Source organism: Paenibacillus sp. NRS-1782 (assembly GCF_050467685.1).
Classification (GTDB): Bacteria; Bacillota; Bacilli; order Paenibacillales; family Paenibacillaceae; genus Paenibacillus; species Paenibacillus terrae_A.
In genome coordinates, this window is record NZ_JBITPH010000018.1 from 115,344 (window position 1) to 172,646 (window position 57,303).

The following is a 57,303-nucleotide window of genomic DNA, read 5'->3' on the forward strand; positions in this document are numbered from 1 at the left end:
TTAGCCTGTTACTGCCGCCGCTGTCGATCCAGCCGCTGGTTGAGAATGCCGTGAATCACGGTCTTATGAGCAGAGCAATTGGTGGTACTGTTCATCTTAGGGTGGTTCGCCAGTACCACAGCATCCTCATCGAAGTCATAGATAACGGCATTGGCATGTCCCTGGAAATGGTGGCTCATCTGTTAAATCCCGCCATGAAAGAGAAAGGTGGCATTGGCATTTCCAATACGAACCGAAGATTGATCCAGCTGTACGGTCGAGGACTGTCGATTGACAGCAAACCCGGCGAGGGAACGACAGTGTCCTTTGTCATTCCGATGAAGTAGACGGAGTTATTGGCGGCAAGTAAGCAAGCCACCCTAACAACCATTGACGATGTTCCAAGTCGTCGATGGTTGTTTTTTTAATCCAATGGCCTTGTATAATCAAAACCCTGCCTTGTTATGAAGAAAAGTGAACCCAATCTTTCCCTTGGGTGGCACCCATCTTTTTAAAGAAAATTTGAGCGCGTTTATTCTCAGTAGAAGTGATCCAGGTCATGCGAGCATATCCATGATTTTGTGAGTACTTTTGGCATTCTAAAAAAAGCTGAAATTCCACTTCTGTATCTCTAAATGGCTCCATTACAAAAAGGTCGTTCATAACTGTGATTTTGTCTGCTTTCATCGTGCTAAATGTAAAGAATAATGTGGCAAAGCCGATTAACTCTCCATTTTGCTCTACCACAAATTGTATACCATTGTGCTGTTCAAAAAGGGTTTGGATCAAATTATGAATTTTTTCGACAGGTGGCCTAGGGTTTTGATAAAAACCAACGATGTACTCATACATTAACTCGGTCAAACTGTGTAAATCATCAGGCGCAGCGTTTCTTACTACAAATGACATTAAATAGACTCCTTTTTCATTAATTTTGAATTATTATACTATATTAAGCATGAATATTCAAAGGGGCGTGTACTGTGAGAATGTGGACAGCGCATACTAACAACCATTGCCGACGTTCCACCAATAGGTTTATACAGGGTTAGATGGCTTAATCCCTATCAATTATAGGCCGTTTTTGGCCGATAAACCAGTTAAGCTGAACCGTATCATAAATGAATGACCCAATCGTGATTCCCATTCGTTAAAATTGAACTCATTCCGAATTATTTAAGCAATGTAAGTGTCACCTCTATCGTATTATCAATAAATGATCGCTCTGGACGAGACTTCATCATTACGGTTAGTCCAATTAACGATACGATTAGCGCCTGTGATACTGCCTTCGCATCTAACCCAATCTCAAATTCACCTGATCGTATACCTCGTTCAATGGTTTCTTGAAATATGACAGATAGGTACATTTGATGTTCCCTTGTAAGAATTTCAAATTTCTCATCATGAGGCGCAAGTTCGACCATTGTATTGATGCAAAAGCATCCTTTTCTAGGGTTTCCTGTATATTCCTCATCGACCACACCTTCAAAAAAAGTGCGAAATGCTTCTGTTACAGATGGGTTGCTTTGAAGTCTGGTTCGGACCAGAGAAGCACGGGACATCATGTATTTGCGTAGCGCGACTTCGAACAATTCCTTTTTGCCCCCAAAAGCTGAGTATATACTGGGGCGTTGAATTGCCATTCTGGAAGTTAAATCACTTAATGAGGTAGCCTCATATCCCTTCTCCCAAAACAGTTGTATAGCTGCATCTAATACTTTTTCTTCGTCAAATTCGCGGGTCCGTCCCATAATCAATACCCCTCGTTACTCTTGATTTTATTTTAATTGCTCAATGACTCCGATCATGTGAAATTGTCAGCAGTCTTTTTTTGCGTACCAAATAGTATATATTATCTTATAATTAGCCGTTTATATTGTCAAATGTGGATTAGCTTATCCTAGCAAGGGAAGTTTATTTATTGACATTATTCGTTTGTGTGAGTTATATTTACTGGGAAAATTATCGTACCAATCGGTATGTTATTTTCGAGAAACTTAAAACCAATGTAGATAGAGGGCAGCATTAATCTGAGGCTACACATCAACCTGCTTGAAAAGAACCGGAATAATAGTTTGAAGCTGATGACAGAGAAAGCTATTAGTATAGGAGAGATGGATCATGGAAATAGGTATTACTTCGTTTGTAGAAACGAAACCGGACGTTCAGACAGGTGAAGTAATGAGCCACGCACAGCGATTGCGTGAAGTTGTCCAGGAAATTGTCCTTGCTGATCAAGTGGGACTTGACGTGTTTGGTGTAGGTGAGCATCATCGGAAGGATTATTCGGCAGCTTCACCAGCAGTTGTGCTGTCTGCGGCTGCATCGCAGACGAAACGGATTCGGCTGACCAGTGCAGTGACGGTGCTTTCTTCAGCTGATCCGGTGCGCGTTTTTCAGGATTTTGCTACGCTGGATGGTATTTCGAATGGACGTGCGGAGATTATGGCCGGCCGGGGCTCCTTTATAGAATCTTTTCCACTGTTTGGCTATGACTTGGACGACTATGATGAGCTGTTTGAACAACATTTGGCATTGCTCCTTAAAATACGGGAGTCCGAAAAAGTAACCTGGAAGGGCGGGCATCGGTCAGCGATTAACAATTTGGGCGTGTATCCACGGCCCGTTCAAAATCCGTTACCTATATGGGTTGGCAGTGGGGGCAGACAGGATTCTGCGATCCGAGCAGGTCTGTTAGGACTGCCATTGATGCTGGCGATCATTGGTGGAAAACCGACGGATTTTGCACCGCTTGTGCAGCTTTATAAGAAAGCAGCAGCGCACGCTGGTCATGATGCATCAAGGCTTAAGGTTGGATCGCACTCGATAGGATTTGTTGGAGAGAATACTGAACGGGCTGCTGATACATTTTTCCCCTCTACCATGGCAGGTATGAATAGATTGGGCAAGGAGCGGGGTTGGGCACATTATGATCGTTCTAGCTACGATGCCGCGCGTAGCTTTGAAGGTGCACTGTATGTTGGCGATCCCGAGACTGTTGCCCAGAAGATCATTCATCTTCGCAAAAATGTAGGCGTTACACGATTTATGCTGTATGTTCCGTTAAGCACGATGCCGCATGCCGAGGTGATGAGAGCCATTGAGCTGCTAGGTACAGAGGTAGCACCCCGAGTTCGGGAAGAAATAGCCAAGTGGGAAGCCGAGACAGAAAAAAGGTCATAATTCAATTACAGGAGTGATTCGGATGAATTTTGAAAGTCGGGTATTGCCAGAATTAAGGCCGATATTAGCACAATTTCCTGGTTTTCAACTGGAGGAAAATTTAGAACTGAGCAGAAGCTATTTGTCGAGTCCTCCCATTGAGAAGTCGGAGCACGTACATACGACTAGCCGGATGATTCCAACCGTAGCAGGCGAGATATTGGTCAAAATCTACGAGCCTGCCCAGCGCACTGACGCTAAGCTTCCGGCCATGCTGTGGATTCACGGGGGAGGCTATGTGATGGGGCATCCTGATATGGACGACGCTTTGTGCGAACGCTTCGTGCAGGCGGCCAAATGCGTCGTCGTATCGGTCGATTATCGACTTGCTCCGGAGCACCCCTACCCAGCTGCTATTGATGACTGTTATGCCAGCTTGACGTGGATGACGGGCGAAGCTGAGCTGCTGGGCATTGACTTGGATCGGATCGCGATTGCCGGTGCAAGCGGGGGCGGCGGTCTGACCGCAGCGCTTGCTTTAATGGTTCGCGACAAAGGCGGGCCAGCCCTCGTCTTCCAAATGCCGCTGTATCCGATGCTCGACGACCGCAATATTACGGCGTCAAGCCATGAAATTACGGCCGATAATGCAACATGGAACCGGACGGACAATTTGGCGGCCTGGAACATGTACTTGGGCGATCGTACCGAAGATAGCGATGTGTCCCCACATGCCGTCCCGTCGAGAGCGGAAAGCTTGGCGGGGCTACCGCCGACCTATACGTGCGTAGGCCAGCTCGATCTGTTTCGAGATGAGACGATCGAATATGTGGCACGCCTAGCTCAAGCGGGTGTAGACGTCGAATTCCATCTGTATCCTGGCACATTCCACAGCTTTGAAGGGATGGTTCCGCAAGCGGAAGTAAGCCAGCGTGCCAGCCAAGGTTATGTGGACGCCATTGCAAGAGCGCTTAATCCTTAAATCATCCAGGGGCTGTCTTCAAAGGTCTGAAACGACTTGGGAGATAGCTCCTTTGTAATACACAGTTCGGGATTTTTCAAATTGCTCAGTTATCAAAGATGGTAGGGAATGAAAGGCACCTTTTCCGTAGAAAATTAATACAATGGAGCATGACATTAGCCCAGAAAGGTGTGTGATTATGGACGGAACGATCCTTAGTTTCTATGCCAGCGGCAACACGGCTGAAGGATTTGCTAACCTGTATAATTCGTCACTTCAAGGATTAACACGTTTGTTTGTCTTAAAAGGAGGCCCTGGAACGGGGAAATCAAGGCTTATTCGAGAAATTGGAGAGCATATGGCACAGCAAGGCTATGAGATATGGATTCTCCATTGCGCATCGGACAACGATTCGTTGGACGGAGTAATTATACCCAAGTTAAAAGTAGGAGTCGTGGATGGAACGGCACCACATGTCATTGAGCCCGAACTGCCTGAGACAGTCATCGTGCACGTGGATGTAGAGCAGGCAGCCGATAGGCTTCAGTTGAATCTGCAAAAGCAAGAAATAGACAGCTTGACCGAACAAATCACGCAAGCACATAACCAAGCCTATTCCGGCTTTGCCAAAGCACTTCGTATTCACGACGAATGGGAAACCATATATATAGCCAGCATGAATTTTCAATTAGCTGATGAACTGACCCAGGAGTATATTGAACTCCTCTATGGTGATCGGAAACTGGAGAGAGTAAGTCGGGTAGACCGTCGTTTTCTAGGTGCGACTACGCCGAAGGGGGCTGTTGATTACGTCCCTAATCTGACTGCGGGCTTAAAGAGATATCTGGTTAAAGGCCGCGCCGGATCCGGTAAGTCTACTCTGTTAAAGAAATTAGCGGATGAAGGAATACAACGTGGCTTTGATATCGAAATCTACCATTGTGGCTTCGATCCGAACAGTCTCGATATGATTATCGTGCGAGAGCTTGGTTTTGCTATTTTCGACAGCACGGCACCGCATGAGTACGAGCCGGTCCACGCCACCGATGAAATCGTCGATATGTATTCGCGATGTATACAGCCCGGCACAGATGAAGCGCATTCGGATGCTATTGCCGACATTAAAGAGCGATACTCTAAAGCCATGAAGCAATCCATACAGCATCTGACACAAGCTAAGTCCTTACGGGATGAGTTAAAGGAAATCTATTCAGCGACGATGGATGTCCACCTTGTAGATCAAATAAGATCCCGGATCGAACAGGAAATTGGGGGATAGCTGGCAGCCATGAGCAGGAACAACTGACCTCGATAATTAAAATGGCTAGAGGAAAGGTGCGTCTATAGCGCCTTTCTCCCAGCCCTTCTTTTATAACGAGTAGCCTCTACCTATTCCCCTTGCGTACCTTTAACAGTTTACCTTTTACGGTCGTATTCTTCATAATCTCCAGCACAAGTGGACCCTTACCATTCAAAATCTCAACATCGGTTACATGATCAAGAATCGTAATGATCCCGATATCGCCTGCGGTTACCCCATCAAGCTTAGCGATGGTTCCCACAAAATCTACGGCTCTAAGTTTCTTCTTCTTGCCGCCATTGAAGTTAAGCTTCATAATCTGTTGGTTTAATTGCTCACGCTTGTCTTTTTTAAGTACAGTTCTGACATGCAGCTTCTGCTCAAAATCCTCTCTACGCCGATCTACAGCCTCTTCTGAGGGAGCTTTTACTTTCGGAATCGCGAATCCAATGTATGCTTCAATATCGGCTAATCGTCTGTCATCCTTAGGGGTAACCAGGGTAATGGCTTTTCCCGTCTTGCCTGCACGTCCCGTACGTCCTGTGCGATGAACATAGCTTTCCTTCTCAAGAGGAATATCGTAGTTCATGACATGGGTGATATTCGTGATATCAATACCTCTAGCAGCTACATCAGTCGCAATCAAGTAACGAAATTGTCCTCTTCTGAACGCATTCATCACCTCGAAACGCTCTTCCTGCTCCATCCCCCCATGAATACGATCACACGGATACTCCAGATCAGCCAAGGCTCTGAATAGCTTATCTACATTCTCCTGCGTACGGCAGAAAATAATGCAGCTCTCAGGATTCTCAACAATGAGCAGATTTTGAAGTAATACCAGCTTGTCCGCCTCTGCCACCTGAATCAAGGAGTGATCAATGGTAGCTGTCGTTATACCGGTCGCTTTTATTTCAATTTCAACAGGATTGTTCATATACTTGTGTGACAGTCTGGCTACATCCTCAGGAAAAGTAGCGGAGAATAACATCGTAGCCCTGTCACTAGGCAGGGCCTGAATGATCGACTGAACTTGCTCGATAAAGCCCATATTCAGCATTTCATCAGCCTCATCAATCACGAGATAGGCCATCCGATCTAACGATAGCGTGCCTCGTTCAATATGATCCAGTACACGACCTGGCGTACCTACAGCCATATGTGTTCTTTGCTTTAGCTCGGCCTTTTGTATATGAAAAGGATGTTTCCCATAAAGGGATGTTGCTTTTATCCGCTTAAAGCGTCCAATATTCGTGATGTCTTCGGTGACCTGTAACGCGAGTTCACGGGTTGGCGTCAGGATTAAAGCTTGGGGCTTATTTTCATTCCAATCTACTAGCTCACAGAGTGGAATACCATATGATGCTGTTTTGCCGCTACCTGTTTGTGATTTGGCCACAAGATCCTTCTTCTCAAGCGCAACGGGAATGACTTTCGTCTGAACTTCTGTTGGCGTCTCATAGCCTAGACTATCCAGCGCTCTCACGATTTCTTCACTTAATGGATAATCTGAAAAATGCTTCTGACTCATTTTCAACCTCTTCTGCGCTGTATTTGGAGTACCTATACATATAGAATGTCATCGTGCATCTAACGTATGCTTATATAGTATACTCTATATCCAGATTCACTCTAATACATATCGAATATTCCCCAATCTTGCCGTTACCGACTGCAAAAACAGATGTTTGGCTGTCCCGCAAGGATGTAAAGTTTCTTGGGTTAAATCTTTATTTTCACAGGTAGCAGAAAATAATCACTCATCCTTATAATTGGAAATGTAAGCGTTTTATTTTAAAGGGTGAGGTATTAAAAACTATACCTATGAGGAGGAGATTTTATGTTGAGAGTTAAAGTAGGCAAGTTGGTAAGCTGTTTGGCGTTGACGGGTGTATTGTTATCGTCTGTTCTGGTAAATCAGGCTGATGCTGGTCTGGCGAAGGGAAGCAAATTCCTCGGGAACGTCATTGCCGGCAGTGTCCCTCCTAGTTACGGAACGTACTGGAATCAGGTGACGCCGGAGAATTCAACCAAGTGGGGCTCGGTTGAAGGCAGCCGTAACAATATGAACTGGTCGCAGGCGGATACCGCCTACAATTATGCCCGTAATAATGGCTTCCCATTCAAGTTTCACACCTTGGTATGGGGCGCCCAGGAGCCAGGATGGATTGGCGGACTGTCGGCTGCTGATCAGAAGGCGGAAGTGACCCAGTGGATTCAAGCTGCCGGTCAGCGCTATCCGAATGCGGCGTTTGTAGATGTGGTGAATGAGCCACTGCATCAGAAGCCGTCCTTCCGTCATGCCATCGGCGGTGACGGGTCGACCGGATGGGATTGGGTCATATGGTCGTTCCAACAGGCCAGACAAGCTTTTCCCAATGCCAAGCTACTTATAAATGAATATGGAATTATCAACGACCCTTCATTAACCGACCAATACGTCAATATTATTAATCAGCTCAAAAGTAGAGGCTTAATTGACGGAATTGGCATTCAATGCCACCAGTTCAGTATGGACACCGTCTCAGTTAACACGATGAACACTGTACTGAACAAGCTATCGGCAACAGGATTGCCAATCTATGTGTCGGAACTAGATATAACTGGTGACGACAACACCCAGCTTGCCAGATACAAGGAAAAATTCCCAGTATTATGGAAGCATTCTTCGGTGAAGGGCGTTACGCTCTGGGGATACATTCAGGGGCAAACCTGGATATCGAATACACATCTACTGAACTCGAACGGCTCGGAACGTCCCGCGCTCCAATGGCTGAGACAATATCTGGGCAGCTAGTCCAATGGCGATGCAAAACCAGATGTGGGACTTTTGCTGAGCGTTTGGGGTAGGGGAGACGTTTACTTGACTAAGTCTATGGTCCGATTAGCTATAGACGGTTTGTGGTTTGCGGAAATGTTCGGGTTAGCTCCTCCGAATGAAGAACTACGGAAGAAAATTACGGAAGAATTAAAGACATGTATCAGGTAACAAGCACCAAAAAGCAGGCTGCTCTTAAGGAGTAACCTGCTTTTTCTGTCTTATCCTTTTTATTTCCAGCCACGCAGTCTAATGATGAACCTCGCGGAAGCTATAGGTAATGTCGTGCAGTTCTTTCTTTAAACGGCCGTCTTTAGACGCTGGTGCATATCCAAGCACCTGGTAGTAATTCTTTTCGGTCTTAATAATCGCTACATGGGTGACATATTTGTCCACATCTTTCTTGCCATACTGTTGAAGAGTTATGTGCTGTTCGTCCAAAAAATACACCTCTTCTTAATAATTAAAAACATACTCCTTATATTAACGGTCATTTTGCAATCCATGTTTAGGAAAATATTCTATAAAAAAAGAAATCACTATAAATATCCCTTCCTCTCATTTACTCTACAATTGGAAGAAGAAAGTAACGATAGACTCAGGAGGCATAGGTATGCAAAAGATTTAAATGTGATGAACCATTATCGTTGAAGCGGCATACACATTTCATATTGCTCAATGGGGTCTTTCGAGAGACCTATTTTTTGAATAAAACGCTCAATAGAGTCATTGTCGGGCAGGCTGATATACACCTTCTCAACCCTTTGGAGCTTTGCTGCTCCATGAAGGAGGGTGCGTCCAAGTCCTTGGCTGCGGTGCTTGGGATCAACCCAAAGAAAGTTGACTTTACCCTGCGGACTCATGGCCACCATGCCGAGGCAGGCTTGATTCACATCGTAGATACCGAGAAAAGCTTCCAGTGTACTGGCGGCGTAATAAGGTGTGTCGCTTTGCCAATGGATGTGACAATCGGTGAGTGTCTTACGGAAAGCCTCAACTTCCTCAAAGGTAATTTTCTTAATTGTGTACAAAGTTGAGGAAGCATCGGGTGGTGCAGAAGGCAGGGTTCCGTTGTAGTATTTCAACGTATAGCGCGTCTGGTAGCCATGTTTTTGATATAATTTTACAGCCCGATGATTATCCTTGATGACTTCAAGCCATAGCTGCTGGCAGTCCGCCAATAGAGCTGATTGTTTATGCAGTTCAAGCAACTTGTTGCTAATCCCCTGACCACGGTAAGCCGGAGCGATGCACAGCGTACCGCAACGCATGGTCTTGTACCCGTCAAACTGCCGGATACCGCCGAGGACCAAGCCGATTGGTTGATCCTGATCCATGGCAAGGAAAGAGTGATCCCGTGAATTGCCCTCCGGACCCAAAAAACGTGCTGCGAAATCGTCCTGGTCTGCGGACAAGCGAATCGAATAATCCGAGAACCCAAGCGAAAATGCCTGAAAAATGTGTTCCATGCCAACGTCAGTGCTTCTTTTATAGGTAATTATTGTTTATTCCCTCCTTGGTTAAGTACAAAGGATATGGAGCGAGTTCGGGAAAAGCTCTTTTGCGTGAGTCATCAGCGTTTCCCACGTGAAATAAGCATGATGCCAAGGGAGACAAAGCCTACACCCGCCAGATGAGCAATTGAAAAAGGTTCCCGAAGGATGACATAGGACAGTAGCAGCGTACTGAACGGAATACAACCGGTATATACAGCTGCCGTACTGGCCGGTACCCTAGATACGCCCCTGAACCATAATACATAGGCTAATGCTGTGACAAAGATACCATAATATAACACAAGTCCAACCTCCCCAGCACCAACGTGATTGAAGTTGAATTGCCGAGCCTCTCCAAAGGAACAAGCCAGGAACATGAGGAACGAAAAGAGTGTTATATACATGGTTCCAAGTAGGGAAGAGACATGGCTGGATAGCATCTTGCGTAATACCGTTAGTGCCGCTTCCCCGAATACGGCGGACAGGATAAGCAGCATGCCAATGAATGAGGTTGCCTTGGGCGCAGAAAACCAGAGAGCGGATATGTGAGGGGCTTGTAGCGCCAAAACGCCGAGCAACGAACAGGCGATCCCGAGTCGGGGGCGTAGCGTAATCTTTTCTTTCAGCAGCACATACGAAAGAAGGGCAACGATAGCTGGCGTCAAGCTTGTCATGATACCGCTTTCGGAAGCAGTGGCGTAGGTGAGCCCGTATAGCATCAGGACACGGAAGAGAAACATGCCGATCAGGGCCTGAATGAGCAGGATTAAGGCATCTCGTTTGCTGATCCTTAGTGAATATTTCCTGATTAACACAATGGGTACCAAGAACAGAAGGGCAACGGCCAGACTGGCAGATTGCGATAAAAAAACAGGCAGCCGCATCACGACCAGTTTACCGACTACCACAGAACTGCCGACGATGAAGGTTGCGATTAGTAATTCCATGTAAGTCGAAAGGGTGGGTTTGTTCATTCCTTCTCACCTCTTGTACAAATATTATTATATACTGTAACCATAGAAAATGGTTCGTTGTAGATCCAGTTGAACAGGTCTTTGACAGTACCGCTTGAGGGGGCAGCGTATGTGGGTATCTATTGATAAGAATGTGACAGTTCCTATGCTGCGTCAGGTGTATCAGACCATACGGGAACGTATTTTAGCTGGAGAACTGCATGCAGGATATAAGCTTCCTTCGACCCGGGTGCTGGCCTTACAGTTGAATGTCTCCCGGAATGTTATTCTCGAAGCTTATGAAATGCTGCTGGCCGAAGGTTTAGCCTCGGCGCGCCCAGGTTCAGGTACCTATGTAGCTGAGGGAGCCGTCCTTCCAGGCTATGTATCCTCACCGCCTATTGAAACGTCTGTGTCTGCAATAGGTATTCCATCTTCAAATGAGGTGTCGGTCATTTCCTTCCGGACCGGCCTGCCCGCGTTGGAGTTGTTCCCGCGCAAATCATGGGCCGACTTGCTTCAGTGCGTATGCAAAGAGGCTCCCGATCTGGCACTGGGTTATGGTAACCCTGCTGGTGAGCCTGAGCTACGAAGGGAGCTGGCTGACTATCTGATTCGCACCAGAGGAGTGAAAGCCAGACCGGAGCATATTGTAATTACTAGCGGAGCGGTACAAGCGATTCAGCTTGTCACCCGTCTGCTGCTGTCGGCGGGGGACGAAGTCTTGGTGGAGGAACCCACGAACGAAGATTTAAAAAGTATCCTGTCGGCTACAGGGGCAACACTGCGGAGCATGCCTGTTGATGATTCGGGAGTTATAACAGCGGATCTGCCGCAAATAAATCACCCTAAACTGGCCTATCTAACACCCTCGCACCAGTTCCCACTGGGGGGGATTCTGCCGATCCAAAGGCGGATCGAGCTCATCCGGTATGCCGTTCGGACAGGATGCCTTTTGCTCGAAGATGATTATGACAGTGAGTTCCGATTTGATGGGATGCCCGTTCACTCCTTGCAGAGTCTGGACCCGGAACGGGTGCTATACGTCGGAACGTTTAGCAAAATTTTATTCCCTGCACTGCGGATTGGTTATATTGTTCTTCCTCCGTCACGTGTCGCGGATTTTATCAGGTTAAAGCAACTGGCGGATTACCAGACGGCGAGCTTGGAGCAAATTGTATTGAGCCGTTACATCAGGAAGCGACTTCTTCATAAACATGTACATAAGATGAAAAAAGTGTACGCCAAACGGCGTCAAGTCCTGCTTGATAGTCTGGAGCAGCATTTTACGGGGGAATTCCGGGTATGTGGTCGGCCAGCTGGTTTGCATTTGGTAGCAGAGTTTCAGTTCACGCTCCGAGAGAATTTGGCGGAATGTTTCCGTAGCGAAAATGTATTTGCGGCACAGCTCGAAGGAAACCGACTGCTAATGGGCTATGGGCATCTAAATGAAAGCGAGATTCGTGAAGGGGTTAGCAGGATTAGGAATGCCCTGCAACGGTACATATGAGCGAATACGAAACCATTTCGTTGGAAGAGGTGTAAGTTCAGCCATTTCCAAGACGCCCTCCATGAGTGGAAATTATTATTCCTGGTGCGACCGCTTTGCCTGAAGAAGACCGCTCAGGTCTGAAGAAGGTTTTGGTGAGAATCCTGAGTTCTACACCCTGATTGCCGATGAAAAAAGGAGGCTATCAAATTGAGGTTTTATGAAAATAAAATAGTCCAAATTATCATTGCAATTCTCTATCCTATTGCGGCTTTCGTAATACTCAGCAACGGTCGCTTGATCGGCTCATGGACTATTCCAGCGATCCTTGCGATATTGTTTTGTTTTTTGTGGAAAAATCTTTGGTATCTAGCTATCTCCAATGTCTTAATGTGGCTGGTATCCGTACCTATGTGGTGGCTGTTCGTTGAGCGCATGAGAGAAGACCAAGGTCCGGCCATTTTTATTTCATCCTTGCCATTCATTGTGCTGTTACACGTATTTATTGTATTGATCCCCCAAATATTAATTGTTCTATGTAAGAATGTTATCTTGAAAAAAGCTTAAGACCCCTCACCACGGGGCAAATGCAAACCTTCTACGCCCCCGCGTACCTCTTTAACAATTCACGTTAATGCATCAATCAGCCTAACATTAATTTGCTGACAGCAGCTGTGTATTCATCAACTCCAAATTAGACAATTGTCATATTTATAGTTACTATAGAAAGGTAAATAAAATCTGAATGGAGGATTTCTTATGAAAATCGCATTAACAGGAGCAACCGGGCAACTGGGCTCCATCGTAGTAGAGGCGTTGCTTGCATCCGTATCGGCAGAAGACCTTATTGTTAGCGTGAGAAATCCGGAAAAAGCAGAAAGCTTGCGTGCCCGTGGTGTTGACGTTCGTCACGGCGATTTTGATAAACCGGAGACGCTGGACCAAGCGTTTACCGGTGTAGACCGACTGCTGATTATATCCGCAGACGGCGATAATGATACGAGAATCCGCCAGCACAAGGCTGCTGTGGATGCTGCTGTACGTGCGGGAGTAGGCTTCATTGCGTATACCAGCGTTGCCAATGCGGCTGACAGCACGCTGTTCCTTGCACCTGTACATCGTACAACGGAAGAGTTCATTCGCGAATCAGGCATTCCTTACTCTTTCCTGCGGAATAACTGGTATCTTGAAAATGAAGCAGGCACGATTCAATCCGTGCTGGCCGGGGCTCCTTGGCTGACCTCAGCAGGCTCCGGTAAAGTAGGTTGGGCTACCCGTGCAGATTATGCGCAAGCGGCGGCAGTCGTTTTGTCCGGCGAAGGGCATGAAAACACAATCTACGAGCTTTCCGGCAAGTCGATTACCCAAGAAGAGTTTGCCGCGATTCTTGCTGAGGTGCTGGGTAAGGATGTGCCTGTACAGCAGGTAGACGATGCTGCGTATGGCGATATTATGCTTGGTGCGGGTGTTCCGGAAGCCGCAATCCCTATTGTGGTCGGTATTCAGCAAGCGATTCGCGAAGGAGCTTTGGATGCTGCAAGCAACGATTTCGAAAAGCTTCTGAAACGCCCACTTACGCCGCTTAGCCAAGGAATTCGTGAGCTGGTTGAGCAAATAAAGGCATAACACTGCCGTAGAATACATTTTCAAAATATGATTCTGCTTATGATAAAGGATGCTCCCCTAACAAGGCGGGCATTCTTTTTTAGTCATCATTATCATCCAAATGAAAAGGGAAATCCCAAACTAATTTCCTCTATTAGTGGAATCGTTGCTGATTTTCCAATATACTTGTAAGGAACTCCAGGGAGGGCTTGGAGCAAGGTTTGTTCATAGGGTGATCACAGTAGTAGAATTTTGAAAATGAATGGAGTACATAAGACGATGTCTAATTTGCCAAATTGCCCGGAATGTAACTCAGAATACACGTACGAGGATCGGAGTCTTTTCATTTGCCCGGAATGCGCTCATGAGTGGTCTTCCGATTCAGAAGCAGCGAATAACGAAGATGTAAAAGTCATCAAGGATGCCAATGGTAACGTCCTGAAAGACGGTGATTCTGTAACCGTCATTAAAGACCTTAAAGTCAAAGGAAGCTCATCCGTCCTGAAAATCGGCACAAAAGTAAAGAATATCCGTCTGGTGGAAGGCGATCATGATATTGATTGCAAAATTGATGGCTTCGGAGCGATGAAATTAAAATCGGAGTTTGTGAAAAAGAACTAGCGATCGTTTGAACGCAATCCAACGAGTGTGGAGCTTGTACTGGGAAACCCCTTTGAAATAAGAGGGGTTTTTCTTTATGTTCGGACACTTTTTAGTTCAATAAGGATTTAGGAAAAGGAGAAGCTAGGGGCTTCTCCTTGGAATATACATCGTTTACAGCGGTGCCAGCCAAACGGTTCCGGTTCCTCTGTACACATTAACCAGACCTTCGCCGGAAGCGGCAGAGCCAAGCTTGGTCTTTCCAGATTTCTCGACGGTAAACTGTAAGGTATTGGACCACATGAGGGCAAAATTGCCGTCCACTTTTAGCACATCATTTTGCAATTCAACAATGACGGCTTCCTCGGATGGGATAGGCGCTTGCAGGGCAAGAACTCCTTTTCCCCGGGCGCTTAAATTAAATAATCCCTCTCCACCCAGTGCGGCCGAGGAAAGGTTGCTACGGGCAACGACGGATATGTCCAGCGTGGTTTCACAAGCTAGAAATAAGCCGTCTTCGATGGCAATGTGATCATTATCGACATCAATGAGCCAAATGTAACTATAAGTAGGTTCCAGCATAATCGTACCCGTGCCCTTATAGTGAGGTTTGATGGCACTTGTTCCCGTTACCGCACCAGACACCAAATTTCGCATTAAGCCGCCTACGCCTTTTACGCCGGTAGTCATCTCCATACTGCCCACCGTATATTGCATGGCGCCCGCCTTCATCATAATTTCACTATTGTTGATTTCGATCATGAGCTGCTTGCGTCGCATGTTACTTTTGCTCATATAGTAATTGGCTTCCGCAGCCGCAACCGAGGTGCAGCTTAAATCCGATATGTATTCCAATACGCTAAATCCACCTAATTGGTCTGTGATGGCAACATTGCTGTTATCCTTTAGGTTATTGATGACAAAAGCCATGGATGTATGAGCCTCCTTGTTGTATTCATGTTGTGAGGATGGAAATCTCTTTTACTCCATAAAATATTCGACAAAAAGATTTCGTTTCCTGCGGCGAATCTTGACACTCCCTTTGGCTGATTTTCAGACTCAGAAAAGGAGAGCTTGAAAAAAACGCGGAAAAGGTTCAATATAAAGATATCGGTTTTTAAAATGGTTTGCTCACAAAGCAGCCTATGAGAACGAGACATTGAAGCAGGGGGTAGGGCAAGTGGAGATAGGTATCAGCACATTTGTAGAAACAACGCCGGATACACAAACGGGTGAGGTCATCAGTCATGCGCAACGAATACGTGAAGTTGTCGAGGAGATTGTGCTTGCAGATCGGGTAGGACTGGATGTATATGGCGTGGGAGAGCATCATCGTAAAGATTATGCGGCATCTGCTCCTGCGGTAATATTAGCTGCTGCTGCTTCGCAGACCCAGCGGATTCGGCTGACCAGCGCGGTCACGGTGCTTTCCTCAGATGATCCGGTACGTGTATTTCAGGATTTTGCCACATTGGACGGCATCTCGAATGGACGAGCTGAGATTATGGCAGGCCGGGGTTCTTTTATCGAATCGTTCCCGCTGTTTGGCTATGATTTGGATAACTATGACGAACTGTTTGATGAAAAACTCGAACTATTATTGAAAATACGGGATTCTGAAAAAGTCACCTGGAAGGGCGGACATCGGCCTGCGATCAATAATCTGGGTGTGTATCCACGTCCGGTTCAAAATCCGTTGCCCGTATGGATTGGTAGCGGAGGCAATCAGGAATCTGTAGTTCGTGCCGGTTTGCTCGGATTGCCGCTGGTACTGGCGATTATTGGTGGTAGCCCTGTGCAGTTTGCACCACTTGTGGAGCTGTATAAAAAAGCGGCTGCGCATGCAGGGCACGACGCATCTCTGTTACCTGTGGCATCCCATTCGCATGGTTTTATCGCGGAAAATACCGAGATTGCAGCCGACAAGTTTTTCCCTTCTACTCAGCAAAGTATGAATGTGCTTGGGCGGGAGCGTGGATGGGGTCCTTACACTCGTTCCAGCTTTGATGCCGCTCGTAGCTTTGAAGGGGCGTTGTATGTAGGCGATCCCGATACGGTTGCCAAGAAAATCATCCACCTGCGTAAGCAGGTAGGCATTACACGCTTCCTGTTGCACGTACCTGTTGGTACGATGCCGCACGAGGATGTCATGAGAGCCATTGAGCTATTGGGAACAGAGGTAGCCCCACGGGTGCGCGAGGAAATATCCAAGTGGGAAACTGAGAGTAAATAAGCGTTTTTCTTCTAAGTGGATGGATAAAAAAGAAAGGAGCAGCCTTCGGTACAAGGTGGCTCCTTTCTTTTTTGAGAGTTATCGAGTATTCAACAAAGGGCATTTAAGAGAAGGGATTGGACAGGGATCTCCTAATTACTAAAATTGAACCATTTGCTGACATCTATTTTTTGATGTTCATACCTATATCGCCACTCGTTGGAGTCGGGCTGGTACGTATAATCCTTTTGCCACGCTATGATATTTTCTACAACCGCTCGTATGGAAGAGATCAGATAGGAGACTTCCTGAATCGTCATTATGGGATGGAGGGACAGGCGCACCCAGCCGGGTTTTCTCGATAGGTCTCCCGCATGGATGAGGTCTGACATCTGATGAGAGGTTTGTTGGTCGATGCCCAGCAAATAGTGTCCATACGTTCCTGCACAGGAGCAACCGCCGCGGACCTGAATTCCGAACCGATCATTCAGTAATTTTACGATCAGATTATAGTGGATATGGTCGACAACGAAAGAAACGATTCCGAGCCGTTCTTGGCTTGTTCCTCCTAGAATGTGCAAGCATGGTATTCCTTTCAACCCTTTTAACAATAATGACGTTAACTCCTTTTCTCGCTCCAAAATGCGGCTTTGGCCCATCTGTTCTTTTAGTTGAATGCAGAGCGCCGTTCGAATGGCCTGTAGAAAAGCAGGAGTTCCTCCATCCTCGCGTGCCTCGATATTCTCCTTATATTCGTACTCACCCCAAGGGTTGGTCCAGCTTACCGTACCGCCCCCAGGCTGATCCGGGGCATGGTTGAGGCTTAGCCGCGAATCCATGATTAGAACGCCGCTTGTTCCGGGGCCACCGAGAAATTTGTGGGGAGAAAATACAATAGCATCTAATCTTTCAAGCGGCTCTGTGGAATGCATGTTGATCTCGGCATAAGGGGCGTTTGCGGAAAAATCAATGAAACACACTCCGCCATGCTCATGCATTTTGCGGGATAGCTGATAAATCGGCGGCTCAAACCCCGTAACATTGGAACAGGCTGTAAAAGCGCCGATCTTGATAGGGCGATGACGGAATTGAAGCAGCAAACGTTCCAGATTTGCCGGATCAACGGTACCACTGGGACCGGGAGGAATGCACACGACGTCTCCAATCGTTTCCGCCCAGGAAATATGATTCGAGTGATGCTCCATATGGGTGACAAAAATAACGGGACGTTCTTTTTCAGCGATAGGGTAGTGATGCTTTAACTTTTCATGTATTTTCAATCCCAGCATGCGTTGAAGCTTATTTATGGCCCCTGTCATTCCGGACCCGGCAAACAGAATGATATCGTGTTTGTCAGCATGAGCGTGGTTCTTAATGATTCGCTTTGCCTCTTCGTAGGCTTGGGTCATCAGGGTACCTGTCAAATTAGACTCTGTATGGGTATTTGCTACAAAAGGGCCAAAATCGTTAGCTATTTTGGACTCAATAGGTCCGTATAGACGGCCGCTGGCTGCCCAATCCGCATACATCAGCTTTTTTGGCCCGTATGGAGATTCAAAGGTTTGACGATATCCAATCGTACCTTCCCGATATCGTGCGAAATAAGCCTCGCCAGAAGGCTGGTACGCACAATTGTTGCTTCCGATCCGAGCCTTGAGCATACTGCGGCGCCTCCCACGTGGTTCTGTCGTTCTAGGGTACGTAGGAAGACCCGAATGGGTTAAGAAAAATAGGCGAATGTCATCATTTTGACAAAATAAAAACCTCATCCGAAAGCCGTACTCATCCAGCCCAATTGGAGGGCAACTATCGTAAGAAGGAATGATGGGAAACATTGGGCTAGTCTCTTCTGTGCCTCTTCGCTACTTTACCTCCTTTCAGTAACACTGTAAAATACAAAGTATGCATATGTATGTCTTATACCCACCCAAAGGAGAGTGTAACTTATGAGTGAAAGTTGTGTTCCTACTGGTGTGATGCTAAAAGATACTGGGTTCGGATATACGTTGTCCTTAATAGGCGGTAAATATAAAATGATCATTTTGTATTGTTTAGCTGAAAATAAGGTTATGCGGCATAATGAGCTGAAGCGAAGGATCGGTACCATTTCCTTTAAAACGCTAAGTATCATGTTAAAAGAACTGGAGGCAGATGGCCTGATCATACGCAAGGAATTTCCCCAAGTCCCTCCAAAAGTTGAATATTCATTATCTGAACGTGGTCTTTCTCTCATTCCATTGTTAAATATGATGTGCGAGTGGGGAGAGAATAACAGTTCGCCAGCTCTGGAGGCTATACAGCGGTAAGCATAGCTATTTAGTCTAATTCAAAAAAAAGTATCTCCTAAACAAGGAAATACTTCTTTTTTGTAGCTTTAATTAAAGCTACCTATTACAGGTTGTCCACAAAATTTAAATAATCTTTCGCGCTTTTTTCCAAATGAAGTGTAACCAGCTCATTTTCTTTGCCAGGCTCATTTTCACCAGGTTCGCTTTCTATACCATAAAACGCAAAAAACGAACGATAATCCGCATTGCAGTATAGCAATGTAGTTTCAAAAGGAGATAATAAATGTTCAAGCGTATAGTGGTATCTTCCCTCTTCGCTGTAATCTTCTTTTTTGATTCCGGCAGATACAGCTAAGCCGACTTTACGATTCTTTAATTTATCCCCTCCATTTGAGCCATATGCCCAACCATAAGTAAAAACATCGTCAAGCCACTTTTTAAGAAGTGGCGGACAATTAAACCAATAGAACGGGAACTGTAAAACAAGATTACGATGTGATTCAATTAATTGCTGTTCTTTTTCCACATCAATGTTTCCGTCAGGGTAAATTTTATACAATTCGTGTACAGTATACTTTTCAGGATATTTTTTGAGTTCTTCTACCCATCGCTTATTAATCACGGAATTTTCTATATTTGGGTGCGATACAATAATGAGAGTTTTCAAAGATTTTCCCTCCTTGAATATGATTTACTTCTAGAGTATAGAGTACGCACTGCAAATAAGTAAGTATGCACTTTTAGTACAGGTACTTACATAAAGGTTAGTGTCAATTCAGTTTTGTATATTTTTTAGCCTACAGATTTATAGAATACTATTATCTTTGCTAGGCGGTTGGTATGGGTTGTTATAGGCATAATGCGAGTAAAATACATGACCGGATAAAGCCATGTCTTCTCGGTTATATGCGTGTATTCCATACCATTCATTTAGAGTGACCGTTACCAATGTCATATCTCCAAACCGCTCCCATTCTGTATAATCTCAAGGGAATTCAAGACACAAGCCTGAGATCGGGAGGATCATGAGAAAGTGAGTATAGAGAACAAATATAAAGCGCTTGAACTGGAAAGGCCGGGTATCTACGAGTTGGAGGGGCTGGAAGTTGGGGTCACCTCCAATTGTAATTTTAAATGCGATTATTGCTGTGCATACCAGCGGAATGATGGACAATGCATCAGCAGTAAAGAAGTGATACGCATCATCGATGAAATCCCCACCTTAAAGCGCGTCCGGCTGTCAGGGGGAGAAGTGACCTTGAAGTATCAGGATTGTCTGGACATTGTGGCTCATTGTTCGAGCAAGGGAATCGCTACCCAGCTTAACACTAATGCGAGCTTGCTCAGTCCTGAACGGATTGAGAGGCTGCGTGATGCGGGGCTTTCCAACATCCATATCTCCTTCAACTTCACGGACCCCGAGAAATATGCGGCATATTATCATGTTCATCCTCGCATGTATGAGAAAATTGCGCAGAATATTCGATTATGTACCGAAGCCAAGCTGGAAACGGTGCTGGAGACCTTGCTATTTGCCGAGACGCAGAACAACATGCCAACGATCAGTGAAAAAGTATATGAACTCGGTGTACGCATCCATGAAATCCAAAATAGCATCGTGATGGATCATACCAACTGGAACGCTATCTCCACCAAGGAGGCACTTGTTCGTTCCGTTCATGACTTGATCGCACATAAAAAGGACGATACCGTGCTGTATTTCACTTGTATGGATCGTTTTGCAGAAGCACTGGGCTTCAAGGAGCAGCCGGGTGTTTATTTTTCAAACTGCGTAGATGGTAAAAAGCAGCTCCACCTTCACGGGAATGGCGATATTCTGATCTGTGAGCTGTGCCATCCTGTGGTCATTGGCAACATTTACAACGGAACTTCCTTAAAAAATATTTATACCCATAAACCCAAGGCACTAGAGGAGTTTCTCGACAAATTGCCTTGTCCTGCATACGATGCGCTTTTTCCGAACGGGATCTGAGAGGGTAAAGATGTAAATAACGGAGTGATTGCCCTTAAAAGCGGCTATTGCTAAATAGCAGGGATGTTACAGCATCCTTGCTATTTTTTATTATATATTTGATCACAGTTTTATCAGCATTACAATGCGGAAAAGTGAAATGAGGCAACTATCTGATTCCTATGGAATTCGTTTTCGTGAAAGGGTTTACATGCTAGAATATAAGAAGGCTATCCTCTTACGAAAGAAGGAACAGATATGAAGTATAGAAATGTAGGCAACAGTGGTCTTAAAATCAGTGAAATCGGTCTGGGCAGTTGGTTGACGTATGGTACAGCCGCTGAACAGGAAGCAGCTCATACCTGTATTGCCAAAGCCTTTGAACTTGGGATCAATTTCTTTGATACCGCCAATGCGTATAATCAGGGTGAGGGCGAAAAGGCTATGGGAGCGGCTTTGAAGCCTTATCGAAGAGAAAGCTACGTGTTATCTACGAAGGTTTACTTTCCTATGGATTCCGGTCCCAATGACAGGGGACTGTCCCGCAAGCACATTATGGAGCAATGCGAGGCTAGTCTTAAGCGTCTTGGCACGGATTATATCGACATTTACTTCTGTCACCGTTACGATCAGGACACTCCTTTGGAAGAGACGCTGCGGGCTCTCGATGACCTTCAGGCTCAAGGCAAGATCCTGTATGCTGCGGTAAGCGAATGGAGCGCCGCACAGCTCACAGATGCCTATGGCATTGGAAAAAGGCTGAACCTGCGCCCGTTGATTGCCAACCAGCCGATCTATAATATGTTCGAGCGTTATATCGAGCGTGAGGTACTACCTGTATCCGGGCAGGTAGGTATCGGCCAAATTGTATTTTCGCCGCTGGCCCAAGGTATCCTCACGGGTAAATACAAACCGGGGCAACCTTTACCGACGGGCAGCCGCGGAGCTGATGCCTCCGTCAATCATGTCATCAACAGTTATATGAACGATGCTGTTCTTAACTGTGTACAGGAACTGGATAGCCTGGCGAAGGATCTAGGCATCAGTCTGTCACAGCTTGCTCTTGCCTGGATACTTAGAGATCCGGGTGTCAGCGCTGCACTCATTGGGGCCACGAAGCCGGCACAGATCGAAGAGAATGTAAGAGCAGTCGAGGTGACGCTTCAACAGGAGCAATGTGATGGAATTGAGCGGATTCTGAAGCAAGTAGAAGGATTTGAGCCTTTGCGTTAAGCATGTATACTGTTCTTGAAAATGGAATATTCCCACACATAAAGCCTCACGCTTCTCTGTCACAGACAGGAAGTGCGAGGCTTTTTTATATAAAGTGTATAGCAAAATTGGTTTGCGTGCTATATGTGTAAGTCCACTTTATACTGCGCTAATCTGCTGTTAATAGTTGAGCCCTATAGTAGGAGCTATATCCACAAATATCATATAAATTAAAGGATGGATGCAAGTATGGGGATTCATACGTATTTTCGATCACTAAACGAGTTGGAAAGGATCATCCGCTGTCCAGGCAAGTTTAAATTTGAAGAACACAGCGTATCTGCTCATTCATGGAAAGTGGTACAGTATGCCAAAACGCTGGCTGATATTGAAGAGCGAAACGGCGTGAGCATTGACTGGAAAAAGCTTTATGAGATCACAAGTAGTCACGATTATGGGGAGATTTTTATTGGAGATATCAAAACGCCTGTTAAGCATTCCTCCAAGGAACTCCGGTTATTAATCCAGCAGGTCGAAGAAGGCATGATTGAGTATTTTATTGAAGAGAACATACCGGAGGATTTCAAAGCCATTTTCCGCAAACAGCTCCGAGAAGGCAAAGACAATTCAGTAGAAGGCTTGATCCTTGAAGTTGCTGACAAGATGGATCAGGTGTACGAAGCATTTGCCGAACTACAGCGGGGAAATACTGAAAAAGAATTTATAGTCATGTATCGTAATGCGCTCGTTAAAATCAAAAATATCCAATTAAAATGTGTTGATTATTTTCTGGAACATATTTTGCCGGATATGGTTAAGGAAGAAACGCCTTCATCCATTGATATTAAAAAGATTACGGAAGAAGCCTTAGCTCTGTAAATGAATTTTCTTACCGTCCAGAAGCGCTTCTGTTCATACATAAAAATAAAGAGCAATAAGTGGCAGTTGATTGAACTGCCCTTATTGCTCTATATGGTTTGGAGAATGTTATTTATTCCGAAAAAATAATTGCGAAGCTGTTTCAGAGTCGCCTTTTCGTGAACAACCAGGTAGACCTGCCAAATATTATTCACGACTTTGAAGCCCAGGCCATTCTTTTTCCTCCATCTTCAGCGACAGGCTGCCGCCGCTAATAATAGACTTATACGTAATCGAGGTCCCCATTAATCCCATAGTCGGTTTGCTGTGTGATCCGGCTTCTAATATTTTTATTTTGAATATTCGAAGCTGGCGTAATGATCACATGAAAACCATCGGACGTTTTGGTATAAGAGTAGTTTGTTGGCATTATGGGCAACCTCCTGATGAAGTATTTTGAAACCGAATCTCGCGCGATAATTCGTTTCTCATATATATAGGAAATTTACAGCCGTCTCTTACAACCTGGAAATCAAATTTTTCTAAAAATATTTGATATAGCGTGTACTGAGACAATGCTTGACTTAAAGTTAACTTTAAGTAGTAACATACTGGATGTAACGTGATGGTGATTAGAAAGGCCGATGACTATTCTTTCAATATAGGAGTTGATGGGAATTGAAAAAGAAACAACTGGGTAAAAGTGACCTTCAAGTATCTGCACTGGGTCTGGGCTGCATGGGAATGTCCGAATATTATGGCGAGTTGAATGATCAGGAGTCGATCAAAACGCTTCATCGTGCGTTGGAACTGGGGATCAACTTCTGGGATACAGCAGATGTCTATGGTGTGGGAGAAAATGAAAAATTGATCAGTCAAGTCCTGCGGAGCCACCGGGATGAGGTGGTATTGGCTACCAAGTTCTCCATTATGCGCGGAGAGGATGGGGGATTCTTGGGTGTAAACGGCCGTCCTGAATATGTGAAGGAAGCGTGTGACCGCAGTCTTCAAAGGCTGGGTGTAGATGTCATTGATTTGTACTACCAGCACCGTGTCGATCCGAATGTACCTATCGAGGAAACGGTCGGCGCGATGAGTGACCTGGTTCAGGCGGGTAAAGTCCGCTATTTGGGACTGTCCGAGGCTTCTCCTGCGCTCATTCGACGCGCCCACAAGGTTCACCCGATCACAGCCCTGCAAACGGAATATTCCTTATGGAGCCGGGAAGCGGAGGATGAGGTTATACCCGCTTGCAAGGAGCTGGGAATTGAGTTTGTAGCATACAGTCCGCTGGGACGCGGTTTTTTGAGCGGGCAAATTCAGAAGTTTGATGATTTTGCAGAAGACGATTTCCGTCGTACCGTGCCACGCTTTCAGCCTGAGAATTTCCAGAAAAATCTCGATCTCGTACAGCATATTAAGGACCTCGCTGCTCAAAAAGGGGTCAAGCCTGCTCAACTGGCCTTGGCATGGCTGCTTGCGCAAGAGGGAATTGTACCGATTCCAGGCACCAAGCGGGTTACTTATTTAGAGGAAAATGCGGGGGCAGTCGATATCGCTTTATCTACGGATGAAATGGAAAATATTAACGAGATCATTCCCAAAGGAATGGCAGCCGGCCTTCGTTATGCGGCAGAGCGGATGCCGAATTGGCAAGCCGAATAATTCCAGCTTTATAACCCAAAAAGCCGTCCTTAACGCGGATCGGCGCGGAAGGCGGCTTTGCGGGACATACATATACAGCTAAGGTCGAGGTTTGAAAATACCGAAAGGACGTCCTACAGGCAGGAATGTACGGCCAAAATGTGCATTCAGAACAGCGGCTCCTGTACCGTACAGCGAGAGTAGACCAATACCCATTTCAGCATAAGCGGCTATGGTATGGAAAATCTCTGGAGCAACGCCGAATGCATCAAAGCTAAGACCGAGGAACAGAAAATCAATCAAGACAAAGATAAAGAATAGGACCTTATGCGTCTCCATCGCTCCAATGGTCATGAATAGCGTGAAGATGAGATAGCCGGCAAAGGCAAAGCCGAGCTGCTTACCGTCTACAGCAGACGCCAGCTCAGGGCCGAATACACCCATTTTGATCATCCAGCTACTAGCTACGGCTAACCAGAAGAAGGCGTAAGCGCCAAAAGCCGTCATGCCAAAGGTGTTGTTATGCTTTGCATCCTGAATGCAGGCAAATAACTGCGCAAAGGCACCAAGGAAGATAGCCCAAGGGATGATGAAGCTCAAGCCCTCGGTGAGACCGAGCTTTTGGGATGAAGCGACAAGCGTTACAATAGCCAAGCCAAACAGACCGATCGCGCTCGGATCGGCCGTTACGATTTTTACGTTAGAATGAGATTCGTTTTGCATAAAAAAATAGAAGCCTCCAATAATGTTCAAATACGCGTCAATCTGCCGATGCCAGAATCACACTGACATATTGTAACGGAAACAGAGGAACTAGCATAGTACATAATTCTGCTACCGATTGCGGTTGCCTGTATTCACATTATTGCTCCCACCCTCAATACTGACTGATTTGCCTGAAGTATCTGTGATGTTGTCCCTAATTTCATTGGAGCTGGAATCAGTGACACGTATTCCTATGTTGGAAAATCCGGAGTACGTGGTCATTTCGTTACCCATAATTTTGTTGTTGTTTGCGTTAGCAAGGCGAATGATTGTGTCAGGATTAAGTGAAGAATTGGTTTGAAAAAACTCATTGTCTGTAAAAGTATTGCCGTCCGATTGAACCAGCAGACCTTGCAGGGATGGATTTTTTATCGTATTTTTGTATACAATATTATCTGTTGCTCCAGTCAGTACAAAGATTCCCCGAGGATAATTTTCAATTACATTATTGTTGACGGTGTTATGGGCACCATTATTAGGGATGCGAATGCCTGCGTAGCCGTCAGATTGATGGGTCTTGTTAATAATTTGGTTTCCGGTGACCGTCGTGTAGGTTGCGCGTGACAGATTGATTCCACTGCCGCCGCCCGAATTGGTAATTTGGTTATTCGTAATTTTGACGTTACGAAACTCGCCTGCCGGATAGCTTTCATGTCCGGTGGCAATGGCATGTCCATTATTCCGGTCAAAGCGGCTGTTGGTAATCTCTGAATCTCTGGTTCTGCGAAGTAAAGCTCCGATGGTTGTGTCACGAATCTCTACTTGATCCAGCGTGAGGTGCGAGACGGCTACATCTATAATCATACCGCCTACCTGACTTTCGTCACGGGCTTCACGATTCGCACGGTCTGCATCAATGGTGAGATTCGACAGCTTCACGTCTAGTCGGTCAGAATTGTTTCGTAGAATCGGATTCCCAATCACGTATTGGTTTTTAGACCCTGTTTTTTTGAAAATCGTTTTGCCCATTCCGTCACCGTTCAGACTAACTCCGGCGTATAAACGAATCGATTCGTCAACCATGTACGTGCCTTTTGGGAAATAGACCGTTCCCTCTGTACCACGATCATAAAAATACTTCAATGCATTTTGAATTTCCCTGGATTGTGAGGATTTCGAATTGGGTTTAACACCAAAATTCTTGGCATTAATCACGTTGTCGGCTGCCTGGGCCATATGCAGGTTTCCTCCTATAGAGCCTTGAATAACGAGTGCAACGACAGCTACCAGCAACAAGCTGAGCCTGCCCTTGCGATTAAAAATCCTAGACATTGTAAACACTCCTCCTAACAAGATTGTTGAAACAATTACATAACCACCTTTAATATATCGGTTAAAATGGGTTTTATTTCAAGTCTTTACTACAATAAAATTACAGAGCCACTAACTTTCAGCTTGCTTTAATTTTATTTTCAGCTTGACCGGGTACAATCAAGGCAATTTTTCTGGGGAGGACACATAACGAATGAAAACGAAAAAGACCGTTTGGATTCCAGCAATAATCGCAGTGACGGCAGCAGCTCTGCTCGTAATCTACTATTACCACATGTCTTCGGTTTCCAGCGGCGTAAGTAACCTGCCTACAGGGCCTGTGGGAGGACGTCCCGGTGGAGAAGGAGGCGGGGGCAACGGGGAAATATTCAAGACTTTGGGTACGATCTCCGTATTCCTTGGCGCGGCCGTTTTTTCTTGGTTCTGGTTTAAGAAGAAGCTAAGATCTCCATCGATATGGGTCAGAAAAGCCGGGAAGTTGTTACATTCCCTGCATAAGCTGCTGGGTTGGGCGACCTTGATCCTGATTGCTGTTCACGGTATCTATTTCCTGATTACCAAGCTTCAAGATCACAAAACCTACACCGGGCTTGCGGGCTTTGCCATTCTGCTGGCAATCGCCGGGTATGGCTTCTTCATTAACAAAGTGCGTAACAAGTGGATGCGGACCGTGCATCGTTTGCTGGGATTGCTTTGGGTTCCCGTGTTGCTGCTACATGCTGGCGGATCCGCGATCATGGCGGTCATCGCCAGCCTTGCAGTGGGGGTTCTTGTCTGGGTACTGGAAAGAATGGCGGCGAAACCGACGAAGCCTGTCCCGGGGGACGCTCTCTGATGATCTTGAATGGTGTTACGTCGGGATTTGTGATAGTATTTACACCTATATAGAATGAGGAAGTGACATAGTGATAAACATAACGATTCCAACCCCGGACATCACGATTACCAAACAGGCTAACCCTGAACTGAGCCATATTTACGGATTTACGGATTTCCACCTGATTCCCAGAGATAAGAGCGGTATTTTTATGTTCTACAACGCGCAGGAGGAATTGTTGTTCGTTGGTAAGGCAAGAAAGCTGAGACAGAGAATCAAAAAGCATTTTGAAGACACTGTATCGCCGATTAAGGACAATCGCAACGAAATGGCGATTATTGAGGTTTGTATTGTAGAGGATGCGGTAGAGCGAGAAATCTATGAAACCTACATCATCAATGCACAGAAGGCTAAATATAACGTCGAAAAAGTGTTTTTTAAGTAATAAAGCAACTTCCGTGTGAACATAAAGAGCAATAAGTCGCAGTGATTGTACTGCCCTTATTGCTCTTTTGTATTACTGTATTGAGATCCTTTCAGTGAGGGTGACGTGGTATGAATAAAACAGACCGTCTGCTAGCGATCTTGCTAGAGTTGCAGCGTAAGGATATTTTACGAGCCGAGGATTTGGCGGCTATATTCGAAACGAGTGTAAGAACCATCTATCGGGATATTCAGGCTCTAAGCGAATCGGGCGTACCGATTGTAGGAGCGCCGGGCATTGGATATTCCTTGATGGAGGGGTATTTCCTGCCCCCAGTGAGTTTTACCGTAGAAGAGGCTGTGGCATTGCTAATCGGGACGGATTTTGTCGAACAAAAATTTGATGCAAATTACGGAACCAAGGCGCAGGCTTCCCGAAGGAAAATTGAAGCCATTTTACCAGAGAGCGTTCGCAGGGAAGTTTCCCGGGTGCGTACGACCATCAGGCTGCTCGCGGTAGGTGAAGGGGCAAACCGTAGAGAGAAAACCTATTTGGAAACGCTGCGTCTCGCTATATTGGAACAACGGAAGATACGATTCGGCTACTCCAAAAGATTGCCAGAGGCTGACGGGAATCGTCAAAGTGTGTGTGTGGTCGCCCCCTATGGTCTTGTACTGATTCGTGGTTCGTGGGTGTTAATTGGACAATGCGAATTGCGGCAACAGCTCCGCCATTTCCGTTTGTCTCGGATGGACGAGCTTATCGTGCTGGAGGACGGCTTTCAGTTCCCCGCCGATTTTAAATTGCAGGATTACAAGCAAGCAGATGATCGCCATATATACGTTCGCATACTAGCCCGTCCTGAGATTGCTGATAAAGTGAAGGAAGCGAACAATTTTTACATGGAGGCTGTAGAGGAGCATCGGGATGGACTGCATGTACTCTTCCGTGTCAGACAGCCGGAGGAGCTATTGCAATGGATACTAGGGTGGGGTGCAGATATGGTCGTGCTGGAGCCTGAATCGCTCCGGGATCGGGTACGAACAGAAGTCGAAAAAATGTTGAAATGCTACTGACATAAGGCTGTCAGTAGCATTTGTGTATAGTAAAGCTACTTGAAGGAGAGGGGCAGTTCATAGTATATGAATACAACTGAAACATTGCAGCGCTTTGAACAAACGGTACAACACTATCTTCTTGAATTGGACCACTTTAGCTTGGAGCAATTGCAGTACACACCACAGGAAGGCGAATGGTCGCTTGGACAAATGTACCTTCATTTGGTGAACTCTGCTCTTTATATGCATCTTAAGAACATTGACCTTTGTCTACAGCCTGATGGAGAGATGGGGACTAAAACGGAGGCAGGCACGGCCATTTTTAATCTGGGAGGCTTTCCGCCAATACGTATCCAAGTCCCACCATCCCCGCAGTACACTCCCCCGCAACCCACAAGCAAAGAAGAAATTGTGGAGGGATTAAACGTTGTGATCCACAAAATGAGAGAGATTGAGCCGACCGTTGGGAAATCAACAGGGCCGTCTACCGTCAATCATCCCAGATTCGGTGCATTGAATGCTGGAGAGTGGTTTGCGCTCATCGAGATGCATTATCGTCATCATCTTTTGCAGAAGGAGCGCTTGAAGCACGCAATAGCCGATTGATCGTCTCCCGGCGCAGCCCGATGAACTGACCAATTTCCTCCTGTGTCAGCACGTCCGTTAACGTGGCGGGGGCGATATAGGAGTGGAACCAGCGTTGAAGCTTCCGAAGCTTCTCGGCAGGTGACACCTCGGTGAGCTGGTCAATTCGTTGCTGCATCATGCGCAACTTGTCCTGTAGCTGCAAAGCGATAGCCCGACATTGAGCCGGGTCCTGCTCCAGCGCCTGATACCATTCTTTTTGCGACAGAACCTCAACCTCAGAGGTTACCAGTGCCACCGCTGTACCATAATAAGGATTGGGACTGATCAGGGAGTGGTGCGGGATAATTTCATCGGGCACAATAACGTTGACTAAAATTTGTGAGCCGTCCTCATGGACTCGAATGATTTTTAACAAGCCACTCTTTAATAGATACAGAGGGCCGGATTCTCCTTGTCGAAATAGGGTCTCCCCTTTGTGTAATATCATGAACGTGAACAGCCTCCATTTCATGTATTTCGGTTTTTAGATGAACCCGCCTGGATCGTAATTTGTTTGCTTCTTCTTGGCAAGCTGACGGGTAAAATGCCAAAATCAGCGTGAAGTGCTATGGCTTTGTTTAAGAGATTCCTCTTTTTTCTAAACGAATTCAAAGGAATAAACAGAAACCCTACAACAGTGATTCGATGACAGAATCTATTTCAAAGGGCTCCGTTGTTGATTCAAATCTTCCATTTACATGACCATCGCGATCGATCAGAAACTTGGAGAAATTCCACTTGATCCCGTCACCAGCGTATATTTCCGGATACTTATCCCGCAGGAAATCCTCCATCCATTGACCGTCCTTGGTCTGGGTATCGAAGCCTTGAAAAGGTGCCTGTTGTGTCAGATATTGAAATAAAGGATGAGGAGATGGACCTCTTACATCCGTTTTCTCAAATAGCGGGAATGTTACTCCATGGTTAATTTGGCAGACTCCCTGAACCTCCGAATTGCTACCCGGCTCTTTTTCATTGAATTGGTTACAAGGAAACGCGAGAATTTCAAAACCCTGTTCCCGTCGACTTTCATAGAGCTTCTGTAGATCCGCGAATTGACGGGAAAAGCTACATTTGCTGGCTGTGTTTACGATGAGGAGAACTTTTCCGCTGTAGTCTGACAGTTTAATCGGCTTCCCGTTAATTGAGGTTGCTTGAAAATCATAAATAGACATATTAAAGTCCCTCCTCATATTACTTTTTTATACATCATATATCCAGAGTGTCTATTGGTCTAATATATTATTCGAATGACCTTTATAGGTAGAAGGGGGTTCGCCTCTTTTATAGCAAACTGTGGCATTCGCCGTTACCAAGATAGAATATGGATGCATATTCATGTAATGCGTGCAAAAACCCAACAGAATCGAGGGATACTCGTGCCCATTGGAAAGATGATTCAATATAAGGAAATGCGACAACATCCCGTTTTAAGTTCTTATCTGCCGGAGACCCAGTGGATTAGCAATGCAAGAACTTTGCGTATGCTGGACGAATATCGGACGGTTTTCATTAAGCCTAATTATGGAAGCGGGGGGACTGGTATCATACGGGCCAAAAAGCTAGGGAGGAGGTATGAGATACGTTGCGGCTCCAGTCGAAGAATTGTCAGATCCCACGCAGTGAGAAGAGCAATCAGGATCCACAGGAGGCCTCATCGTCGTTATTTGGTACAACAAGGACTTCGGTTAGCGAAGTACAAAGGCTCGATTTTTGATGCTCGAGTGTATATGCAAAAGCCGGAATCGGAATGGATCATTTCAGGAATAACCGGGCGTGTGGCAGCACCCTCCAAGGTTGTGACCAATTACCGCAAAGGAGGACATGCGGCACCCTTGTCCAAAGTGCTTTTAAAGGTCTTTAAAAATGACAGAACGAAAATGCAAGAGACTCTGGATCAGATCACCGAACTTTCTAAAATGGTTGCCAACACGATAGATAAAAATCATCCGTTTCGCGAGCTGGGTATTGATCTTGCTATTGAGAAGAATGGTCAAATCTGGATTATTGAGGCCAATCCGCATCCCGGACATAAGTTGTTCAAGCAGCTCCCCAATCATAAGATGATTCGCAACATTTTGAGAAACAAACGTCGGATTGAAAAACATTAGTATAAAGTTATACTCCATTTTTTCAGCCTGAATCAGGCCCTCATCAAGAGCCGAATTCAGGCTGATGTGTTATTTTGTCTTGTTTTATAGTGTGGTCATTGGCCTCGCGGTTCAACATATTCAATAAAAGTGCCATCCGGGTGCTCTACAAAAATACTCGGCCCCACAGGGAAATTTTTGAACAACTGTATGATCGTTTAACTCAATTGGAGCAACAAGAGGAAGAACGTATATTAGTCGAACGTATAGAAAGTCTTGATCGGGACCCAGCATCCGCGAAATCTTGGAAAGATATCCGTCGAACTACCTAAACTGAATGAAAGAATTGTTTGATATTCGTTTACATGAGGCTGCGGAAAAAGAATATAACCAGATGGATGGTTCAGTTCTTGATGAGGTCAATAAAGTCAATGAAGGAGTTAGTATTCCGGTATGGAAAAGACAAATGATTAGAATGGTGAAGATCATTATAGAAGCAGACTATCCTCACTTGGGAGACAGTCTGCTTTTTTAAAAGGTGCCTTTTGATATAATCTGGACTGCTGTTAACTACATGAGTCCCTCTTCCTTCATGCTAATGAACGTTTTGTCTCCTAATATGACATGATCCAGCAATTCGATGCCGAGTAAAAGGCCTGCGTCTCGTAATCGGAGTGTTGTGCTTACATCTTCTGAGCTAGGAACAGGTGTACCTGAGGGATGATTATGACAGGCAATGATAGATGCAGAGTTTGCAAGTACGGCGAGTTTGTAAGTTTCTCTGGGGTGAACCAATAAGGTATTCAATGTACCACAAGATACTTGGTGTAGCGCAGTGGGCTCATTTTTAGTATTTAAACAAAGAATGCAAAAGGCTTCACGATCATAGTCACCGATAAATCTTCTGAATAATCCGACTGCATCCTGAGGTGAGCTGATAATTCGGTTAGGATAAAGTAACGAAGTTTTTTCCCGAACTATACGCAAAGTTATGATTTCTACACGTTTGGCAGGTACACGCTTAGGTTTATTCATTTTGCGATCTCCTTTTGATACTTTATAAATATGTAATTTTTGGATTTTTATTTCGTAGCGTTTTGTGACCTCGGCATGTTCATTACCTCATTTAAGAATAACCGAGGTAACCCAAAGGATTAACCCTCTATATATGTTGATTTACTGCATTTTAACATCTAAAGATAATAATATAGCAGTATTTGTGAATAATCTTTTATTGGGGGGCTGGATCAGGAGATGGCTCTACAGGTTTTGAAATCGGTATTAGAGTGGGAGAAACACAAAAATCAATAATTTACAGCAATGAACCGACTGCCGTGGGCAATCGGTTCATTGTTTTACTTTTTCATAACCGGAATCCATACTTCGCAGCGATAGTCCTCAGCCCGCGAGTCCCCCATCATATATACCTCCAGCTCGGGTCCGCCTGAATGCTCATAAAACGTGAACTTCTCTTTCCCATTCTTCCCTGCTCACCGATCCGGACGCCAGGCGCGAGTAACGCTAAAAAAAGACGCTTCTGGTTTCCCAGAAACGTCTTTAATAATCTTCAATCCATAAAGATACATATATAAATAACACGTAAGCTACAAGAAAGAAAGCAATCACACTAAGGAGAAGAATCCATATAAGACGGGTTTTAAATGGGGACAGAATTTTTTTTAATGGTCTTAGGATTTTCTTATGGGTAGGCAGCAACTCATATTCTAATTTTTTTAAAATCCGTTCCGCTTTTTCTTCATCTCTAATTAAAAGTTCACTCCATAATTGTTCATATTGCTCTCGAATGACTTCTTTAGTAGAACTATCTTTTAGTAAAACCATTTGTGACCTCCATAGATCATAAAGTAGCAAGAAGACCTGAAGAACTGTTCCCTAGTCTTCAGATCCCCTTGCAGCTAATTTTAATTTCCGTATACATGCCCTCTTAATTTCACGGAATTACCAAGTTCCTCATTTGTAGCTCTTACGTGCACACCAGAATACTGAGTACCTGTGTATATCGTATTATAAAAAGCCGCGCCATTCCAAGTATTAAAACCAGTTTGGAATACCTGCCCGTAAGCATCATCACCAAAAATACTTTTTTTCACAATACTATACCGAACAGCACACTTTGACATGCTTCCAGAAATTTGCTGCCACCCCGTAATACCTACTCTGTCCTCAGTCATGTTAAACTGACCACTATAAATAGAAGCACCCGCACTGACCCATTGTGTATCACTACCATAACTTGTAAGCTCAGTAGATAAAGGTTTGACAGACGAGGTACTATTCTCTTCTGATTGAGACTGAATTAATTTTTCAACCTTTTTGCTTTTTGTCTCTTGCCCGCCTACCAGTACCTTCCAACTATCGCCCTTTTTAATGATGGGGTATGTGACTGTATTTATTGAACCATCATCTTTTCTAGTTAATTCAACCGTAGCAGTATAGTTGTCATCAGAAGCTGAAACGACATTTTTGATGCTGACATCAGAAAATGGATTATTGCTTACTGATTCCTTATACTCTTTCAATTGTTCCTGTTCACTATTAAATCTCGTATCTACCACCCATTTTGCGGCTTCCGAAGCATCTCCGGATATTGCGGCTTCCACATAGTTTTTTATTGATTGTTTGGCTAATTCTTCATTAGAAGCACTCTCGGCGCCAGTAAGACCAGGAAATACGGACATTGCAAGCAAAGGAATCAATAACATTGTCTTTTTATTTTACCATTAAAGCTTAAAAATTTCATTCATATTCCACCCTATCTTTTTTTTTACATAAATACATTCTTTTGAATTATTTGATATGATTAAGCTTTTCTCAAACTACAACGTGAACCCTAAGAAACAACGCAAAGAAGTCTCCAGACCTGAGGCCCAGAGCTTTCTTTGTTTAGGTCAGTTATTATTTTGCGTCCGAAGGCAATGAACCGGCTACGCCCCAAATTTCCACATTAACTTTGTTTGTACCACCTCGGAACTGAATTGTATATCGTCCAGAACGCAAACCGTCCGAAATTCCCGCATCAGTACTTCTCCAAACTGTTTCACTGTTTTTGCTGATTGTCTTGCCGTCAATATACACTTTACCAGAATCGTTGTGCTGTACAGTAAAATCAACCGGGGCATTAACATAGTTCCTAATGCGCAATTTAACATGCCCAAAACCCTTAGCAACCTCGAAGCTACCTGATGCAGTTGCACTTCCCCCTACAGTAAAGTTAAAAGAATTCCCCACGCTCTGAGGAGTTACTACATGGTCACCAGTAGTTGTTGTACTTGCATCTTGGGTCGCTGTAGTGGATATATTCGCAGAAATCTTATCAGGATGATAAAGTCTGTCTAGTACGTCAGCAGGGGGAACAGGATCGTAAGTAACGCTTTCGTTTGGAATAGGGGCATCGTGATCAGCAAGCACACTATTTGTAATAACAACAGTTAATACACTAGCACTTACTGCCAAAATAATGAGCCCCCAAGTTGTTGCTTTGAATTTCACAGCCACACATCCATTCTAATTATTTTGTAAACCCATTTCCTGATATGAAAAGTCAATAGGCGTGACAAATCCCGTCCATTATTGAAAGAATAGGATAGGAAGTGTAACTGTTGAACATTCAGAATCTCACGAACTAAAAAGGACGCTCCAGATCAATTCCAGAGACGTCCTTCGTGACTTTTCTGTTTTTCAGTAGCATTGTTTTAAAAAATCAGAAAGTTGCTGGCCCTACTCAGTTGTTATTGGTAAGCAGGTGCAAGGTAAGTATTGCGAACATTCGTAGCGACAAAATCCCATGAGCTTATTCTTTGTCCAGTGTAATCATCATACTGAACGGCTCTATACTTTTTAAGAGTTAAGTCAGCCGAAACCCCTAGTCTACTAAATCTACTCGGGTCTGCCGGGATTTGCGTTGCTACTGAATACAAGTACGAAACTCCGACAGTAAAAGATACATCGTCGTATTTTAGCGTAGTAGAAGCGGTATAGGTTTCCCCACTATTAACTGTATAATTACTTGCTTTGGCCCAGTAAGGAGTATTCTTATGATAATTGATAAATTGGTGATCTCTTGTAGTACCTGAAATAAACGTGTTGTCAATGTGGGTACTGGAAGGCCGTATTACAGAGTCGACAGCTTCTAACTGGACTGTGGTATTCTTATCATTTGAGGCAGCTACGTAAGAATCATAATCTTCTTTTGTCAAAAAGGACACTACATCGCCGTTATCCAAAGAAACCGTTTTATAGGCTCCATCAACCACAATAGTCGCAGAAACAACATCCGGTTGGGGTACTGCTGCATCATTTTGTGCTGCGTAAATGTTAGGTGTACCCACAACAAAAAGCAGTAAAGCAGAAAGAATAATCGCGAATTTTTTCATAAGATTTCCTCCTGGTCATATATTTACATTATAATGATAACAATAACATCTGTTTTGCGGACGTTTTATCACACTTCATAAAGGAGAGATATACATGTATTCCGTAAGCGGCACCATAGCTTTAATATCAAGCATGTCTATGTTCTGGCTTTTATACTATTTAGAACACATCAGTTCCGCAGGGTTTAATGATGCTTTTTACTTATTCCCACTGATCTTAATTGTTCTTTGTATTTATTTTTATTGGAAGGATCATGATGCAAAAAAGTAGGTGATCCTTCATCTCATTATCCAGACACTTATATCCCCTCCCTTCTTGACCGGTTGATGCACACATTCGGTCTTGGGTGGCATTTTCGCTGCCCTTGACCCGGTCACTCTACCGATTGATCTTGCTTCGTATGTCACTACATTTTCACAGCCAGGACTCCTTTCCAAACAAGTAGCTTAAATACCTTGTTAAGTGATATTTATACAAATTCCTATGCACTATTGAAGTAGATAGGAGGTGTATACATCTTGCGTTACAAAAATACATAAATTTTTAATTAATGGTAATCATTTCAATAATAATTATATCACACGATTTCTGTTTTTCTACGCAAATGTTCAATAATCCCCTATAAATGAATCCCCTCTCCTAGATAGCTAGCCTCACAAAGCTTTTAACAAGCTTGTATTTCCATTTCCTGTTAATGTATTTTTATTTTAAAAAAGCCATTATATAGAATGATTATATTAGTTAGATGAGAGGAGGGATAGTTCCGCATAAACAGCATCCGTTTTATTTACTTGAACGAAACCAGCGTCATGCTAAGGCAAGAAAAACAATGTAGGTGATGTAGCTTTGAAAGCATGAGGATGTTTGGTTATATCAGTTGGGTCAGCTTCTTGGTCTGGAACATACGGTTGTACTGATTTATCAGTTCATCCAAAAGCATAGACTGTTCAAGCACACAGGCATGTCCGAAACCATACTGTTTCGTACAGATCATGCAATCGTTGCCGGGCATCTTCCAACTGTCGATTTAACGTTTCATCTGTATTCATAGCGCATTTCCTCCTAATGTATCTCATTTTAGGATGGAATGTGGAAATATGAATGGCTGTTTTAGCAATCAAAAATCAGCAAAATATAGCAAAAAAAGACCAGCGGCTAGGCTGGTCAATGGTAATAAAATTAAAAACCGGATCACATTCCACCAATGTGACCTTGAGTTTCAATCGTGCCAGGGCTTGAGTGTCCAGGAATTGGATAATCAGCTTGAGATTGTGATGCGAATACCAGTAAAAAGCTAATTACCGCCAAGAAGAAAACCATCTTTTTGATCAATTTTTTCCCATAGACTGTGCAACTGATCTCGTGTTTCAGAAACGGCATACGCTTTGAATCGTTCAAATAACATTGCACAATTATGCGAAAGTAGTCCTTTATTAATGAATTCAGCCTTTTCCCATGCATTTAGCAGACATTTGAAACCATATGGATATCTACCTTTATTTAGGCTATATTTTGCTAGTTTATACCAAAATCGTACGTATTCCTCTGGTAAAACTTGTTGTGTGAATACGTCATCCGATGAAGATTCATGATAGTTTACGATTTGGGATTCAAAACGCTTGAGGATATGATCCACATCAATATTGTATCTATTGGCCGTTTCCATGACATTTAGGAGTTCAGCAAAAATGTGTTGTTCGCCTGCTATATACTCTACATAATCGGGCAAGATACTAATATCTCCAGACATAAGCTTGTTTACGTACGTATTAATTTTCGCCCATTGCTGATATTGATTCTTCCAATAAAGTGAATCTGGGTCATTCTCCTTTACCCAACTTAGATCAGCATAACCGCGAATGTGTGCTAATGCTTGTTCATGATCTCCTTTTGCATCGCAAGCATTAGCACACAGCAGCTTAGAATAAGCTATGTAGGCAAACAGCGGCTTACTTGGACTTTTCTGCGGCTCTGTTCCTTTTCGCTTAGAGTTATGAACCAAATCATATTGAATTTGTCCTAATTGACCCATTTGGTATGCAAATTCATAAACCTTGTCCCACAGGCTTAATGATCTATACACGTTTGCTAAATCTTTTAAGGCATCCAGTTGATCTATCTCATGTAAGCGATGGACAAACGTCTCAAACTTATTCGCTGCATTCAAGTTAAGATTCTGATCCTTTCCAACCGCAATCTGAAACAACCGATAATGGGACAAGGCAAGTCGTTCGGAATGCTGCTGCTTTTCACTCTCGGCTATATTTTCATACAGGTAAGCGGCTGCGTCCTGATACCCATTTTGGAAAGAAGCTTCGGCTAATTCAAAAAGGTTGGGAAGATAGCCAAGATTATCTAGTAGAACACTTACCACTCGCTGCAAACAATCCAGTCGATGAAACTGCACACATCGGTACAGGAAGGGGCAAATTCTTCGCCAGTTAATCGGTTCATCTACAGTGCACTCTTCAACATACCGTTCATAAAAATGATCCGGTGGTAAATTCATGCCCGCAGTAATGAGATCCAATTGGTAAACGGAAATAGGACGGTTGCTCGTCAGAATGCCACTTATCGTGCCGGGATTCAAGCCTGCGATGTGCCCAAATTGAGTCTTGCTCAAGCCTTTTTCTTTCCTTAATTGTACCATCTTTTGGAATAATAATAAATACTTCTATTTTATTGCTTTTTATCTTGGTAATAGGGAGTTGTTTCAATGACAAATATAGCAATGACAAGAAAGATAGACTCGCTAGGACGATTCGGATTGCCTAAAGAAATACTATATATGGTTGATATTAGACCAGGCGATTCAGTGGAAATTTTTATGGATGCAGAAGCGAGCACAATATCACTAGGTAAATACATCGGCCAATCCTGTAAATTTTGCCAATCAACCGAGGTATTAAGCACCTTTAAAAAATCTCTCATATGCAATGAATGTAAAAGTCAATTGATAGCTACTCAAAAGGATAAACGGAATCCACAACCAAAAGAGGTGATGACACAGCTGCTTTTGGTTTTGCTAGAAAAGTACCCTGACGCTACACAACAGGATTATTCTGATATGTTACGCATACCAATAGCTCGTTTAAGGAATCTTTGTCAAACAATTACACAGAACAAAAATAATGAGAAAGAGATTAAGTCCAATCCGGGCATCAATTCTACCATACTCAAAAGGAGAGGTTAGCATTGAAAAATACAGGTATGATACGCTCTCTAGATACGTTATTTCGGATCGTTATCCCCAAAGAAATGCGCGTAACCATGAACTTGGAGGTTGGTGATGGTATTGAATTTCTTGTGGATGATGAAGGGAGCTTCTTTGGTCTGCAAAAGTATGTCGGCACTTCTTGTAAGCTGTGTGGCTCAATTGAACGTCTAACCTATTTCAAGGGCAAGCTTTTATGTACGAACTGCATAACTGAAATGAAGGGGAATATAGGCATTAGTACAATACCAGTGCCCAAGATTAAGGAGCCAAGACAAAGAGAAAAACGAACGTATCAGCCGGCACAAAACTTGATCGAAAAACTAAGAGAATTGATGCGTGAACATCCCAATGCCAAGCAAAGCGAATACGCCAAATGGATTGGCGTTTCGCAAGGCCGTATATCTCAACTCAAAAAGTTATTGTAGGCTGACCGAGATCCATTTTCGATCATTTTCCGAGCAATTGTATACAACAAAAAAATGCCTGCTTGCGTAGCAAACACATCGAGAAATTCAAACAGTATGAAAAACCACCGGATAGTTAGGCTCTCGAACCTATCCCGGGTGGTTTTTCTGTCTCGTACTTGCTTATAGATGTTTATCAGCTTTGTTATGGGTTTACTTTTTCATAACCGGAATCCATACTTCGCAGCGATAGTCCTCAGCCCGCGAGTCCCCCATCATATATACCTCCAGCTCGGGTCCGCCTGAATGCTCATAATGGCTGGCAGGGAACCATTCCTGAAAAATTCTTTGCCATACCTTTTGAATCGTATGAGGCATAGGGCCGATGGATGTAAACACAGCCCAAGTTTCGGCTGGGATGGTTCTGAACTCTAATCCGTTGGAGGTGGCTACGTCCTCACTGCCTTCGGCGGCAATCAGGTACGTGAATTTCTCTTCCCCATGCTTGAAATCCAAACAAATACCGAGGATATCCTCGCTTGTTCCCAAGGCTTGAATCCGATCCGATGTACCATCCGCGTTCAGCTCGTCCCAGAATTTCGGGATTTCCCGGAAATTTTCACCGTCTTTCGTTGTGACTTGGATGGACTTCCCAATGACCGTAAAGGCCGCTTTCTCTACAATTTTATAATCCATATCCTGATCTCCCTTCAACGATAGATGGAAGGTAATACGTGGAAAGGCTTTCAGGTTCACCCCAGGGCTTCTGGCCTCAGAGGGAGATATACCATGTACCTTACGGAACGCTTTAGAAAAAGATTCAGGGGAATCATATCCGTATTTGAACGCTATATCCAGGACCTTGGTGGTAGAAAGACTTAATTCCTGTGCAGCCAGGGTCAATCGACGCTTACGTACATATTCGGCTACCGTGACGCCGGTAAGCATATGAAACATACGTTGAAAATGAAAGGGAGACGAATAGGCTGCCTTTGCAATTTCGTCGATATCCAGTGGCTGCTGCATTCTTTCTTCTATCAGATCCAGTGCGTTCTTGATCCGAAGTAACCATTCCAACCGCATCACCTTCCTTGGATGTAATCATATCATTAGCGGTGTCCGTAATCCTGTCTTTGCGTGCTCTTGTCGAACAGACTCTGTCGCCTAGTTTAATGGGACATACACTCTGTTTCAAGTCGGAATTTCATACTGAAATTTTGGAAGCTCCAATTCGCCTGCCCCCCTTGTGTTCATAATTAAAATTTGGGACAATGAAAGAAGCGTTTGAATAGCGAAGACTGCTTAAACATGCTATGATGCAATGATGGCTGAGACGAATTTTAACGTTTTGAAAAGAGGATCGAACATGAAAAAAGAATCCATTTATGGATTAACACTAGATCAGTTGACAGCATGGCTCATCGAGCATGGACATAAGAAATCCCGGGCGTTGCAGGTATGGGACGCACTTTACCGGAAACGGATTACTGATTTTGCCGCGATGACGGAGGTTCATGAGAACTGTACCCGCCTGTTGGCAGAGCATTTTCCAATTGAAACACTGGAAGAGCATGTGAAGCAGCAGTCTACGGATGGGACGGTCAAATTCTTGTTCCGTCTTCAGGATGGAAATCTGATTGAGACAGTATTGATGCGGCACAAGTTTGGGCTGTCGGTATGTGTGACCACGCAGGTGGGCTGTAACATCGGGTGCAGCTTTTGCGCGAGCGGGCTGTTGAAGAAGAGTCGTGACCTGTCCAGCGGTGAAATCGTCGAGCAGATTATGAAGGTGCAGCTGTATCTGGATCAGGAACGTCCGGGCGACCGGGTCAGTCACGTCGTTGTGATGGGGATTGGCGAGCCGTTTGATAACTTCGTGAACCTGTCCGACTTTATCCGAGTCATTAAGGATCATAAAGGACTGGCGATTGGTCCGCGTCATATTACAGTGTCCACAAGCGGACTTGCCGATAAAATTATTGAATTTGCCGATTCCGATCTGCATGTCAATCTGGCGATTTCCCTTCATGCGCCGAATAATGAGACTCGTACCCGCATTATGAAGATCAATCGGGCGATTCCGATTGAGAAGCTGATGGAGGCGATTGATTACTATCTGGATAAAACAAATCGTCGGATTACGCTGGAGTATATTTTGCTGAAGGATATTAATGATACCAAGGAGCATGCGCTGGAGTTGGCTGAGTTGGTAGGCCACCGTCGTAATTTGGCAAATGTAAACCTGATTCCATACAATCCGGTGGATGAGCATAGCCAATACCAGCGGAGTGAGTCGGAGTCGATTACGGGCTTCTATGATGTTCTGAAAAAACAAGGCATTAGCTGTAGTGTTCGGCTGGAGCATGGAGTCGACATTGACGCGGCTTGCGGACAGTTGCGCAGCAAGCAAATCCGCAAGGATGCAAAAGGGAGTCGCAGTCCGGAACGCGAAGCGATTAGTTAATACAGAAGCGTACTCTTTAACAGGAGTACGCTTTTTTATGCCTGGACTATTGAAAGAAAAGCGCTCCTACCTAACTTAGTCTATGAATGTGAAAATAGTCACGTAATTGCGGCTGTTTTTACGTTATAGTGAGTGGTTAGTGGAGGGGTTATATGGCTAACGTAATTTCGAATGTGGCGCTCGTTCCGGGCATTTATGTGATGAAAATAGAGGGAACCTTTACAGGGAAAATGGGCCAGTTTTACATGCTGCGTACCAGTATCGGTTACCCATTGCTACCTAGACCTATCAGCATTTACGATATCGGGGATGAGGACATTTCCTTTTTATATCGGGTTGTTGGAGAAGGGACAAGCCTGTTTTCCCGGTTGCAGCCGGGGCAGGAGATCCAGCTGGAAGGACCTTTCGGCAATGGCTTTCCTCAGGTAGAAGGCAGCTTGGCGTTAGTAGGCGGTGGAATGGGCACGGCACCCTTGCTGCTGGCTGCAAAGCATTATCCGCATGCACATGTTTATTTGGGATTTGCGCAGCAAGCCTTTGGGGTGAATGCTTTTGAAGCTGTGGCAGCATCTGTGCAAGTCAAGGTAGGGGGAAGCATCGTCGAGAAGGTCGATCCTCATCTCTATGCGAATATGTTTTCCTGTGGGCCGACTCCGATGCTACAAGCGCTTGCAGAGAAGACAGAAGGCTCGTCATCCCGTTTATATATTTCAACAGAAAGACATATGGCCTGTGGTATTGGCGCGTGTTTGGGCTGCACCATGCATACCCGTGGAGGTAATAAGAGGGTGTGTAAGGAAGGGCCTGTATTCCCGGTAGAGGAGGTGGATTTTGATGATCTCCATGGCGTGTAATATTGCGGGCGTACCGTTCAAGAACCCGATCATCATGGCATCCGGTACATTTGGCTTTGGACGTGAGTATGCGGAATTTTACTCTCCTGATCTGTTGGGGGGCATCGTCGGCAAGGGATTAACCCTTCATCCGAAGGCGGGCAATACCGGATCACGCATACATGAAACAGCATCCGGTATGCTCAATAGCGTGGGACTGGAAAATCCAGGTGTTGCGGCCTTTTTGAAGGATGAGCTGGATGATATGACGCGCTGGAACACGGCTGTGATTGCTAATGTGGGTGGCTCGAATCTGGAGGAGTACGTTCAGGCTGTAGCCATGATTACGGAAAATGCGCAAAAACGGCGCACGATGAACCGCAGAGGCGTCGATATGCTGGAACTGAACATTTCCTGTCCCAACGTAAAGCAGGGCGGAATGCAATTCGGCATCCAGACGGAGGTGGCGCGGGACGTAGTACGGCAGGTGCGCAACGTAACGGCGCTTCCGCTAGTCGTGAAGCTGTCCCCAAATGCAGAGAATATTACGCAGATGGCGGTCATGTGCGAGGAAGAAGGCGCAGATGGCGTCTCGCTGATCAATACCTTTTCTGCGATGAAAATTGATATACGTCGGCGGCGAAGTGTTTTTACGAATACGTATGCAGGTCTTTCTGGCCCGGCGATCAAGCCGATTGCCTTGCGCATGGTTCATCAGGTGGCGCAGGCGGTATCCATTCCGGTAATCGGGATGGGGGGCATCAGCTCGGTGGAGGATATTATCGAATTTACGATGGCAGGAGCAGCTGCGATTCAGGTGGGAACATACAATTTTGTCCACTTGCACGCAGGAGCCGAGCTGGTCTACGGTCTTGAACAATGGATGCAACGGGAAAAGGTGCAGACGTTGGACGAGATACGGGGAATCGTATAAAATACTTCCTCATTTTCATAATGAAAGCACATAGAACCTCCTTGTCTGTTCAAGACAAGGGGGTTTTATGTTTATATTAGTTATCCCTTATTCAGCATATTGTTTTATTTCAGATAGAGGCTACGTTTGTGGTCATTGGAGCTCTTAGAGTTTGCAGGTTAAGAGGGAAATTGTCAAACAATGTCGAATATATTAAGGGATTAATAGGACAGAAGACATGCTCTTCTTCCCAATGGAGAGCTTGAGAAAGAAGCTAGGTGATGGGATTGAGATTTAAAGGTAAGTCGAAACCGAGACGACAATTCAAAGTTTCGCTACAGTTTATGATTATTATTTTGGTTGTTTTAGTTATTATTATTTCCTTAATTATATCCTTGCTTCTCATTCGTAATTTCGTGATTAACAAGCATTTTGATAATACGAAGGAAAAACTTTCGGGTATTGCCAAGGTCATTGCAAGTGACAGCGATGTCATTCGAAATGTTGAGCAGGGAGTTCCTGTGAAGCAGATCCAGGACTATTCGCTCAGAGTAATGAATAACGTTAATGTAGATTTTGTTGTCATTCTGAACCGTGATTTAATTCGACTATCCCATCCGGATGAAACGATGGTTGGCAAACCGTTCTCTGATCTGAATGATGCCAGAAGAGCGCTATCCGGTCAGGGCCATTTTTCCGAAAATATAGGTATTTTGGGCTCAGGCTACCGATATTTTACGCCGATATTTAATAAACAGAATGAGGTCATTGGCATTGTATGTGTAGGACTGACCATGAGAACCCTGAATCATGATTTGATGCAGGCGCAGTATACCATTTTTGGAGGACTGATGCTTGGGCTCTTTAGTGGGGTTCTGGGCGCTATCATCCTGGCTCAAAAAATCAAAACAATTTTATTCGGGCTTGAGCCGCAAGAAATAGCAGCACGATTACGTGAAAAAGAAATTATTGAAAATGAGGTCGCTGAAGGAATTATAGCCATTTCGGCTGACAAGAAAATTATACTCATGAACAAAGAAGCTCAGGCCAAGTATCAACTGGCGAACCAGGACATGGAAGCCCCGATTGGCGAGCAGGTGGATACCAACTTTTATAATGTGCTCTTCAAGAGAGTGTTTGATGACAAGAAGAAGATCAAGGATCGCTCATTTTATGTGAATGGTATAGAAGTCATTGCGACAGTAACCCCTATATATATTGAAAATGAGTTTTTTGGGGCAGTTGCAACGCTGCGCGACCAATCCGAGATGATTCATCTTAGCAACCAGTTAAGTGGTACAAAATATTATATTAACTCCCTGCGCGGACAGACCCATGAATTTATGAACAAAATGCACGTGATATCCGGGTTGATTGAAATGAGGCAATATACAGAGGTTAGTCAGTATATCCAGCAGCTAAATCACCGGTATCAAAATGAGGTAGGCTTTCTGACCGAGAGAATTAAAGTTCCAGCATTAGCAGGTTTTATTATGGGTAAGATCAACGAAGCCAGCGAACAGAATATTTCGGTTCTTCTTGAAGAAAGCTCAAACGTCTCCAATGTGGAAATGCAGGACATCGTTCATGATGTCATACACATACTGGGCAATTTTTTTGACAACGCCATAGACTCGATTTTACAAAAAAAACAACCTGGTAGAATTGAGTTGAAATTGAACTATGAATGTGAGGGAAATGTATTCATTCTGAAAGTGAAAGATAATGGTATGGGGATTGATTATGAAATGCAAAAAAGAATATTCGAGCATGGCTTCTCAACCAAAGGTGAAGACAGAGGCTATGGCTTGAATCTGGTTAGAACCATGGTAGAAAATCATCAGGGGATCATTGAGCTCGACAGCCAACCGGGCCTGGGAACAAGTATATATGTAGAGTTGCCCTGTACATTGGAGGTGACAAATGAATGAAGGTTTTAATTGTTGAGGATGATCCCATGGTTGCTGAGCTAAATCAACAGTTTATTGAACGCATGGACAATTTGGATGTTGTATGTATGGCAGATACTGTTAAAAAGGCACAGGATTGTCTTCAAAAATGGACACCAGATCTGGTGTTACTGGACGTTTATTTACCCGGGAAAAGCGGGTTGACTTTATTATCACATATTCAGGAGCATCAGTATCACGCGTCTGTTATTTTAATTACGGCTGCAAAAGATATTCAAACGGTGAAGGAAGCTGTTTTTTATGGAGTTGCGGACTATTTAATTAAACCCTTTACATTCGAACGCTTTAAGCTGGCTGTTGAGAAAATCCAGCGTTTGGCTACGGTGATGGAGGAAGGGAACGGAATTAATCAAGCTGTCATTGATCACTATTTTAATAAAGAAGAGCATACGGGTATGGAGAAGAAAGAACCTTCTGAAAACCTATCCAAAAATCTTTCCAGAAACCTGTCCAAAAATTTGTCGAAACTGACCATGACCACGATACTGAAAAGCATCCAAGAGCTGGACGGTCCATTTTCCGTCGAAACCTTAGCTAGAGAAGTGGACTTGTCTCGTATTACGGTAAAAAAATATATCCAATTCCTGGTAGATGATAGCTTCTTGATTGAATCCATAGAATACCATAAGGTTGGAAGGCCGCTAATGCTCTATCAGGTGAATCCTAATTTAAAAGAACCGCTATTTCCATTGTAATTCTGGAAATAGCGGTTCTCTTTTGTCCAACGAGAGTGTTGAGCTTCTTGATTAGTTCATAGAAAGAACAGGAAGTGGGACCAGATTATCCGATGATTGGGTCGTAAGTATATCATGGAAGTTGTCGTAGCTAGTTTCAATCATGTTGGATAGCGCCGTAACGGTATTCGAGCCGGCATGAGGCGTAACCAAAACTCTTGGATACAGCTCAATAAGCTTCTGGATCGTTGGATCGGGGAGCATTTGCCATGGGTCAAATGCTCTGAAAAATAATTCATCTTCTTTAGGGAAGACATCCGTAGCGAAGCCTTCCAGATGGTTGCTAAGCAAAGCGTCCAAAATGGCTTGGTTATCTTGTAACTCGCCACGTGAAGTATTGATTAGAATAGATCCCTTTTTCATTTTTTCTAAAAATCTGGCATTAATCATTTTGTCGTTCTGTCCCGGCAGATAGGGAACGTGCACACTGACAATATCACTCTCTGCCAGTAGTTCATCTAAAGTTGTAAATGGAATGACTTCCTTGGCTGTGTCGGATTGGTACACATCATAGCCAATAACAGATGCTCCTAAGCCTTTAAACAATTTGGCTTCCGTCAGGCCAATGCGACCGACCCCGATGATCCCAACTTTACAGTTATGGATCTCTTTGCTGAATGTATGCTCGTCCACAATGAAATTTTTGAACGAGCTTTTGGTAGTCATATAAGCTGTATGACGGAACAGCATCATGGCCAGAGTTAAGGATAGCTCCGCGATGGCATTCGGAGAGTAGGATGGCACGCGTGCGACCTTCATTCCGAATTCGCTACAGGCATCCAAATCAATGTGGTTGATTCCGACTGTTCTGGTGAAAACATATTGAATGCCGTATTCCTTAAATTTCGTGAGATTGTCTCGATTCGCGGCACAGTTTCCTCTTAGCAAAACGGCATCGTGATGCTTTGCCAATTCTGCATTGCTAGAGGTTAACAGTTCTTCTACCAACGTTAGTTGGAAGTTGTATTTATTGAGGTCATGGAAATATGGTTGTTCATAAGAACGGACACCATAGCAAATTATTTTTAACATGTTGTTTTCCCCCTGATTTAGAAAATTCCAATTTTATCGATGATATTTAGCGTGATGATCCAAACTGGAATCATGACGACAGAAGTTATAGTAGATAGAAGCGATGCATTGGATGTCAATATGGCTTCCTTGTCAAAACTGATGGCATAGGCTGCCGCTACGGTAGCTGTAGGAGTAGCCATCATAATGACAATAGTAGATAAAGCGACAGAATCGACTGACAGAATATGAGATACAGTCAACAAGGTTAGTAAAATGATGTTAATAATGGGAACAATCCAAACTTTAACTATGCTGTAATACCAAGAGGTCTTATCAGTAGCTGCCGATTTGAAGCTGATCTCACCCAATGTCGAGCCAATGGATAACCAGGCTAATGGAGAAGCTAGCCCAGCAAGGTAGGTCATGGGCTTGAACAACCAGACAGCGGTTTGATCAATTCTTAGAAAAGCGAACTGCTGAATGGCCCCATCCTCTGTAGCTACGCTCATTTGTGGCAAATAGCCCTGAAACAACCAAACTAATAAGCCTAGAAAAGTGGCGATAACAATCGTATTTAAAAACATGGTTTTGAGATTTTTAAGCTCCATTTTTAAGCCGCTCATTTTGATATAGCCATAGGAGTATAAGAAGATGCGGTAGCCTATATTAAAAATGGAACTGTACATAACTCCGGTAGGCCCATAAATGGCCCCGACAATTGGAATTCCGAAAAAAGTAGTAGAACCGAAAATAGTCAACACTCGTAAAACATCCTGTTTATCCTTGTCGTAGCTCAGGAAGAAAGGTTTTGAAATAAAGATGAGAATAATATAAATGAGAATACCCCATATCAAAACATTAATACCTTGTTTTAACATTATAGGATTAATATCCTGCATGAAAGAATTAAAGGCTAGTGCTGGTAGAGCCACGGTTAGAACAACCTTGGATAACAGCTTTCCTACTGCTGCGTTAAAAATCCCCTTCTTGCGGCAAAAAAAACCAAGAAGAATAATAAAAACGGTGGAAGCAATAGAACTGACAATTTTGTTATCTGTTAAGGTCGCTGTAATCATTTCTAGTAAAGACATAGATAAAACCCTCTCTTGTACCTTTTTTCACATATATGACTATGCAATTCCCTGATCTTTTGGCCAAAGTGTTGGTTTGCACCTTTATAGTAAAATAACTTTGTGAAAAAAAGAACAATATGTAATTAATTTAACTTATGAAACTAATTTAAAAAATTTATAGGTTACATCAGATGAGAAAATGAGAGGTACTCACCAACATACATGCTATAATGTAAATCATTAAATCCCACTTAATCAGTGGGTTAAATAGAGGAAACAAGCAGGAGGAACCTATGAATCCGATACAGCATATACTGGCCGAATTTCCGCTGATCGTGCTGGATGGCGCAATGGCTACGGAGCTGGAGCGTCACGGGCATGATCTGAACGACAGCTTATGGTCGGCTAAAATACTTCATGAGCACCCGGAGTCTATCAAGCGTGTGCATAGAGACTATTTCGAAGCGGGTGCAGACTGCGCGATCACCGCGAGCTATCAGGCTACCGTTGAAGGCTACGTCAAACGGGGGCTAAGCGAAAATGAAGCGCTGGAGTTGATTCAGTCCTCGGTACGGATATGGGGAGTCCGCCGCTGAGTGCGCCGAATGGCTGGATGAGCATGAGCAAGTGGCTGCTGTAGGTATTAATTGTACTTTGCCGCAATACATTCCATCGCTCATCCACGAAATACGCAGTCATACAGATAAACCCGTGGTGGTGTATCCCAATCTGGGGGAGGAATATGACCCGGTTACCAAGACATGGCACGGTACGAGCTGTACCGAGACGTTCGGGCAGAGTGCCCGCCAATGGTATGAAGCAGGAGCCCGTCTGCTTGGCGGCTGTTGCCGGACTCGGCCTGAGGATATCCAAGAGATTGTGGCATGGTCGAGAGATGCATAAGCAGGGCTGAGCGTAGGATGAAGAGGTAATCCATATGGGATGTCCTTCGACTGTTCTGTAAAAGTAAACAGGCTGAATCAAGTGGTTCTCCAGCGATGGAGGGGCTTGGTTCAGCCTGTCTTTTGTAATGACGACTGGGTCTTCGCATCATGCAGGTGTGACGTACAACAGCAAGGACAGCCACCCCACCGGGTACGATAAGCAAGATAAGCTCCACGAGCTCCGGTTAGCTGTCTGATAGCCGTTCCAGCAACGCATCCCCGTTCTGACTTACCCGAATATAGGCATAATGAGCGTTCTGTTCAACATTACGCCCGGTTCCTTCAGGGATGAAATAATTCTCAATACCGTACTGAATACGCGTACCATCCCATTGCCCGTTCAGAATGACCTCATGATGGGCAAGCTTTTCACCATCCTGGTACAGTCGATCAGCGATATATACTCCTTGGCTACCCGGCGTGAGAACGACTTTAACCTTGCCCCGGTTCCAATTGTCCTGCGAAAAAGGGGTAGAGATATCGTAATTCAGCATGACATAATCGCCTTGTAACAGGGAGCGAGGGTCTACAGGAGCCAGTTTGAGCTTAATGGAAGCGCCTGTGGCAAGCAGGGTTTCACTTCTCACGGTCTGATAGCCGATCACACCGAGTTGTAGCACGATGACTACGGCGATCAGCAGCGGGCTTAAGCGTATGAAGCTAAAGCTGCGGTGGTCAGCATCAAACGCTGTCTTGCCGCTATGGGCCATCCGCCGATCTGCCCACCACGTAATTCCGATTGCAATGACACCCACCAGTGCCAGCGTAAAGGACTTATACAGTAGCGTCCACAACAAATCATAGTACTTGAAGCCAATAAAAATAAACCAGAACGCTACGCTTGTGATGGCCTCCGATCTATGTTTTAGTCGGATGAAGGCAAAGACCATACCTGTAACGATAACGAAATAAAGAATGTTAGTCAGCACATAAGAGTGTGGAATGACATCCTCGAAAAAGGTCGCCCACAACATAAATAGCAGGCTGAAAAATAAGGAGCTATCCCGAAGGTGTTCCCGCGATGCCGTCTTGGGTATAAAATAACTTGCTGCATACAGCACAGCATTGACCAAGAAAAGAGCAAGGATAATGTACTCAAAGGACCAGTTCCAAGAATCCCACTCCTGAAACTGCTGAAATAGAATGGTCGCCAAGTTCAGGTTTACAAAGGTATAGGTAAAAAAGATCTGCCTTTTCCCTTTGGAGCGAAACCATCCGGCGATGGAAACGATCAAAAACAGTACCGAAAGCAACGTCATATCTGACCAGAGAATGGCTACCCAGCCTGTAATATAACTGATCGTCAGCAAGGTATAGCGTATTACAGAATCCAGCTTGGAGTCCGGAATGAGAATCATCGAGATCATCAGCAGCAACGACACACCCAACAGTACATATTCGGTGTGGTTTACATTCGTGCTTATGTTAATTAATCCGATCAGGGATATACTGCCGATCAGCACTCCGACTATCTTAATCATGCGGGAAACGGTTTTGCTGATCCATTCACCCCCGCGTTCCTCGGAAACCGCTGTTTCAGACTCCGATGCACTCATGTCCGATGTCTGTGTATCAGACTCTGCAGCATCCCGCTTTTCCTCGTTGGATAGTTCTCCATCCTCTAGCGATGATTTCCCTAAACGGTTCAAATAGCGGAAAAACCATACATTACCCGTCAGCAGCAGCGCCACAAAAATCAATCCAAAGACAAAGAACAGCGATGAAGAGTATGCTTCCGCCAACTCAATAAATTTAAAGACAGCAAAAGCGGAGGCCGCCAATGCATTCAAGGTGAGCAGCGTTTTACTCAGTCGGACCTTGATAAACACATAAAATCCAATAGTGATTACAGCGATACAGGGTATGTTCATAATGAGACCATATCCATCCAATGCAAAAGAGTTAGTCATCGTCAGCACGGCAATATGGAAAACGATAAAGCTCATATATTTCAGCGGTCCAGAGTTTGGGCGATGGAGGAACGTCAATAGAAACAACACCAGATTGACCAGTGCGAACACTCCGGCTATGGACAGCGATTCCAGTTCGCTATAAGGCGTGCTTTGCATCGTAGGGTAAAAGTAGAACCACAAGGCGAGATGAATCAGCACATAAGACAGCATATAAAAAGGATTGTAGCGGGTAATGCAGCTTAGCAGCAAAGCCGGAACCGACCAGATTAAAAATAACCCGTAACTATCCGCGTGAGAATTGTATATTTGACCGAGCAACGCCACGGAAACGCCAAAGGCTATACAGCCTGCCACCAGAAATATATTTGACAGAAAGGCTTGCTGACTGGGAACAGCGCGTACACGTGCAAATACAAAGGACAAGCCATAGAACAGAACGATAAGCGCAGCAGCCAGCACAATCTTGGCCGTCCGATCCAGCCCACCCCAATTGGAGGCGAAAAAATAAATAATCGCGGCCAGTACCAGTGAGATGCCCAGCAGATAGCCCATACGTATCGCATTGAATCGCAGCATTCGTTTCACGTCCCTTTCCTGTTGGTTTGATGCCTATTATAGCGTTGAAAGGGCTAAGAACCAAATCGGAATTAGGATCAGGTCATAAAAAAAGGAGAACCACCGTATACGATTGTTCTCCTGTATCGCTGCTGAACTCCATGCCAGCATACCCATGCTATTATCCATATGCTGTTTTTCCACACCTGCCCCGCCTCGCTACATGCTAAGCGTTGGTGTGTGGAACTCTTGCCGGGCTTGATGCCGGAACCGATGCTCACGCGGCGGAATCCCGGCCGTTTTCTTAAATGCCTTGGAAAAGGTAGACATATCCGTGTAGCCGATGGACTGGGCAATGATCGACAAATTGTAAGTCGTTTGCTCCAGCAATCTTTTGGCCTCATTGATTTTGAGGTTTTGCAAATACTTGGCGGGGGAAATCAGGAAGGTGGAATGGAATTTGCGTGAAAAATGCGCGCGATCCACACCTACATGCTCGGCAATCTGTTCAATCGTAATGCGGTCACAATAGTGCATATCAATGTAATTTTTCCCCTGTTGTAGCCAATAGCCCGAGCATACAGAATTGCGCAGTGTGTCCGATGTGTTGCGGGACAGCTCCTCGAAAATCTGGTGTAGTGTAATGAGACGCGAGAGATCGCTGTCACGTCTGCTGTTGTCATTTACAATGGAAAACAAATTCGATATGAGTCCAGTGACTTCCTCGCTTACTGCGTTGGCCAAAAAAGGCGTACAGGGATTAATCCCGATTCGCTCCAGCAGCGCAAGGGATTTGGGTCCCTCAAAAGCAATCCATACCTTTTGTAGCGGGTTCTCCTGATCCGTGTAATATTCATGTGCAAGATGCGGGAAGAAGCAGAACAGGTCGGACCTTTGCACATGATATTTCTTTTGCTTATAAATAAATTCAGCCTGACCGTCAAGCACAAAAATTAAATAGAAATAAGGCACAGCCTTGGGGCCGACATGACAGCTGCTCTTGGAAATATCCATACCGAGCCTGACTGGCCATATCGCGCTGGATTTTTCCAATTCAGTAGCTGTGAAATAATGGTCTTCCACGATGTCGAAGTGATCTTCGTTCTTTACTCTTTTCACAACAATGTCACCTCTCCTTTGGTGGAGATAAGGGGGTTTTGATTTTATTGTATATAAAGGAATGTATAATTACAAGTTAATTCATTGGAATTAAGGGTTATAAATTCAAAACTTCTGTATAACCCACCGATGGAGGACACGGTCCTGAACCAGTTGACGGATTGGGCTATACGGGAAACATAAAGTATAATATCCCGATAGGCATAACAAAAGCTCCATGGCTGGTTTGAGACAAGCCGTGGAGCTTTTTAGGTTGTGAGGTTTATACGTTCAGGATTCCTTCTTTTGGAATAACGTTAAAGGCTTTAGCCAGATCCGCCAATTCCTGATCCGTAATCCGCTGCTGGATATCATGATTAGCAATGAGCATATAAATTTGCGCCGCTTTTTCAATCGTTTCAATCAGGCCAAACGCTTCATCAATGGAGCTGCCTGTTCCGAAAATACCGTGATGAGGCCATAATACGGCGTGATGATCCTTCATTTTTTTGGCCGTTTCGCGACCGATTTCGCTGGAGCCCGGTACCATCCAAGGGATTACGCCGATACCGTCTGGAAAGACGACAATACATTCGGTACACATTTCCCATAGCGTTTTGGTGAACTGGTTTTCGTCCAGACTATGAATGAAGGTCATGGCAATGACATGGGTGGCATGATTATGAATCACAACACGATGGTTAGGATCGACCTTCAAGCGCTCAATGTGGCTCATAAAATGAGATGGCAATTCGCTGGTAGGTACTGCGTCATGCTTGAGGCCCCACAAGACCTCCAATTGCTCGCCATCCTGCGAGACACGAAGGACGCCTAAATTGGCTTCTGGATCGGAGATTACATTTTTAAAATACTTGCCTGATCCGGTGACGATAAAATATTTGCCTGCCAGTTCATTCACAGGAAAAGCAGGTTTGATCGTACGAATAACATGCTGGATATCAAGATATTTAGCTACCTCTACTTCATCCAAAATATAACTGACATTCCCTCCGTTACGCTCATCCCAGCCGAATTTCCACATGTTTTGCGTAATTTCCGCCATCTCGCGGACGAATGGAATTTCCAGCTCCGATTTCCGTTCTTTATGATTCTCCAGTACAGTAGTCATGGGTGATCTCTCCCTTTGGATGTTTTAAACATACAAACATACAAGCTTATACATGCGGTAATTACCGTTTTAGCAGTACCTGTTGTTCATAGTTTTTTGCTTCGGCAAGCCATTCTTCACGAACGGGGACACCGTTTTGAGCGCAATAGTAATCCCATACGGCCCCGAACGGATATGATTTGAATTCTTCAACAAGGGCAAGGCGAGTGGTAAAGTCCCGTTCCTCTTCCGCCTGCTTCAATGCTTCAATCGGTTCCAGCATGGCGCGAAGCAGCGCTTTGATCGTGTTGCGTGTTCCGATGACCCATGCAGCCACATGATTGATGCTGCCGTCAAAGAAATCAAGGCCGATATGGGTTCGGGTAAGCAATTGTCCGCGAACCAGCTCACGAGCAATGTCGAGCAATTCGTCGTCCATGGTGACCACATGGTCGCTGTCCCAACGAACCGGTCTGCTGACGTGGAGCAATAATTGATCGGTGAACATCAGCACGGAAGACAGTTTATTTGAAATGACCTCAGTCGGATGGAAGTGACCGGAATCGAGACAAATGGATTTACCCCGCGTCAGTGCATAACCCATATAGAATTCATGCGAGCCGACGACATAGCTTTCTGAACCGATACCGAACAGCTTGCTTTCAACCGCGTCTATGTTGTATTCTTCACTGATTTTTTCGCTGAAAATCTCGTCCAGAGAATCCCGCAGCCGCTCTCTTGGAGCCAAGCGGTCAATCGGGGTATCCTTGTAACCATCCGGCATCCAGTGGTTGGTAACACATGGCTGACCGAGTTCTTTTCCAAAATGCTCTGCAATCCTGCGCGATTTTTTGCAGTGTGTGATCCAGAAGTTGCGAATTTCCGGGTCCTTATGGCTTAGCGTGAAGCCGTCTTCCGCTTTGGGATGGGAAAACAAGGTGGGGTTAAAATCAAGTCCGAGTCCCTGCTGTTTGGCCCAGTCTACCCAGTTCTGAAAATGGCGCGGCTCCAATTGATCCAGATCCACTTGTTCTGTAGTATCCGCATAGATGGCATGCAGATTGACCTTGTGTTGACCCGGAATGAGCGACAGGGCTTTCTCTAAATCCTGACGCAATTCATCCGGTGTACCTGCTCTACCCGGGTAGCTGCCCGTTACAGCGATGCCCCCGCTAAGCTGTTTGTCTTTGAACAGGAATCCCTGAACATCATCTCCCTGCCAGCAGTGTAATGATATTTTAATCTCTGAAAGCTTCCGTAAAACGTCATCCACCTGAATACCGTGGCGGGCATACAGCTTTTTCGCTTCGTTATAACTGGCTTCAATGGCTTGATTCATGAGTTTACTCCTTTATCGAGATATCTGAAATAGAGGACGCTGTTTGCTTCCTGAGATTTTCCCAGCGTTCCAGAACTTCTTCCAGTCCATCCACTGTCCTCGGCTGATATAACTGAGTCGGGAAGGATTGGGCAATGACGCTGCCAGCAGCCTGGAGATCCTCAAGAGCACCAGTGCTGATGAGCTGTACGACAATATTACCGATGGCCGTCGATTCGGAAGGTCCAGCGTGAACCTCAATCCCCAAAAGATCGGCTGTTAGCTGACACAGCAATTCGTTATTAGCGCCTCCGCCGACAATGTGCAATTGGGTAACCGTTTCGTCTGTTAAACGCTGTAGCTCATGTAAGGCATCCCGGTAGCTCAAGGCCAGACTGTCGAAAATACAGCGGGCGAGCGAACCCGGTGTCCCGGGAATAGGTTGCCCTGTTTCCTCGCAGAATCGTTGAATTTCAAGAGTCATGCTATCCGGGTTTAAAAATGCGGGCAGATTGCAGAGAACGAGACTGGCAAAAGGCGTTTCTGCCGAAGCCAGTTGGGCCAATTCGGCAAAGCTAAGAGCGGAACCGCCCTCTCTTCTAACCTCCTGAATCATCCATAGGCCCATAATGTTTTTCAGAAAACGGTACGTATCGTAAGCTCCCCACTCATTGGTGTAGTTCGCCTGCATGGCGGCCTTGGTATTCAAGGCTTGTTGCCGCTCCATCCCCAGAAGTGACCACGTTCCGCTGCTAATATAGGCCCACGATTCTTCCCGCTTCGACGGAACACCCGCCACAGCCGAGGCTGTATCGTGTGTAGGCACGACAATGAGCTGGCAGTCTGGAAGATCGTGCTGCTGAACAAGCTCCGGTAAGATTGCACCCAGAGTCTGACCAGGCTTGGTAAGCGCTGCAAATTGATTACGGCGAAGCTGGAGCAGGGACAATAGTTCTTCATCCAACTCCCGGGTATTCACATTTAAAAGCTGCATGGTAGATGCATTCGTCGTTTCATTCATCATGATGCCCGTAAGGCGGTAGTACAGATAATCGGGAACCATTAATATTTTATCCGCTTGGGCGAGCTGCTCCCGATCATGAACGAACAGCTGATACAGCGTGTTAAAATTCAGCTCCTGAATGCCTGTCTTCTCATATACATTTTCTCTGCTTATGAGCTGGTGCAGCTTGTCGGGTGCATGAAGGGTACGTGCATCGCGATAGGCGTAGATATCATGAATGCGACGACCTTCTTGATCGAGCAGGACGTAATCTACAGCCCATGTATCTATGCCGAGCGTACAGGAATGAATCCCCTTCTGTTTGGCTTTTTGCAGTCCTTTTATGATCTCGTCAAACAGATCATCGACATTCCAGTAATCATGTCCGTCCCTTTCCGTAAAGGAGTTGCCGAACCTGTGAAGCTCTTCCAAGTGAAGCTGGCCACCTTGCAGGGTTGCACTTACGAGCCTTCCGCTTGAAGCCCCAATATCAACAGCAAGATAGTTATCCATATAAAATCTCCTTACGTGGGTGAAGTCCCGGCAGTCGAAGCTCCTGCCTCTTTACATCTTATATAATTCAATACTACTTCCGTTTTTCTGTGTAGTCAACACAAACGGAAATATAATGTATGGTTTTATTTTTGTTTTTCAAATTATAAATAAAATATAATGTTGTTTGTGTGGTTTTATGTGCATTAATATCCGTTTTCTACAATATATGTGCCTTAATCGGAGGGAT

General features: G+C 44.7%; 58 protein-coding genes and 2 pseudogenes (1 of these 60 cut by a window edge). 30 read left to right on the plus strand and 30 right to left on the minus strand.

What is annotated here, in order from left to right:
• Positions 1-326, plus strand: partial view of an ATP-binding response regulator gene (locus ACIFQM_RS07640; RefSeq protein ID WP_430065207.1) — the 3' portion only. It extends 2,692 nt beyond the left edge of the window; the window shows 326 of its 3,018 coding nt (coding positions 2,693-3,018); the start codon falls outside the window, past its left edge; it ends in the stop codon at positions 324-326.
• A 115-nt stretch (positions 327-441) separates the two neighbouring features.
• Here the strand turns inward: ACIFQM_RS07640 and ACIFQM_RS07645 are convergent, their stop codons facing one another.
• Both ACIFQM_RS07645 and ACIFQM_RS07650 read right to left on the minus strand, forming a co-directional pair.
• The gene (locus ACIFQM_RS07645; protein WP_430043042.1) at positions 442-888 is read right to left on the minus strand and encodes an N-acetyltransferase family protein; all 447 of its coding nucleotides are present in this window, start codon (positions 886-888) and stop codon (positions 442-444) included.
• 263 nt (positions 889-1,151) lie between these two features.
• Positions 1,152-1,733, minus strand: coding sequence for a TetR/AcrR family transcriptional regulator (locus ACIFQM_RS07650; RefSeq protein WP_430043044.1), 582 nt, complete (start codon positions 1,731-1,733; stop codon positions 1,152-1,154).
• A 370-nt stretch (positions 1,734-2,103) separates the two neighbouring features.
• Between ACIFQM_RS07650 and ACIFQM_RS07655 the strand changes: the two genes are divergently transcribed.
• From ACIFQM_RS07655 to ACIFQM_RS07665, 3 genes are all read left to right on the plus strand, one after another.
• Positions 2,104-3,165, plus strand: a complete 1,062-nt coding sequence (locus ACIFQM_RS07655) for an LLM class flavin-dependent oxidoreductase (RefSeq protein WP_430043046.1) — start codon at positions 2,104-2,106, stop codon at positions 3,163-3,165.
• A 22-nt stretch (positions 3,166-3,187) separates the two neighbouring features.
• Positions 3,188-4,126, plus strand: coding sequence for an alpha/beta hydrolase (locus tag ACIFQM_RS07660; RefSeq protein WP_430065209.1), 939 nt, complete (start codon positions 3,188-3,190; stop codon positions 4,124-4,126).
• Between the two features lie 178 nt (positions 4,127-4,304).
• Positions 4,305-5,384, plus strand: coding sequence for a PRK06851 family protein (locus ACIFQM_RS07665; RefSeq protein ID WP_430043050.1), 1,080 nt, complete (start codon positions 4,305-4,307; stop codon positions 5,382-5,384).
• A gap of 106 nt (positions 5,385-5,490) precedes the next feature.
• On the opposite strand, the gene ACIFQM_RS07670 is transcribed toward ACIFQM_RS07665, so the two are convergent.
• On the minus strand, positions 5,491-6,936 hold the full coding sequence (locus tag ACIFQM_RS07670) for a DEAD/DEAH box helicase (RefSeq protein ID WP_430043051.1): 1,446 nt from the start codon (positions 6,934-6,936) through the stop codon (positions 5,491-5,493).
• A gap of 309 nt (positions 6,937-7,245) precedes the next feature.
• On the opposite strand from ACIFQM_RS07670, the gene ACIFQM_RS07675 reads away from it, so the two are divergent.
• Entirely contained in the window at positions 7,246-8,202 is a 957-nt protein-coding gene (locus ACIFQM_RS07675) for an endo-1,4-beta-xylanase (protein WP_430043053.1), read from the plus strand.
• A gap of 66 nt (positions 8,203-8,268) precedes the next feature.
• Positions 8,269-8,394 carry a hypothetical protein gene (locus ACIFQM_RS07680; RefSeq protein WP_430043055.1) on the plus strand — a complete coding sequence of 42 codons (126 nt, stop codon included), beginning with the start codon at positions 8,269-8,271 and terminating at the stop codon, positions 8,392-8,394.
• A gap of 78 nt (positions 8,395-8,472) precedes the next feature.
• On the opposite strand, the gene ACIFQM_RS07685 is transcribed toward ACIFQM_RS07680, so the two are convergent.
• From ACIFQM_RS07685 to ACIFQM_RS07695, 3 genes are all read right to left on the minus strand, one after another.
• Complete coding sequence (locus ACIFQM_RS07685; RefSeq protein WP_430065211.1) at positions 8,473-8,664, minus strand: hypothetical protein; 192 nt, start codon at positions 8,662-8,664, stop codon at positions 8,473-8,475.
• 200 nt (positions 8,665-8,864) lie between these two features.
• The gene (locus tag ACIFQM_RS07690) at positions 8,865-9,692 is read right to left on the minus strand and encodes a GNAT family N-acetyltransferase (protein WP_430043060.1); all 828 of its coding nucleotides are present in this window, start codon (positions 9,690-9,692) and stop codon (positions 8,865-8,867) included.
• A 104-nt stretch (positions 9,693-9,796) separates the two neighbouring features.
• Positions 9,797-10,693 carry a DMT family transporter gene (locus ACIFQM_RS07695; protein WP_430043063.1) on the minus strand — a complete coding sequence of 299 codons (897 nt, stop codon included), beginning with the start codon at positions 10,691-10,693 and terminating at the stop codon, positions 9,797-9,799.
• A 109-nt stretch (positions 10,694-10,802) separates the two neighbouring features.
• Between ACIFQM_RS07695 and ACIFQM_RS07700 the strand changes: the two genes are divergently transcribed.
• The 4 genes from ACIFQM_RS07700 to ACIFQM_RS07715 all read left to right on the plus strand — a co-directional run bounded on the left by ACIFQM_RS07700 (position 10,803) and on the right by ACIFQM_RS07715 (position 14,387).
• Entirely contained in the window at positions 10,803-12,182 is a 1,380-nt protein-coding gene (locus tag ACIFQM_RS07700) for a PLP-dependent aminotransferase family protein (RefSeq protein WP_430043065.1), read from the plus strand.
• 189 nt (positions 12,183-12,371) lie between these two features.
• A complete protein-coding gene (locus ACIFQM_RS07705; protein ID WP_430065213.1) occupies positions 12,372-12,728 on the plus strand; it encodes a hypothetical protein in 357 nt (118 codons plus the stop codon).
• A 192-nt stretch (positions 12,729-12,920) separates the two neighbouring features.
• Positions 12,921-13,787, plus strand: coding sequence for an SDR family oxidoreductase (locus tag ACIFQM_RS07710; RefSeq protein WP_430065215.1), 867 nt, complete (start codon positions 12,921-12,923; stop codon positions 13,785-13,787).
• A 258-nt stretch (positions 13,788-14,045) separates the two neighbouring features.
• On the plus strand, positions 14,046-14,387 hold the full coding sequence (locus ACIFQM_RS07715; protein ID WP_025686189.1) for a zinc ribbon domain-containing protein YjdM: 342 nt from the start codon (positions 14,046-14,048) through the stop codon (positions 14,385-14,387).
• 153 nt (positions 14,388-14,540) lie between these two features.
• On the opposite strand, the gene ACIFQM_RS07720 is transcribed toward ACIFQM_RS07715, so the two are convergent.
• Positions 14,541-15,296 carry an AIM24 family protein gene (locus tag ACIFQM_RS07720; protein WP_430043072.1) on the minus strand — a complete coding sequence of 252 codons (756 nt, stop codon included), beginning with the start codon at positions 15,294-15,296 and terminating at the stop codon, positions 14,541-14,543.
• Positions 15,297-15,546: 250 nt separating this feature from the next.
• On the opposite strand from ACIFQM_RS07720, the gene ACIFQM_RS07725 reads away from it, so the two are divergent.
• Positions 15,547-16,599, plus strand: coding sequence for an LLM class flavin-dependent oxidoreductase (locus tag ACIFQM_RS07725; RefSeq protein ID WP_430043073.1), 1,053 nt, complete (start codon positions 15,547-15,549; stop codon positions 16,597-16,599).
• A 131-nt stretch (positions 16,600-16,730) separates the two neighbouring features.
• Here ACIFQM_RS07725 and ACIFQM_RS07730 read toward each other — a convergent pair whose 3' ends face one another.
• Entirely contained in the window at positions 16,731-18,239 is a 1,509-nt protein-coding gene (locus ACIFQM_RS07730; protein ID WP_430043075.1) for an aminotransferase class V-fold PLP-dependent enzyme, read from the minus strand.
• 285 nt (positions 18,240-18,524) lie between these two features.
• Here ACIFQM_RS07730 and ACIFQM_RS07735 point away from each other — a divergent pair, with 285 nt between their 5' ends.
• On the plus strand, positions 18,525-18,884 hold the full coding sequence (locus ACIFQM_RS07735) for a winged helix-turn-helix transcriptional regulator (protein ID WP_430043076.1): 360 nt from the start codon (positions 18,525-18,527) through the stop codon (positions 18,882-18,884).
• Between the two features lie 85 nt (positions 18,885-18,969).
• Here the strand turns inward: ACIFQM_RS07735 and ACIFQM_RS07740 are convergent, their stop codons facing one another.
• Positions 18,970-19,533 carry an NAD(P)H-dependent oxidoreductase gene (locus ACIFQM_RS07740; RefSeq protein ID WP_430043078.1) on the minus strand — a complete coding sequence of 188 codons (564 nt, stop codon included), beginning with the start codon at positions 19,531-19,533 and terminating at the stop codon, positions 18,970-18,972.
• Between the two features lie 366 nt (positions 19,534-19,899).
• On the opposite strand from ACIFQM_RS07740, the gene ACIFQM_RS07745 reads away from it, so the two are divergent.
• From ACIFQM_RS07745 to ACIFQM_RS07755, 3 genes are all read left to right on the plus strand, one after another.
• On the plus strand, positions 19,900-20,859 hold the full coding sequence (locus ACIFQM_RS07745; protein ID WP_430043080.1) for a radical SAM protein: 960 nt from the start codon (positions 19,900-19,902) through the stop codon (positions 20,857-20,859).
• 237 nt (positions 20,860-21,096) lie between these two features.
• Positions 21,097-22,071: an aldo/keto reductase family protein gene (locus ACIFQM_RS07750; protein WP_430044345.1), complete on the plus strand. Its 975-nt coding sequence runs from the start codon at positions 21,097-21,099 to the stop codon at positions 22,069-22,071.
• Between the two features lie 228 nt (positions 22,072-22,299).
• Positions 22,300-22,929, plus strand: a complete 630-nt coding sequence (locus ACIFQM_RS07755) for a YfbR-like 5'-deoxynucleotidase (protein ID WP_430044343.1) — start codon at positions 22,300-22,302, stop codon at positions 22,927-22,929.
• Between the two features lie 262 nt (positions 22,930-23,191).
• Here the strand turns inward: ACIFQM_RS07755 and ACIFQM_RS07760 are convergent, their stop codons facing one another.
• Positions 23,192-23,338 (minus strand): hypothetical protein, encoded by a 147-nt coding sequence (locus ACIFQM_RS07760; RefSeq protein ID WP_430044341.1) that lies wholly within the window; start codon positions 23,336-23,338, stop codon positions 23,192-23,194.
• Positions 23,339-23,586: 248 nt separating this feature from the next.
• Here ACIFQM_RS07760 and ACIFQM_RS07765 point away from each other — a divergent pair, with 248 nt between their 5' ends.
• Positions 23,587-24,573 carry an aldo/keto reductase gene (locus ACIFQM_RS07765; protein WP_430044338.1) on the plus strand — a complete coding sequence of 329 codons (987 nt, stop codon included), beginning with the start codon at positions 23,587-23,589 and terminating at the stop codon, positions 24,571-24,573.
• Positions 24,574-24,651: 78 nt separating this feature from the next.
• Here ACIFQM_RS07765 and ACIFQM_RS07770 read toward each other — a convergent pair whose 3' ends face one another.
• Positions 24,652-25,275 carry an acetate uptake transporter gene (locus tag ACIFQM_RS07770; RefSeq protein ID WP_137060860.1) on the minus strand — a complete coding sequence of 208 codons (624 nt, stop codon included), beginning with the start codon at positions 25,273-25,275 and terminating at the stop codon, positions 24,652-24,654.
• Between the two features lie 111 nt (positions 25,276-25,386).
• The gene (locus ACIFQM_RS07775; RefSeq protein WP_430044337.1) at positions 25,387-26,589 is read right to left on the minus strand and encodes a right-handed parallel beta-helix repeat-containing protein; all 1,203 of its coding nucleotides are present in this window, start codon (positions 26,587-26,589) and stop codon (positions 25,387-25,389) included.
• A 193-nt stretch (positions 26,590-26,782) separates the two neighbouring features.
• Here ACIFQM_RS07775 and ACIFQM_RS07780 point away from each other — a divergent pair, with 193 nt between their 5' ends.
• From ACIFQM_RS07780 to ACIFQM_RS07795, 4 genes are all read left to right on the plus strand, one after another.
• A complete protein-coding gene (locus tag ACIFQM_RS07780) occupies positions 26,783-27,424 on the plus strand; it encodes a hypothetical protein (protein ID WP_430044335.1) in 642 nt (213 codons plus the stop codon).
• A 70-nt stretch (positions 27,425-27,494) separates the two neighbouring features.
• On the plus strand, positions 27,495-27,851 hold the full coding sequence (locus ACIFQM_RS07785; protein ID WP_430044334.1) for a nucleotide excision repair endonuclease: 357 nt from the start codon (positions 27,495-27,497) through the stop codon (positions 27,849-27,851).
• A gap of 110 nt (positions 27,852-27,961) precedes the next feature.
• On the plus strand, positions 27,962-28,906 hold the full coding sequence (locus ACIFQM_RS07790; protein WP_430044332.1) for a helix-turn-helix transcriptional regulator: 945 nt from the start codon (positions 27,962-27,964) through the stop codon (positions 28,904-28,906).
• 66 nt (positions 28,907-28,972) lie between these two features.
• Positions 28,973-29,494, plus strand: a complete 522-nt coding sequence (locus ACIFQM_RS07795; RefSeq protein WP_430044331.1) for a DinB family protein — start codon at positions 28,973-28,975, stop codon at positions 29,492-29,494.
• Here ACIFQM_RS07795 and ACIFQM_RS07800 read toward each other — a convergent pair.
• Together ACIFQM_RS07800 and ACIFQM_RS07805 are read right to left on the minus strand one after the other, a co-directional pair.
• On the minus strand, positions 29,427-29,963 hold the full coding sequence (locus ACIFQM_RS07800; protein WP_342416027.1) for a Crp/Fnr family transcriptional regulator: 537 nt from the start codon (positions 29,961-29,963) through the stop codon (positions 29,427-29,429). The genes ACIFQM_RS07795 and ACIFQM_RS07800 overlap by 68 nt on opposite strands.
• A 181-nt stretch (positions 29,964-30,144) precedes the next feature.
• Positions 30,145-30,690: a glutathione peroxidase gene (locus ACIFQM_RS07805; RefSeq protein ID WP_430044329.1), complete on the minus strand. Its 546-nt coding sequence runs from the start codon at positions 30,688-30,690 to the stop codon at positions 30,145-30,147.
• Positions 30,691-30,843: 153 nt separating this feature from the next.
• On the opposite strand from ACIFQM_RS07805, the gene ACIFQM_RS07810 reads away from it, so the two are divergent.
• Together ACIFQM_RS07810 and ACIFQM_RS07815 are read left to right on the plus strand one after the other, a co-directional pair.
• The gene (locus ACIFQM_RS07810; protein WP_430044328.1) at positions 30,844-31,626 is read left to right on the plus strand and encodes a YheC/YheD family protein; all 783 of its coding nucleotides are present in this window, start codon (positions 30,844-30,846) and stop codon (positions 31,624-31,626) included.
• Between the two features lie 316 nt (positions 31,627-31,942).
• On the plus strand, positions 31,943-32,140 hold the full coding sequence (locus ACIFQM_RS07815; RefSeq protein WP_430044326.1) for a hypothetical protein: 198 nt from the start codon (positions 31,943-31,945) through the stop codon (positions 32,138-32,140).
• 35 nt (positions 32,141-32,175) lie between these two features.
• Here the strand turns inward: ACIFQM_RS07815 and ACIFQM_RS07820 are convergent, their stop codons facing one another.
• From ACIFQM_RS07820 to ACIFQM_RS07855, 8 genes and pseudogenes are all read right to left on the minus strand, one after another.
• Complete coding sequence (locus ACIFQM_RS07820) at positions 32,176-32,640, minus strand: JAB domain-containing protein (RefSeq protein WP_430044325.1); 465 nt, start codon at positions 32,638-32,640, stop codon at positions 32,176-32,178.
• Positions 32,641-32,960: 320 nt separating this feature from the next.
• Positions 32,961-33,062: pseudogene (locus tag ACIFQM_RS07825) on the minus strand (AraC family transcriptional regulator); the annotation flags it as partial.
• Between the two features lie 100 nt (positions 33,063-33,162).
• Positions 33,163-33,447, minus strand: a complete 285-nt coding sequence (locus tag ACIFQM_RS07830) for a hypothetical protein (protein WP_430044323.1) — start codon at positions 33,445-33,447, stop codon at positions 33,163-33,165.
• An 80-nt stretch (positions 33,448-33,527) separates the two neighbouring features.
• Positions 33,528-34,322: a hypothetical protein gene (locus tag ACIFQM_RS07835; RefSeq protein WP_430065217.1), complete on the minus strand. Its 795-nt coding sequence runs from the start codon at positions 34,320-34,322 to the stop codon at positions 33,528-33,530.
• A gap of 199 nt (positions 34,323-34,521) precedes the next feature.
• Positions 34,522-35,115: a hypothetical protein gene (locus ACIFQM_RS07840; protein WP_430065219.1), complete on the minus strand. Its 594-nt coding sequence runs from the start codon at positions 35,113-35,115 to the stop codon at positions 34,522-34,524.
• A 239-nt stretch (positions 35,116-35,354) separates the two neighbouring features.
• Positions 35,355-35,999, minus strand: coding sequence for a hypothetical protein (locus ACIFQM_RS07845; RefSeq protein WP_283653896.1), 645 nt, complete (start codon positions 35,997-35,999; stop codon positions 35,355-35,357).
• 869 nt (positions 36,000-36,868) lie between these two features.
• The gene (locus ACIFQM_RS07850; RefSeq protein WP_235332259.1) at positions 36,869-36,994 is read right to left on the minus strand and encodes an aspartyl-phosphate phosphatase Spo0E family protein; all 126 of its coding nucleotides are present in this window, start codon (positions 36,992-36,994) and stop codon (positions 36,869-36,871) included.
• Between the two features lie 300 nt (positions 36,995-37,294).
• A complete protein-coding gene (locus tag ACIFQM_RS07855; RefSeq protein WP_430044317.1) occupies positions 37,295-38,650 on the minus strand; it encodes a helix-turn-helix domain-containing protein in 1,356 nt (451 codons plus the stop codon).
• A 66-nt stretch (positions 38,651-38,716) separates the two neighbouring features.
• Between ACIFQM_RS07855 and ACIFQM_RS07860 the strand changes: the two genes are divergently transcribed.
• Entirely contained in the window at positions 38,717-39,193 is a 477-nt protein-coding gene (locus ACIFQM_RS07860; RefSeq protein ID WP_430044315.1) for a hypothetical protein, read from the plus strand.
• Between the two features lie 2 nt (positions 39,194-39,195).
• The gene (locus ACIFQM_RS07865) at positions 39,196-39,642 is read left to right on the plus strand and encodes an AbrB/MazE/SpoVT family DNA-binding domain-containing protein (protein ID WP_430044313.1); all 447 of its coding nucleotides are present in this window, start codon (positions 39,196-39,198) and stop codon (positions 39,640-39,642) included.
• Between the two features lie 192 nt (positions 39,643-39,834).
• Here ACIFQM_RS07865 and ACIFQM_RS07870 read toward each other — a convergent pair whose 3' ends face one another.
• Complete coding sequence (locus ACIFQM_RS07870; protein ID WP_430065221.1) at positions 39,835-40,704, minus strand: AraC family transcriptional regulator; 870 nt, start codon at positions 40,702-40,704, stop codon at positions 39,835-39,837.
• Positions 40,705-40,987: 283 nt separating this feature from the next.
• Between ACIFQM_RS07870 and rlmN the strand changes: the two genes are divergently transcribed.
• From rlmN to ACIFQM_RS07895, 5 genes are all read left to right on the plus strand, one after another.
• The gene (rlmN, locus tag ACIFQM_RS07875) at positions 40,988-42,085 is read left to right on the plus strand and encodes a 23S rRNA (adenine(2503)-C(2))-methyltransferase RlmN (protein ID WP_430044309.1); all 1,098 of its coding nucleotides are present in this window, start codon (positions 40,988-40,990) and stop codon (positions 42,083-42,085) included.
• A gap of 152 nt (positions 42,086-42,237) precedes the next feature.
• Positions 42,238-42,939 carry a dihydroorotate dehydrogenase electron transfer subunit gene (locus ACIFQM_RS07880; protein WP_430044308.1) on the plus strand — a complete coding sequence of 234 codons (702 nt, stop codon included), beginning with the start codon at positions 42,238-42,240 and terminating at the stop codon, positions 42,937-42,939.
• The gene (locus tag ACIFQM_RS07885; protein ID WP_430044306.1) at positions 42,920-43,852 is read left to right on the plus strand and encodes a dihydroorotate dehydrogenase; all 933 of its coding nucleotides are present in this window, start codon (positions 42,920-42,922) and stop codon (positions 43,850-43,852) included. The genes ACIFQM_RS07880 and ACIFQM_RS07885 overlap by 20 nt, the downstream gene beginning before the upstream one ends.
• A 260-nt stretch (positions 43,853-44,112) precedes the next feature.
• On the plus strand, positions 44,113-45,762 hold the full coding sequence (locus tag ACIFQM_RS07890; RefSeq protein WP_430065223.1) for an ATP-binding protein: 1,650 nt from the start codon (positions 44,113-44,115) through the stop codon (positions 45,760-45,762).
• Positions 45,759-46,496: a response regulator gene (locus tag ACIFQM_RS07895; RefSeq protein ID WP_430044303.1), complete on the plus strand. Its 738-nt coding sequence runs from the start codon at positions 45,759-45,761 to the stop codon at positions 46,494-46,496. The genes ACIFQM_RS07890 and ACIFQM_RS07895 overlap by 4 nt, the downstream gene beginning before the upstream one ends.
• A gap of 51 nt (positions 46,497-46,547) precedes the next feature.
• Here ACIFQM_RS07895 and ACIFQM_RS07900 read toward each other — a convergent pair whose 3' ends face one another.
• Positions 46,548-47,567, minus strand: coding sequence for a 2-hydroxyacid dehydrogenase (locus ACIFQM_RS07900; RefSeq protein ID WP_430044301.1), 1,020 nt, complete (start codon positions 47,565-47,567; stop codon positions 46,548-46,550).
• A gap of 17 nt (positions 47,568-47,584) precedes the next feature.
• Positions 47,585-48,640, minus strand: coding sequence for an AEC family transporter (locus ACIFQM_RS07905; RefSeq protein ID WP_430044300.1), 1,056 nt, complete (start codon positions 48,638-48,640; stop codon positions 47,585-47,587).
• Positions 48,641-48,915: 275 nt separating this feature from the next.
• On the opposite strand from ACIFQM_RS07905, the pseudogene ACIFQM_RS07910 reads away from it, so the two are divergent.
• Positions 48,916-49,525: pseudogene (locus ACIFQM_RS07910) on the plus strand (homocysteine S-methyltransferase).
• 226 nt (positions 49,526-49,751) lie between these two features.
• Here the strand turns inward: ACIFQM_RS07910 and ACIFQM_RS07915 are convergent.
• From ACIFQM_RS07915 to rhaB, 5 genes are all read right to left on the minus strand, one after another.
• Positions 49,752-52,055, minus strand: coding sequence for a GDYXXLXY domain-containing protein (locus ACIFQM_RS07915; RefSeq protein ID WP_430044346.1), 2,304 nt, complete (start codon positions 52,053-52,055; stop codon positions 49,752-49,754).
• A gap of 198 nt (positions 52,056-52,253) precedes the next feature.
• A complete protein-coding gene (locus ACIFQM_RS07920) occupies positions 52,254-53,153 on the minus strand; it encodes a helix-turn-helix domain-containing protein (protein WP_430046996.1) in 900 nt (299 codons plus the stop codon).
• Between the two features lie 262 nt (positions 53,154-53,415).
• The gene (rhaD, locus tag ACIFQM_RS07925; RefSeq protein WP_430041711.1) at positions 53,416-54,261 is read right to left on the minus strand and encodes a rhamnulose-1-phosphate aldolase; all 846 of its coding nucleotides are present in this window, start codon (positions 54,259-54,261) and stop codon (positions 53,416-53,418) included.
• Positions 54,262-54,322: 61 nt separating this feature from the next.
• Entirely contained in the window at positions 54,323-55,579 is a 1,257-nt protein-coding gene (gene rhaA / locus ACIFQM_RS07930) for an L-rhamnose isomerase (RefSeq protein WP_430041710.1), read from the minus strand.
• 4 nt (positions 55,580-55,583) lie between these two features.
• On the minus strand, positions 55,584-57,074 hold the full coding sequence (gene rhaB / locus ACIFQM_RS07935; RefSeq protein WP_430041709.1) for a rhamnulokinase: 1,491 nt from the start codon (positions 57,072-57,074) through the stop codon (positions 55,584-55,586).
• Between the last annotated feature and the right edge of the window lie 229 nt (positions 57,075-57,303).

Bases quoted from the DNA above. Each gene is read 5' to 3' on its own strand.
- ACIFQM_RS07645 (WP_430043042.1), bottom strand. From the start codon at position 888: ATGTCATTTGTAGTAAGAAACGCTGCGCCTGATGATTTACACAGTTTG.
- ACIFQM_RS07650 (WP_430043044.1), bottom strand. From the start codon at position 1,733: ATGGGACGGACCCGCGAATTTGACGAAGAAAAAGTATTAGATGCAGCT.
- ACIFQM_RS07655 (WP_430043046.1), top strand. From the start codon at position 2,104: ATGGAAATAGGTATTACTTCGTTTGTAGAAACGAAACCGGACGTTCAG.
- ACIFQM_RS07660 (WP_430065209.1), top strand. From the start codon at position 3,188: ATGAATTTTGAAAGTCGGGTATTGCCAGAATTAAGGCCGATATTAGCA.
- ACIFQM_RS07665 (WP_430043050.1), top strand. From the start codon at position 4,305: ATGGACGGAACGATCCTTAGTTTCTATGCCAGCGGCAACACGGCTGAA.
- ACIFQM_RS07670 (WP_430043051.1), bottom strand. From the start codon at position 6,936: ATGAGTCAGAAGCATTTTTCAGATTATCCATTAAGTGAAGAAATCGTG.
- ACIFQM_RS07675 (WP_430043053.1), top strand. From the start codon at position 7,246: ATGTTGAGAGTTAAAGTAGGCAAGTTGGTAAGCTGTTTGGCGTTGACG.
- ACIFQM_RS07690 (WP_430043060.1), bottom strand. From the start codon at position 9,692: ATGGAACACATTTTTCAGGCATTTTCGCTTGGGTTCTCGGATTATTCG.
- ACIFQM_RS07695 (WP_430043063.1), bottom strand. From the start codon at position 10,693: ATGAACAAACCCACCCTTTCGACTTACATGGAATTACTAATCGCAACC.
- ACIFQM_RS07700 (WP_430043065.1), top strand. From the start codon at position 10,803: ATGTGGGTATCTATTGATAAGAATGTGACAGTTCCTATGCTGCGTCAG.
- ACIFQM_RS07710 (WP_430065215.1), top strand. From the start codon at position 12,921: ATGAAAATCGCATTAACAGGAGCAACCGGGCAACTGGGCTCCATCGTA.
- ACIFQM_RS07715 (WP_025686189.1), top strand. From the start codon at position 14,046: ATGTCTAATTTGCCAAATTGCCCGGAATGTAACTCAGAATACACGTAC.
- ACIFQM_RS07720 (WP_430043072.1), bottom strand. From the start codon at position 15,296: ATGGCTTTTGTCATCAATAACCTAAAGGATAACAGCAATGTTGCCATC.
- ACIFQM_RS07730 (WP_430043075.1), bottom strand. From the start codon at position 18,239: ATGCTCAAGGCTCGGATCGGAAGCAACAATTGTGCGTACCAGCCTTCT.
- ACIFQM_RS07735 (WP_430043076.1), top strand. From the start codon at position 18,525: ATGAGTGAAAGTTGTGTTCCTACTGGTGTGATGCTAAAAGATACTGGG.
- ACIFQM_RS07750 (WP_430044345.1), top strand. From the start codon at position 21,097: ATGAAGTATAGAAATGTAGGCAACAGTGGTCTTAAAATCAGTGAAATC.
- ACIFQM_RS07755 (WP_430044343.1), top strand. From the start codon at position 22,300: ATGGGGATTCATACGTATTTTCGATCACTAAACGAGTTGGAAAGGATC.
- ACIFQM_RS07760 (WP_430044341.1), bottom strand. From the start codon at position 23,338: ATGCCAACAAACTACTCTTATACCAAAACGTCCGATGGTTTTCATGTG.
- ACIFQM_RS07770 (WP_137060860.1), bottom strand. From the start codon at position 25,275: ATGCAAAACGAATCTCATTCTAACGTAAAAATCGTAACGGCCGATCCG.
- ACIFQM_RS07775 (WP_430044337.1), bottom strand. From the start codon at position 26,589: ATGTCTAGGATTTTTAATCGCAAGGGCAGGCTCAGCTTGTTGCTGGTA.
- ACIFQM_RS07780 (WP_430044335.1), top strand. From the start codon at position 26,783: ATGAAAACGAAAAAGACCGTTTGGATTCCAGCAATAATCGCAGTGACG.
- ACIFQM_RS07790 (WP_430044332.1), top strand. From the start codon at position 27,962: ATGAATAAAACAGACCGTCTGCTAGCGATCTTGCTAGAGTTGCAGCGT.
- ACIFQM_RS07795 (WP_430044331.1), top strand. From the start codon at position 28,973: ATGAATACAACTGAAACATTGCAGCGCTTTGAACAAACGGTACAACAC.
- ACIFQM_RS07800 (WP_342416027.1), bottom strand. From the start codon at position 29,963: ATGATATTACACAAAGGGGAGACCCTATTTCGACAAGGAGAATCCGGC.
- ACIFQM_RS07805 (WP_430044329.1), bottom strand. From the start codon at position 30,690: ATGTCTATTTATGATTTTCAAGCAACCTCAATTAACGGGAAGCCGATT.
- ACIFQM_RS07810 (WP_430044328.1), top strand. From the start codon at position 30,844: ATGCATATTCATGTAATGCGTGCAAAAACCCAACAGAATCGAGGGATA.
- ACIFQM_RS07815 (WP_430044326.1), top strand. From the start codon at position 31,943: ATGAAAGAATTGTTTGATATTCGTTTACATGAGGCTGCGGAAAAAGAA.
- ACIFQM_RS07820 (WP_430044325.1), bottom strand. From the start codon at position 32,640: ATGAATAAACCTAAGCGTGTACCTGCCAAACGTGTAGAAATCATAACT.
- ACIFQM_RS07830 (WP_430044323.1), bottom strand. From the start codon at position 33,447: ATGGTTTTACTAAAAGATAGTTCTACTAAAGAAGTCATTCGAGAGCAA.
- ACIFQM_RS07845 (WP_283653896.1), bottom strand. From the start codon at position 35,999: ATGAAAAAATTCGCGATTATTCTTTCTGCTTTACTGCTTTTTGTTGTG.
- ACIFQM_RS07850 (WP_235332259.1), bottom strand. From the start codon at position 36,994: ATGATCTGTACGAAACAGTATGGTTTCGGACATGCCTGTGTGCTTGAA.
- ACIFQM_RS07855 (WP_430044317.1), bottom strand. From the start codon at position 38,650: ATGGTACAATTAAGGAAAGAAAAAGGCTTGAGCAAGACTCAATTTGGG.
- ACIFQM_RS07860 (WP_430044315.1), top strand. From the start codon at position 38,717: ATGACAAATATAGCAATGACAAGAAAGATAGACTCGCTAGGACGATTC.
- ACIFQM_RS07870 (WP_430065221.1), bottom strand. From the start codon at position 40,704: ATGCGGTTGGAATGGTTACTTCGGATCAAGAACGCACTGGATCTGATA.
- rlmN (WP_430044309.1), top strand. From the start codon at position 40,988: ATGAAAAAAGAATCCATTTATGGATTAACACTAGATCAGTTGACAGCA.
- ACIFQM_RS07880 (WP_430044308.1), top strand. From the start codon at position 42,238: ATGGCTAACGTAATTTCGAATGTGGCGCTCGTTCCGGGCATTTATGTG.
- ACIFQM_RS07885 (WP_430044306.1), top strand. From the start codon at position 42,920: ATGATCTCCATGGCGTGTAATATTGCGGGCGTACCGTTCAAGAACCCG.
- ACIFQM_RS07890 (WP_430065223.1), top strand. From the start codon at position 44,113: ATGGGATTGAGATTTAAAGGTAAGTCGAAACCGAGACGACAATTCAAA.
- ACIFQM_RS07895 (WP_430044303.1), top strand. From the start codon at position 45,759: ATGAAGGTTTTAATTGTTGAGGATGATCCCATGGTTGCTGAGCTAAAT.
- ACIFQM_RS07900 (WP_430044301.1), bottom strand. From the start codon at position 47,567: ATGTTAAAAATAATTTGCTATGGTGTCCGTTCTTATGAACAACCATAT.
- ACIFQM_RS07905 (WP_430044300.1), bottom strand. From the start codon at position 48,640: ATGTCTTTACTAGAAATGATTACAGCGACCTTAACAGATAACAAAATT.
- ACIFQM_RS07915 (WP_430044346.1), bottom strand. From the start codon at position 52,055: ATGCTGCGATTCAATGCGATACGTATGGGCTATCTGCTGGGCATCTCA.
- rhaD (WP_430041711.1), bottom strand. From the start codon at position 54,261: ATGACTACTGTACTGGAGAATCATAAAGAACGGAAATCGGAGCTGGAA.
- rhaA (WP_430041710.1), bottom strand. From the start codon at position 55,579: ATGAATCAAGCCATTGAAGCCAGTTATAACGAAGCGAAAAAGCTGTAT.
- rhaB (WP_430041709.1), bottom strand. From the start codon at position 57,074: ATGGATAACTATCTTGCTGTTGATATTGGGGCTTCAAGCGGAAGGCTC.